The 57671-nt window shown below is 36.7% G+C and carries 49 protein-coding genes (1 of these 49 running past the window's edge); 33 read left to right on the top strand and 16 right to left on the bottom strand.

The window, feature by feature from the left end; translation table 11 throughout:
* From ACQWU4_RS17220 to ACQWU4_RS17195, 6 genes are all read left to right on the top strand, one after another.
* On the top strand, nt 1-1251 hold the end of the coding sequence (locus ACQWU4_RS17220) for a T9SS type B sorting domain-containing protein (protein ID WP_429936999.1). The gene continues 2142 nt to the left of window position 1, outside the view; 1251 of the gene's 3393 nt are visible here — the last part of the coding sequence; the start codon falls outside the window, past its left edge; its stop codon occupies nt 1249-1251.
* A 161-nt stretch (nt 1252-1412) separates the two neighbouring features.
* Nucleotides 1413-2201 carry a hypothetical protein gene (locus tag ACQWU4_RS17215; RefSeq protein ID WP_429936998.1) on the top strand — a complete coding sequence of 263 codons (789 nt, stop codon included), beginning with the start codon at nt 1413-1415 and terminating at the stop codon, nt 2199-2201.
* A gap of 204 nt (nt 2202-2405) precedes the next feature.
* The gene (locus ACQWU4_RS17210) at nt 2406-3179 is read left to right on the top strand and encodes a DUF6759 domain-containing protein (RefSeq protein ID WP_429936997.1); all 774 of its coding nucleotides are present in this window, start codon (nt 2406-2408) and stop codon (nt 3177-3179) included.
* Between the two features lie 96 nt (nt 3180-3275).
* The gene (trmB, locus tag ACQWU4_RS17205) at nt 3276-3953 is read left to right on the top strand and encodes a tRNA (guanosine(46)-N7)-methyltransferase TrmB (RefSeq protein ID WP_429936996.1); all 678 of its coding nucleotides are present in this window, start codon (nt 3276-3278) and stop codon (nt 3951-3953) included.
* Between the two features lie 18 nt (nt 3954-3971).
* Nucleotides 3972-4673 carry a DUF6759 domain-containing protein gene (locus ACQWU4_RS17200; RefSeq protein WP_429936995.1) on the top strand — a complete coding sequence of 234 codons (702 nt, stop codon included), beginning with the start codon at nt 3972-3974 and terminating at the stop codon, nt 4671-4673.
* Nucleotides 4674-4677: 4 nt separating this feature from the next.
* Complete coding sequence (locus tag ACQWU4_RS17195) at nt 4678-5127, top strand: DUF6759 domain-containing protein (RefSeq protein WP_429936994.1); 450 nt, start codon at nt 4678-4680, stop codon at nt 5125-5127.
* A 114-nt stretch (nt 5128-5241) separates the two neighbouring features.
* On the opposite strand, the gene rpsB is transcribed toward ACQWU4_RS17195, so the two are convergent.
* The 3 genes from rpsB to rplM form a co-directional block, all read right to left on the bottom strand.
* Nucleotides 5242-6003 carry a 30S ribosomal protein S2 gene (rpsB, locus tag ACQWU4_RS17190; protein ID WP_048508339.1) on the bottom strand — a complete coding sequence of 254 codons (762 nt, stop codon included), beginning with the start codon at nt 6001-6003 and terminating at the stop codon, nt 5242-5244.
* A gap of 208 nt (nt 6004-6211) precedes the next feature.
* Complete coding sequence (gene rpsI, locus ACQWU4_RS17185) at nt 6212-6598, bottom strand: 30S ribosomal protein S9 (protein ID WP_007843277.1); 387 nt, start codon at nt 6596-6598, stop codon at nt 6212-6214.
* Between the two features lie 6 nt (nt 6599-6604).
* Nucleotides 6605-7060 (bottom strand): 50S ribosomal protein L13, encoded by a 456-nt coding sequence (gene rplM / locus ACQWU4_RS17180; RefSeq protein ID WP_034706094.1) that lies wholly within the window; start codon nt 7058-7060, stop codon nt 6605-6607.
* Nucleotides 7061-7407: 347 nt separating this feature from the next.
* Here rplM and ACQWU4_RS17175 point away from each other — a divergent pair, with 347 nt between their 5' ends.
* Nucleotides 7408-8514 carry a DUF3667 domain-containing protein gene (locus ACQWU4_RS17175; RefSeq protein WP_429936993.1) on the top strand — a complete coding sequence of 369 codons (1107 nt, stop codon included), beginning with the start codon at nt 7408-7410 and terminating at the stop codon, nt 8512-8514.
* Here ACQWU4_RS17175 and ACQWU4_RS17170 read toward each other — a convergent pair.
* Nucleotides 8511-8843 (bottom strand): hypothetical protein, encoded by a 333-nt coding sequence (locus ACQWU4_RS17170; protein ID WP_429937368.1) that lies wholly within the window; start codon nt 8841-8843, stop codon nt 8511-8513. The two genes, ACQWU4_RS17175 and ACQWU4_RS17170, sit on opposite strands and share 4 nt — an antisense overlap.
* A 184-nt stretch (nt 8844-9027) precedes the next feature.
* On the opposite strand from ACQWU4_RS17170, the gene ACQWU4_RS17165 reads away from it, so the two are divergent.
* A complete protein-coding gene (locus ACQWU4_RS17165; protein WP_429936991.1) occupies nt 9028-12375 on the top strand; it encodes a methylmalonyl-CoA mutase family protein in 3348 nt (1115 codons plus the stop codon).
* A gap of 126 nt (nt 12376-12501) precedes the next feature.
* On the opposite strand, the gene ACQWU4_RS17160 is transcribed toward ACQWU4_RS17165, so the two are convergent.
* Nucleotides 12502-15234: a M16 family metallopeptidase gene (locus ACQWU4_RS17160; RefSeq protein WP_429936990.1), complete on the bottom strand. Its 2733-nt coding sequence runs from the start codon at nt 15232-15234 to the stop codon at nt 12502-12504.
* Nucleotides 15235-15351: 117 nt separating this feature from the next.
* Here ACQWU4_RS17160 and ACQWU4_RS17155 point away from each other — a divergent pair, with 117 nt between their 5' ends.
* The 9 genes from ACQWU4_RS17155 (at nt 15352) to ACQWU4_RS17115 (ending at nt 23757) form a co-directional block, all read left to right on the top strand.
* The gene (locus ACQWU4_RS17155) at nt 15352-16062 is read left to right on the top strand and encodes a diphthine--ammonia ligase (protein WP_429936989.1); all 711 of its coding nucleotides are present in this window, start codon (nt 15352-15354) and stop codon (nt 16060-16062) included.
* Nucleotides 16063-16295: 233 nt separating this feature from the next.
* Complete coding sequence (locus ACQWU4_RS17150) at nt 16296-17420, top strand: serine hydrolase domain-containing protein (RefSeq protein WP_429936988.1); 1125 nt, start codon at nt 16296-16298, stop codon at nt 17418-17420.
* A 10-nt stretch (nt 17421-17430) separates the two neighbouring features.
* Nucleotides 17431-17958, top strand: a complete 528-nt coding sequence (locus ACQWU4_RS17145) for a 2'-5' RNA ligase family protein (RefSeq protein ID WP_429936987.1) — start codon at nt 17431-17433, stop codon at nt 17956-17958.
* Between the two features lie 56 nt (nt 17959-18014).
* Nucleotides 18015-18569, top strand: coding sequence for a crossover junction endodeoxyribonuclease RuvC (gene ruvC / locus ACQWU4_RS17140; protein WP_048508353.1), 555 nt, complete (start codon nt 18015-18017; stop codon nt 18567-18569).
* A gap of 533 nt (nt 18570-19102) precedes the next feature.
* Nucleotides 19103-20173, top strand: a complete 1071-nt coding sequence (locus ACQWU4_RS17135) for a DUF4407 domain-containing protein (protein ID WP_429936986.1) — start codon at nt 19103-19105, stop codon at nt 20171-20173.
* Between the two features lie 14 nt (nt 20174-20187).
* Complete coding sequence (locus ACQWU4_RS17130; RefSeq protein ID WP_429936985.1) at nt 20188-22050, top strand: AAA family ATPase; 1863 nt, start codon at nt 20188-20190, stop codon at nt 22048-22050.
* A 129-nt stretch (nt 22051-22179) separates the two neighbouring features.
* On the top strand, nt 22180-22770 hold the full coding sequence (locus tag ACQWU4_RS17125; protein WP_429936984.1) for a phage tail protein: 591 nt from the start codon (nt 22180-22182) through the stop codon (nt 22768-22770).
* A gap of 6 nt (nt 22771-22776) precedes the next feature.
* Nucleotides 22777-23460 (top strand): T9SS type A sorting domain-containing protein, encoded by a 684-nt coding sequence (locus ACQWU4_RS17120; protein ID WP_429936983.1) that lies wholly within the window; start codon nt 22777-22779, stop codon nt 23458-23460.
* Between the two features lie 90 nt (nt 23461-23550).
* Nucleotides 23551-23757: a KTSC domain-containing protein gene (locus ACQWU4_RS17115; RefSeq protein WP_429936982.1), complete on the top strand. Its 207-nt coding sequence runs from the start codon at nt 23551-23553 to the stop codon at nt 23755-23757.
* A gap of 63 nt (nt 23758-23820) precedes the next feature.
* On the opposite strand, the gene ACQWU4_RS17110 is transcribed toward ACQWU4_RS17115, so the two are convergent.
* The 8 genes from ACQWU4_RS17110 to ACQWU4_RS17075 all read right to left on the bottom strand — a co-directional run bounded on the left by ACQWU4_RS17110 (nt 23821) and on the right by ACQWU4_RS17075 (nt 31801).
* The gene (locus tag ACQWU4_RS17110; RefSeq protein WP_429936981.1) at nt 23821-25680 is read right to left on the bottom strand and encodes a GEVED domain-containing protein; all 1860 of its coding nucleotides are present in this window, start codon (nt 25678-25680) and stop codon (nt 23821-23823) included.
* A gap of 307 nt (nt 25681-25987) precedes the next feature.
* Complete coding sequence (guaB, locus tag ACQWU4_RS17105) at nt 25988-27448, bottom strand: IMP dehydrogenase (RefSeq protein WP_429936980.1); 1461 nt, start codon at nt 27446-27448, stop codon at nt 25988-25990.
* Between the two features lie 173 nt (nt 27449-27621).
* Nucleotides 27622-28326: a hypothetical protein gene (locus tag ACQWU4_RS17100; protein ID WP_429936979.1), complete on the bottom strand. Its 705-nt coding sequence runs from the start codon at nt 28324-28326 to the stop codon at nt 27622-27624.
* A 21-nt stretch (nt 28327-28347) separates the two neighbouring features.
* Nucleotides 28348-28848, bottom strand: coding sequence for a DUF4252 domain-containing protein (locus tag ACQWU4_RS17095; RefSeq protein ID WP_429936978.1), 501 nt, complete (start codon nt 28846-28848; stop codon nt 28348-28350).
* Nucleotides 28849-28862: 14 nt separating this feature from the next.
* Nucleotides 28863-30143 (bottom strand): GIN domain-containing protein, encoded by a 1281-nt coding sequence (locus tag ACQWU4_RS17090; RefSeq protein WP_429936977.1) that lies wholly within the window; start codon nt 30141-30143, stop codon nt 28863-28865.
* A gap of 68 nt (nt 30144-30211) precedes the next feature.
* A complete protein-coding gene (locus tag ACQWU4_RS17085) occupies nt 30212-30880 on the bottom strand; it encodes a hypothetical protein (protein ID WP_429936976.1) in 669 nt (222 codons plus the stop codon).
* Nucleotides 30855-31364 carry an RNA polymerase sigma factor gene (locus ACQWU4_RS17080; protein ID WP_429936975.1) on the bottom strand — a complete coding sequence of 170 codons (510 nt, stop codon included), beginning with the start codon at nt 31362-31364 and terminating at the stop codon, nt 30855-30857. The genes ACQWU4_RS17085 and ACQWU4_RS17080 overlap by 26 nt, the downstream gene beginning before the upstream one ends.
* A gap of 86 nt (nt 31365-31450) precedes the next feature.
* A complete protein-coding gene (locus tag ACQWU4_RS17075) occupies nt 31451-31801 on the bottom strand; it encodes a helix-turn-helix domain-containing protein (RefSeq protein ID WP_429936974.1) in 351 nt (116 codons plus the stop codon).
* Between the two features lie 158 nt (nt 31802-31959).
* On the opposite strand from ACQWU4_RS17075, the gene ACQWU4_RS17070 reads away from it, so the two are divergent.
* Nucleotides 31960-33294 (top strand): hypothetical protein, encoded by a 1335-nt coding sequence (locus tag ACQWU4_RS17070; protein ID WP_429936973.1) that lies wholly within the window; start codon nt 31960-31962, stop codon nt 33292-33294.
* An 11-nt stretch (nt 33295-33305) separates the two neighbouring features.
* Nucleotides 33306-33890 (top strand): DUF6705 family protein, encoded by a 585-nt coding sequence (locus ACQWU4_RS17065; RefSeq protein WP_429936972.1) that lies wholly within the window; start codon nt 33306-33308, stop codon nt 33888-33890.
* A 225-nt stretch (nt 33891-34115) separates the two neighbouring features.
* On the opposite strand, the gene ACQWU4_RS17060 is transcribed toward ACQWU4_RS17065, so the two are convergent.
* Both ACQWU4_RS17060 and ACQWU4_RS17055 read right to left on the bottom strand, forming a co-directional pair.
* Nucleotides 34116-35276 (bottom strand): GlmU family protein, encoded by a 1161-nt coding sequence (locus ACQWU4_RS17060; RefSeq protein ID WP_429936971.1) that lies wholly within the window; start codon nt 35274-35276, stop codon nt 34116-34118.
* A 318-nt stretch (nt 35277-35594) separates the two neighbouring features.
* Nucleotides 35595-35846, bottom strand: coding sequence for a type B 50S ribosomal protein L31 (locus tag ACQWU4_RS17055; RefSeq protein ID WP_034707789.1), 252 nt, complete (start codon nt 35844-35846; stop codon nt 35595-35597).
* A gap of 181 nt (nt 35847-36027) precedes the next feature.
* Between ACQWU4_RS17055 and ACQWU4_RS17050 the strand changes: the two genes are divergently transcribed.
* The 6 genes from ACQWU4_RS17050 (at nt 36028) to ACQWU4_RS17025 (ending at nt 42477) form a co-directional block, all read left to right on the top strand.
* Complete coding sequence (locus tag ACQWU4_RS17050; RefSeq protein ID WP_429936970.1) at nt 36028-37437, top strand: hypothetical protein; 1410 nt, start codon at nt 36028-36030, stop codon at nt 37435-37437.
* Nucleotides 37437-37763, top strand: coding sequence for a nucleotide pyrophosphohydrolase (locus ACQWU4_RS17045; RefSeq protein WP_034731670.1), 327 nt, complete (start codon nt 37437-37439; stop codon nt 37761-37763). Before ACQWU4_RS17050 ends, ACQWU4_RS17045 begins: the two co-directional genes overlap by 1 nt.
* A gap of 95 nt (nt 37764-37858) precedes the next feature.
* Nucleotides 37859-39082 (top strand): 3-phosphoshikimate 1-carboxyvinyltransferase, encoded by a 1224-nt coding sequence (locus ACQWU4_RS17040; protein ID WP_429936969.1) that lies wholly within the window; start codon nt 37859-37861, stop codon nt 39080-39082.
* A gap of 124 nt (nt 39083-39206) precedes the next feature.
* The gene (locus tag ACQWU4_RS17035; RefSeq protein ID WP_429936968.1) at nt 39207-39587 is read left to right on the top strand and encodes a hypothetical protein; all 381 of its coding nucleotides are present in this window, start codon (nt 39207-39209) and stop codon (nt 39585-39587) included.
* A 357-nt stretch (nt 39588-39944) separates the two neighbouring features.
* Nucleotides 39945-40733, top strand: a complete 789-nt coding sequence (locus ACQWU4_RS17030; protein WP_429936967.1) for an SDR family oxidoreductase — start codon at nt 39945-39947, stop codon at nt 40731-40733.
* A gap of 139 nt (nt 40734-40872) precedes the next feature.
* The gene (locus ACQWU4_RS17025; RefSeq protein ID WP_429936966.1) at nt 40873-42477 is read left to right on the top strand and encodes a hypothetical protein; all 1605 of its coding nucleotides are present in this window, start codon (nt 40873-40875) and stop codon (nt 42475-42477) included.
* Between the two features lie 452 nt (nt 42478-42929).
* On the opposite strand, the gene ACQWU4_RS17020 is transcribed toward ACQWU4_RS17025, so the two are convergent.
* Nucleotides 42930-44312: a tetratricopeptide repeat protein gene (locus ACQWU4_RS17020; protein ID WP_429936965.1), complete on the bottom strand. Its 1383-nt coding sequence runs from the start codon at nt 44310-44312 to the stop codon at nt 42930-42932.
* Between the two features lie 430 nt (nt 44313-44742).
* Between ACQWU4_RS17020 and ACQWU4_RS17015 the strand changes: the two genes are divergently transcribed.
* The 8 genes from ACQWU4_RS17015 (at nt 44743) to ACQWU4_RS16980 (ending at nt 57368) form a co-directional block, all read left to right on the top strand.
* Nucleotides 44743-47889, top strand: coding sequence for a SusC/RagA family TonB-linked outer membrane protein (locus ACQWU4_RS17015; protein ID WP_429936964.1), 3147 nt, complete (start codon nt 44743-44745; stop codon nt 47887-47889).
* Between the two features lie 58 nt (nt 47890-47947).
* Nucleotides 47948-49423 carry a SusD/RagB family nutrient-binding outer membrane lipoprotein gene (locus ACQWU4_RS17010; RefSeq protein ID WP_429937367.1) on the top strand — a complete coding sequence of 492 codons (1476 nt, stop codon included), beginning with the start codon at nt 47948-47950 and terminating at the stop codon, nt 49421-49423.
* Between the two features lie 81 nt (nt 49424-49504).
* Nucleotides 49505-51847: a phosphocholine-specific phospholipase C gene (locus ACQWU4_RS17005; RefSeq protein WP_429936963.1), complete on the top strand. Its 2343-nt coding sequence runs from the start codon at nt 49505-49507 to the stop codon at nt 51845-51847.
* A gap of 223 nt (nt 51848-52070) precedes the next feature.
* Nucleotides 52071-52649 carry a hypothetical protein gene (locus tag ACQWU4_RS17000; protein ID WP_429936962.1) on the top strand — a complete coding sequence of 193 codons (579 nt, stop codon included), beginning with the start codon at nt 52071-52073 and terminating at the stop codon, nt 52647-52649.
* 97 nt (nt 52650-52746) lie between these two features.
* Nucleotides 52747-53547, top strand: coding sequence for a WxL protein host-binding domain-containing protein (locus ACQWU4_RS16995; protein WP_429936961.1), 801 nt, complete (start codon nt 52747-52749; stop codon nt 53545-53547).
* Between the two features lie 97 nt (nt 53548-53644).
* A complete protein-coding gene (locus ACQWU4_RS16990) occupies nt 53645-56296 on the top strand; it encodes a hypothetical protein (protein WP_429936960.1) in 2652 nt (883 codons plus the stop codon).
* Between the two features lie 35 nt (nt 56297-56331).
* Nucleotides 56332-56829 carry a hypothetical protein gene (locus ACQWU4_RS16985; RefSeq protein WP_429936959.1) on the top strand — a complete coding sequence of 166 codons (498 nt, stop codon included), beginning with the start codon at nt 56332-56334 and terminating at the stop codon, nt 56827-56829.
* An 11-nt stretch (nt 56830-56840) separates the two neighbouring features.
* Entirely contained in the window at nt 56841-57368 is a 528-nt protein-coding gene (locus tag ACQWU4_RS16980; RefSeq protein ID WP_429936958.1) for a hypothetical protein, read from the top strand.
* Nucleotides 57369-57671: the final 303 nt, after the last annotated feature.

Raw genomic sequence — 57671 nt, 5'->3', positions numbered from 1 at the left:
TTATATAATCTGGCAATTATAGTCAACAATTATAATGGTACTTTCTGTGATGATAATATGGACGGAACAGTCACTGTCTCACTATCCAATATAACAGGTATTGTACTGAATAACCCCGGTTATTTTACCAATGTAAGATATTATGCATCCCTCGCAGATGCTAATGCAGGAAATGCCAATACACTTCCTAACAACTGGAGCTATACCGCTACGACAACCATTTACATTAGAGTTGAATCTCCGGACGGCTGCGCTGTGGTTGTAAGACCCTTACAGTTCAGTATCGGAGCGCGTATTACTTTATTAACAACCTCAGTTGTTACCAGTATATGTGATGATGATCTTGACGGAATCAAAACGGTCAATCTTTCACAATTTATCCCGCAGTTTACAACAGATCCAAATGTAACTTATACTTTCCATGGCACTTTAGCTGATGCCCAGAATGACATAAACGCTATATCGGCTACAGTTAATGTTACAGGTACACAGACTTATTACATCCGATTTGAGAAAAATGGAGTATGTCCTGAAGTAGGATCTGTTAAAATCACCGTTAAGGCCCCAAAAAAATCTGACCTGCTAAAAGACCAGATTATCTGTCCAAAAGCTACCACGACGTTAGATGCAGGCCCGGGATTTGAAAAATATCTTTGGAGTACAGGAGCTACTTCTCCTTCTATCACCAATGTTCCGGTAGGAAATTATTGGGTGGAGCTTACGTTCAACGGCTGTATTTACAAACAGTATGTTACCGTTGCAGAATCTCTTCTGCCTGTGATAGCAACTATTGAAATCAACGGATCTACAGTAACCGTAGGAGCAAGCGGCGGTATCCCTCCTTATGAATTTTCACTGGATGGAGTAAGCTGGCAGAGCTCAAATGTCTTCTACAATGTACCAAGAGGAAGTCATACCGTCTTTGTAAGGGATTCCAAATTATGTGGTGAAGGTTCCAGAGAATTTGCCATTATCAATCTGATTAACACCATCACTCCTAACGGTGACGGACATAATGATGAGATAGACTATTCTGCTTTAATGAGCAATACAAATCTGGAATTCAGAATATTTGACCGTTATGGGGCAGAAATCTTCAGAGGAAGTCCAACCAACCGGTATACATGGGACGGAAGAATGGGCGGAAGACCTGTTCCTACAGCTACTTACTGGTATTTTGTCACCTGGACAGAATATGGCACTTCTACTTTAGTAAAATATACAAGCTGGCTGCTTGTAAAGCATAAATAATAAGATGATTTTTGTTTAAATTCTATCATATCATTGTTATTTATAAACATTTATAACATTCATTAACAGTTTAATATTAAAGTTTAATATAACTTTAACCTGTAATCACTATCTAAATAGGTATAAATTGCTGTATTTCTACGTAATTTTGCCCTAATTATATGAAGAAGCTAATTACCCTTTTTATGCTGATTTTTCTGGCAAAAATCAATGCACAGACATATTCCGGAGAGGTATTTTTAAGAGACAATTCCATCTTATATCTTAATCAGGTTTATGTAACCAATCTGAATACTCAGAAAACAGTTCTTACTGACTATAACGGTACTTACAATATACCTGCAGCTCCCGGAGATGTAATCCGCTTTACGTCTATCGTCACAGAGCGGAAAGATGTGAAACTTACTCCCCAGATGATGCAGCAGAAAAACTTAATTGAATTAAAAATTGCTTATTACGAGATTCAGGAAATTGTACTGAGCAGGTTCAAGCCTACCGGAAACCTAAGGTACGATGTAAATTCTATAAGAAAAGAGGATAAAGGACTGGCTATCAAAAAAGTAATTGGACTGCCTGAGCCAAAAGGGGACGGAACATCTCCTGAGCTTCCGGTTGCCGGATTAAGGGATGGCGGTCTTACTTTCAGCCTGGAAAGCATCTATGACATCCTTTCGGGGGACAGAAAGAAAAAACAACGTTACATGGCCTATGAAAGAATGAATAATTCTGTAACACAGATCAAGAATTATCTCGGCAAAGATTATTTTGCCAAGTTCAAAATTCCTGAAAATCTTATTGACAACTTCCTACAGTTTGTCTATACCTCAGAAAATATTGAAGCTTATGTTTTGGCCGGTAATTTTGAAGCTATAAAAGTACCTATCGAAAAATACCTTCCAATCTATCAGAAAAGGCTTAAAACTTCAAATCTTCAGGACGTAATCAAGTAAGCTTCCTGGCTACATATTTTAAGAAATGTATACTGTTTAATAATTTATAGTATACATTTCTTTTTTTATTTAAAAATATGTTTAATTTTATCTCATGATTAAATGCCTGAAATAAAAATAATGGTATTTCGTTATTGTATTAAAACTAATTGCCTAAAACACAAATTAAGAGAAGAACATCAGCTTATAACTTAATAATTGTTAATGAAAAAATTACTTTTACTGTTTGTTTCTGTTCTATTTTTTAATGTGTCTGCCCAGAAAAGAGGGAAAGACTATAGCAATATTTTAAAAAGTAAAAATATCTATGAGATTAATGCTTTTCTCAGAGATGCACACCCTGACGATCCCAGAAGGTCCGTATTAAAACCAAGGGTAATGGAAATGATGACACAGTACATCAAAGATGCCCATCCTGCCGACCAGAAAGTGAAAGACATGCAGGAAATGCTTGCCTTATTGAAAAGAAGACCTTCCACAAAGATCAGTTTTGATGAAATGAACGCCATTATCAAACAGAAACAGATCGCCAAATATAAAGCTGAACTTGCTGCCAAACAATCTACAGTAGTTTATACTCCAAGTAATGCCCAGAATACCTTTGTTGTCAATACCACTGCCAATGCTGCTGTTCCGAATGCTGAAGCCGAAGAATTCAATATGCTGATGGCCGAAAATCCGGTAGAGCACAAAAACAAAACAGTAAAAATATTGAACTCATTGTTCGACAACGATCCAAACAGCAAGACAAGCATAGTTCTTATCAAGAATAATTCTGACTGTAATATCATTGTAAGAATGGAAGGTGTGGGAACTACTAAATACAGGCTTGCTGTTCCTGCCCATGATGACAGTACCATTGTTATAGATAAGGGTCAGTATCTTTTCACCAGCCTCGTTTGTGGCGCTCAGTATGCTTCTCAAAAAACCATCGAAAAGGCTATAATGGTTACACTGGGAAGTTCTGCAGCACAGTAAGCATTCCTTAAATCTGTAGAGAGCCGTCTTTTATGTTTAAAAGACAAGGTTATCTATGCAAAATTTGCTATTTTTGCAGGATTTTAAAATGACTCGATGGGCAAAAATAAATTAGCAAGATTTGCTGAAAACAAGATTTTACCAAATGTTATCCAACCTACCAGAGAAGATGCAATCAACGGTTTTCCGCTTAAAGGAAACTGGAGAAAAGATTTCTTTAAGAATGACCATCCAATCGTACTGGAATTGGGTTGCGGCAAAGGAGAATATTCTGTAGGACTTGCCAAAACTTTCCCTGAAAAAAACTTCATAGGAATAGATATTAAAGGTGCCAGATTTTGGTTTGGAGCCAAGGAAGCTATGGAAAAAGGAATGAATAATGTAGCATTCCTGAGAAGTCAGATTGAGCTTGTAGATCATTTTTTTGCAGAAAATGAAGTGGATGAAATCTGGATCACATTCCCGGATCCTCAGATTAAATACAAACGTACGAAGCACAGACTTACCCATCCTGATTTTTTAGAACGATACAAAAAATTCCTGAAACCGGGTGGAATTATCCATCTTAAAACGGATTCAGAATTCCTGCACGGCTATACATTAGGCTATCTGCAGGGTGCAGGCTATGAAATAATAACTGCTCATCACGATATTTACGGCGCTCCTGAATATGATCCCAACACAGAGCACCTGAGAGATATAAAAACTTATTACGAAGAACTTTTCTCGGCTAAAGGAAAGACAATAACTTATATAAAATTCCGGATAAGCTGATGAATTAACAACAAATTGATGAAAAAAATTTTAACGACCCTCCTCTTCCTGTTCCTTGTTTCGGGTTCTGCTTTTGCGCAGAAAAAAACCAAAGACATTTTAAAAAGCACAAATATCAAGGAAATTGAAGAGTACCTTAAAACTGCACATCCCGAAGACCCTAAAAGGACTGTGCTGAAACCTAAACTTATTGCTTTAAAGAATTCTCAATGGACAAAAGGGGCTGCAACAGCCAAGCCTATGGAAGCCAGACCTGTAATGACCGATATTCCGAACAGGTTCATGAGAAACTCAAATTCCAATGACGCTGAAGAGTTTAAAAAACTGCTCGCTGAAACATCTGATCAGCACAAAGACAAAACGGTAAAGCTTCTGAATGCTATGTTTGATGAAGATATTACCAGAAAGGAGGCTGTGCTTCTGTTCAGAAATAATTCAGACTGCAACATCATCCTGAGAATTGAAGGAAAAGATTTTTACAATCTGGCTGTGCCTGCACACGGAGAAAACTTCATCATCCTCAATAAAGGTTCCTATACTCTGAACAGCAATGTTTGTGATGTAAGATACTCTTCTCAGAAAGACATAAAAAAAGGTATATTTGTAGTAATTGAAAATCCGGGCACACCTACTAAATCCGATCCAAACAAAAATGCTGTAAAAGATCAAAAAGAAGAAGCACCGGTAAAACCTTCACAAAAGAAAAGATCAAAAAAATAACTGTATGAAAAAGCTTTTCGCTTTCTCCGGAATTTCACTTATCCTTATGAGCTGTAGTGTAAATTATGGTAACTACCCTATAAGAACGTCTTATCCTTCAGCTTCCGGAAATACTGCAGGAAGCAGTACTGCAATGAGTACGGAAAGGGAATATGCAGAGCTTATTAAAACCTATAAGCCTGAAACGGCAGATGTTTTAAATGATCTTCTTAATGAGGACTCCCCTTCCAATCCAAGAACTTCTATTTCGGTGGAAAATAAATCTCCCTGCAATATGGTTCTTACTGTGAGCAGCAGTGGCTTCTTTAAAAAGATCCCTATAGGTTCCGGCAAGGTTGGCTATACAATGGTTCCTAAAAACAAAAATTACAGCCTCTCCGGAATGCTCTGTAATTCGTCTTATCAGTCTACCAAATTCATTACTACTTCATACGCTATAAAGATCAGTAATTAAGATAAAACCCCACTCTATTGGGCGGGGTTTCTTATATTGGGTTAAACTGATATATCAATAAAAAAACGCTGGACAAAAATCCAGCGTTTTTCCTATATTAAAGAAAATCTTTAATTATTCTGCATCGAAATCAGCATCTGTATCAGCAGATACCTTTTCTCCTTCTTCTTTAGATTTTTCTTTATCAGCTTTTCTTTGAGACTGACCTTCTTTGATAGAATCAGAAACGATGTTTAAGATCATATCGATAGATTTAGAAGCATCATCGTTTCCTGGGATAACGAAGTCTACTTTTCTAGGGTCAGAGTTTGTATCAACAATACCGAAAACTGGAATACCTAATTTCTTAGCTTCAGTTACAGCGATGTGTTCTCTCATGATATCTACAACGAAGATTGCAGAAGGAAGACGAACCATGTCAGAGATAGAACCTAAGTTTTTCTCTAGATTAGCTCTTTGTCTGTCTACCTGTAATCTTTCTTTTTTAGATAAAGTTTCGAACGTACCGTCTTTTTTCATTTTGTCGATATGGTTCATTTTCTTTACCGCCTTTCTGATAGTAACGAAGTTCGTTAGCATACCTCCAGGCCATCTTTCTGTAATATAAGGCATATTAAGTTCAGCAGCGTGCTTAGCAACTACTTCTTTCGCCTGCTTTTTAGTAGCTACGAAAAGAACTTTTTTACCTGCAGAAGTTAATTTTTCTAAAGCGCTGCACGCTTCATCCAATTTAACTGCTGTTTTATGTAAGTCTACAATGTGAATACCATTTTTCTCCATAAAAATGTATGGAGCCATATTTGGGTTCCACTTTCTAGTCATGTGACCGAAGTGTACGCCAGCCTCTAAAAGGTCTTTTACATTTGCTTTTGCCATGTTTTCTGTTTTTGTTAGTTTACTTTCCGTCTTTTAAACAATCAACAACTTCTTTAGATGGGAGAAGCGTTTGGATGCTAAACGTAACGGGCAAAGTTGCTGTTGGCTTCTTGCTTTTAGCATTGGGCTTTCCAGCTTTGGGTTAAAAAATAATTTTTTAAAAATTTTTCTAAAGCTATCTGCCATAAGCCAATAGCCATACGCTTTTTTAACGTTTTGAGAATTGGAATCTCTTTCTTGCTTTTTTCTGACCTGGCTTCTTTCTTTCCACCATTCTTGCGTCTCTTGTAAGTAAACCAGCTGGTTTCAAAGCTAATCTGAATTCAGCATTGATTTCGCATAAAGCTCTTGAAATACCTAATCTGATAGCTTCTGCCTGACCTGTATTACCACCACCGAAAACATTTACGGTAACGTCATACTGACCAACAGTCTCAGAAAGGATGAACGGTTGGTTTAATTTGTAAACCATCACGTCTGTAGAGAAATATTCTTTAGCATCTTTACCGTTTACTGTAATGTTTCCAGAACCTGGTTTTACGTAAACTCTTGCTACAGAAGTTTTTCTTCTTCCGATTTTGTGAACTATAGACATAATTAATTATTTAAATTCGTTAACATTAATTGTTTTAGGCTGTTGAGCTTCATGTTTGTGCTCAGTTCCTTCATATAGATAAAGGTTCTTCAATAAAGCAGATCCTAATCTGTTTTTTGGCAACATACCTTTTACAGATTTCTCCAATACTTTTAAAGAATCTTTCTTTTGAAGTTCAGCCGCAGTCATAGACTTCTGTCCACCAGGGTAACCTGTATGCCAGATGTAAGTCTTATCAGCCCACTTGTTTCCGGAAAGCGTAATTTTCCCAGCATTCAAAACGATCACGTTATCACCACAATCTACGTGAGGTGTAAAGTTCGTTTTGTGCTTACCTCTCAAAATCTTTGCAACCGTAGAAGCTAGTCTTCCTAACGGCTGTCCTTCAGCGTCTACCACAACCCATTCTTTATTAGCAGTAGCTTTGTTCGCTGAAACAGTTTTGTAACTTAATGTATTCACACGTTTTAGTTAAAGATTAAACATAATTTTCCCCTAAAAGGGTGTGCAAAGGTACAAATTATTTTTGTAACCCAAAAACATATTTTATTTAATCTATTTCACCTGCTCGATTTCATCATCTTTTAATAGATTATATCAACTATTGCTTTGGCACAGAACTTGTAAAATGACTGAATGATAAAAAACATTTCGAAGATTCTAAAAACACAGGCGATAAAGTAAAGAGTTTGATCTCTAAACTCTTTCTTTATTAACTTTACTTTAAAGATTTCCCTAAAAGCTTACTGATATGGTTATTTAATGTCGCGAAATATTTATATTTGCGCCAAAACCATACCCCTTTATCCATGAGCCACGGAAAAATCAGAGAAGATAAAACATGCCTGAATTGCGGGCATACTGTAGAAGAAAGATTCTGTCCTCATTGCGGACAGGAGAATATTGAAAGCCGCCAGCCGTTTTATTTTCTTTTTACTCATTTTATTGAAGATTTCACCCATTATGATGGACAGTTCTGGCAGACGATCAAATATTTGCTTGTGAACCCCGGAAAACTCACCAAGGAATACCTTTCCGGAAAAAGACAGCTGTATGTGGCTCCTGTAAAACTATATATCTTTATAAGTTTCATCACATTTCTGCTTCCCAATTTCTTACCGGAATCTAAAGAGACCAGCCCTCAATCAGAAAGAACAAAAATTGAAAAAACTGAGGATAAAAGAAAAACTTCGGAAAAAGTTCTTGAAAAGTTGGAGAAAAAAGGATACCTCTCCAAGGATGTTTCAAAAGAAATAAAAAAAGGAATGGATACCATAAAGGCAAAAGACTCAATTAATGATGCCCTTGCACACAGTGAAGATGTCATTGAAAGTACATTAAGTACTAAAGAGTCCTCCGTCTTTAATGCATATAATATAAAGCAATATGATTCTATCCGGGCTAAAGATAAAACCGGATTTTATCAGCTGGCAAGACCCTTTGCTGAAAAAATTTTTACTTTAAAAGAAGAAGGATATACTAAAAAACAGATTCGGGATAAGTATAAGGAAACCTTTATCCATACCATTCCAAAAGCACTTTTTGTTTATCTTCCTGTATTTGCTTTTTTCTTATGGCTATTTCATAATAAAAAGAAGTGGTGGTATTTTGATCATGGTATATTTACCCTTCATTATTTTTCTTTCCTGCTTCTATCTACCCTTATTTTTATTATTATCACCAGGATTTTTGACGCTATCCCCAGTTATGGGATAATTAATATGATATTCTGGCTTTTATATACTGCTTTATTTTTCTATACCTCCATTTATTTTTTTGTGGCTCATCACAGAGTCTATGAAAGCAGTAAGAGGATAAGCATTCTTAAAGGAATGAGTTTGTTCATCATCAACTCTGTAGGAATTACGCTAATGCTTATGATATTAATGTATGTAAGCTTTATAATGATGCATTAATTGCGCAGAGACTTGCTTCCCCTGAAACTTGCAATCAGATAGTATGCTACAAAAACTGTAGAAAACTTCAGGATAGATGGAATGGCAAGCTCAAGGTTGAAAATCAAAGCTCCGATCAATACCAGAACACCCATAGCAGCAAATGACAATCCCAACTTTTTAGGCAGGGTAAAATCCGGCGTATCAAGATAATAGGCTAGTCCCCAGGCAAAACCAAAAGCAATGGCATAATAGAAGTCCAACCCCATATTTTGTGAGCTTAAAAAGAAATAATTGATAAGGAAACTCACTACTGTTCCTAAAGCGAAATAAACCAGAGCTTTTTGCATATCTATAAAATATGGTGCAAAAATAGAGAATTTCCTTATCATTTTTAAATGACTGATTGTTAAGTCGGGGAAAAACCAATCTTCTACGTTTAAATAAAACACTAACAACCAGCATGTTAAATAAAACAACAAGGTTCTTATTTTATTATTATATTTGAAAATTCAGAAATTTTCTAGTTTTTTTATGGAAACCCAAAAATATACTCCAACCAACAAAGTAAGAATCGTAACAGCGGCGTCATTATTTGACGGACACGATGCTGCGATCAATATCATGCGCCGCGTGATCCAGGGAACAGGATGTGAAGTGATCCACCTTGGCCACGACAAATCAGCTGAAGAAGTTGTAAACACAGCCATTCAGGAAGATGCCAATGCTATTGCGCTAACCTCATATCAAGGCGGCCACAATGAATATTTTAAATATATCTACGACCTTTTAAGAGAAAAAAACTCGCCACAGATCAAGATTTTCGGTGGTGGCGGTGGTGTAATCCTGCCTGAAGAGATTACAGATCTTATGAACTACGGAATCGACAGGATCTATTCTCCGGATGACGGCCGTGAGCTTGGTCTTCAGGGAATGATTGATGACCTTGTAAAAAGATCGGATTTTTCAACCGGAAAAGAGGTTACAGCTAATGATTTGGATGCTATCAGTTTTGAAAACTCTACAAGCATTGCCAAAATTATTTCCGCTGTTGAAAACTTTTCAGAGGAAAAACCTGAGCTTGTAAAAGCAATTGACGAAAAATCAAAAGATTTAAATATTCCTATCATCGGTATCACAGGTACTGGTGGAGCCGGAAAATCTTCATTGACAGATGAACTGGTAAGACGTTTCATCCGTTCAAATCCTGATAAAAAAATTGCCATTATTTCCATTGACCCTTCTAAAAAGAAAACCGGGGGTGCTCTTTTGGGAGACAGAATCCGCATGAACGCGATCAATGATCCGAGAGTTTATATGCGTTCAATGGCCACAAGAGAAAACAACGTTTCTGTTTCGCCATTCATCCATTCTGCATTGAATGTATTGAAACTGGCTCATCCTGATGTAATCATTCTGGAAACTTCAGGTATCGGGCAGTCTGGTTCGGAAGTTTCTGATTTTGCAGACGTTTCCATGTACGTGATGACTCCTGAATATGGAGCTTCAACACAGCTGGAAAAGATCGACATGCTGGATTATGCAGATTTAGTGGCTTTAAATAAATCTGACAAGCGTGGTGCTCTTGATGCACTTCAGGCTGTAAGAAAACAGTTCCAGAGAAACCATTTATTATGGGAGCAGCAACTGGATGAAATGCCGGTTTATGCTACAAAAGCATCCCAGTTCAATGATCACGGAACTACAGAATTATACAACAGGTTAATTTCAAAAGTAAACGATAAATTTTCAGGTTTAGGCTTAAAAACTTTTGCCGAACAGGAAATTACAGATGAAGTAACCATTATCCCTCCGAAAAGAGTCCGTTATCTTTCTGAAATTGTTGAAAATAACAGGATATACGATGAGAACATTGAAAAGCAGGCTGAACTTGCCAGAAAAATGTATCATATTGACGGAGTGAAAAAAATCATCTCTAATGAAGCTTTAGATGCCGAATATCAAAAGGCCGAAAAGGAGCTACAACAGGAAAACATCGACTTCCTGAGAACGTGGGATGATACGAAAAAAGCCTTCCACGAAGAATTCTATTCTTATTTCGTAAGAGGAAAGGAAATCAAAGTGGAAACTTCAACAGAGTCTTTATCTCATCTGAGAATTCCAAAAATTGCTCTACCTAAATACAACGATTGGGGTGATCTTATCAAATGGAAAGGCCAGGAAAACCTTCCAGGAGGATTCCCTTATACGGCAGGAATTTATCCTTTCAAAAGAACAGGTGAAGATCCTACAAGGATGTTTGCAGGAGAAGGTGGTCCGGAAAGAACAAACAGAAGATTCCATTATGTTTCTGCTGAAATGCCTGCAAAACGTTTGTCTACAGCTTTCGACTCTGTAACGCTTTATGGACAGGATCCTGCTTTACCACCGGATATTTATGGTAAGATTGGAAATGCAGGGGTTTCTATTGCCACGCTGGATGATGCCAAAAAACTCTATTCAGGATTTGATCTGATCAATGCATTAACTTCGGTTTCCATGACAATTAATGGTCCGGCTCCAATGCTGCTGGCTTTCTTTATGAATGCAGCCATTGACCAGAACGTTGAAAAATATATTGCAGAAAACGGCCTGGAATCTAAAGTTGAAGCTGTTTTAAAAGCAAAATTTGATGATAAAGGCTTAGCAAGACCAAAATATAATGGAGAACTTCCTCCTTCCAATAACGGTTTAGGTTTAAAATTATTGGGAATCACTGGAGATGAAATAATCCCTGCGGATGTTTATGCTGAAATTAAAGCCAAAACAATCGCAACCGTTCGTGGAACGGTTCAGGCTGATATTTTAAAGGAAGATCAGGCTCAGAATACCTGTATTTTCTCTACCGAATTTGCCTTAAGACTAATGGGTGACGTTCAGGAATATTTTATCAAGGAAAAAGTAAGAAACTTCTACTCTGTTTCCATTTCAGGATATCACATTGCTGAAGCTGGTGCTAATCCTGTTTCCCAGTTGGCATTTACATTGGCAAACGGTTTCACATATGTGGAATACTACCTGTCAAGAGGAATGGATATCAATGATTTTGCTCCTAACCTATCGTTCTTCTTCTCTAACGGTATCGATCCTGAATATTCAGTTATCGGTCGTGTGGCAAGAAGAATCTGGGCCAAAGCAATGAAAATGAAATACGGGGCGGATGAAAGAAGCCAGATGCTGAAATACCATATCCAGACTTCAGGACGTTCTCTTCACGCTCAGGAAATTGATTTCAATGATATCAGAACTACCCTTCAGGCACTTTACGCAATCTATGATAACTGTAACTCTCTTCACACCAATGCTTATGATGAGGCAATTACAACTCCGACTGAACAATCTGTAAGAAGAGCAATGGCAATTCAGTTGATTATTAACAAGGAGCTAGGATTGGCGAAGAACGAAAATCCGCTTCAGGGATCATTTATCATTGAAGAACTGACGGATCTTGTGGAAGAAGCTGTGTATGCAGAATTTGACAGAATTACTGAAAGAGGCGGAGTTCTTGGAGCTATGGAAACCATGTACCAGCGTTCCAAGATTCAGGAGGAATCCATGCATTACGAATGGCTAAAGCACACGGGTGAATATCCTATCATCGGGGTAAATACTTTCCTTGGAAAAGACGGTTCACCAACGGTTCGTCCGGGAGAAGTTATCCGTTCTACTGAAGAAGAGAAGCAGGCTCAGATTGAAAATCTTCATAATTTCCAGAAATCCAATGATGATAAATCTGCAGAAGCTTTAAAGCATTTACAGTATGCAGCAATCAACCAGCAGAATTTATTCGCAGTAATGATGGATGCTGTAAAATACTGTTCTCTTGGACAAATCACCAATGCTTTATTTGAGGTGGGTGGTAAATACAGAAGAAATATGTAATCCGCATTGGATAAACTTACATAAACAAACCTCGAAGAAATTTCTTCGAGGTTTGTTTTTTAATGGACTCAATAAGAAAGCCCGCAGACTATCTCTGCGGGTTTTATCTGGCTGTAATGAAGAAATTTATTTCTTATTAAAATCTCCGGCAAAAACAGAAGTCAGTTTATCTTCGCTGATATACTTTCTAAGCACTTCATTAACCTGGCTTACTTTCAGACCAGAAACTTTAGTTTCCAAAGCATCATAATCTTCCAACGGAATACCAAATTGTAACTGGCTGTTCACAAGACCTACCAAGCTGGTGTCGCTTCCTAAATCTGTTTTTCTTGAAGTAAGCCATGAATTTAGGTTTGATTTCAATTCTTCTTCTGTGAATCCTTCTTTAACCGCTTTATTTATTTCTTCTTTCAACGCTTTATTCACAGCATCTTTTTTAGTCGGATTAAAGAATGCATACCAACCCCATGAAGCCACCGTATTGTCAGAAGGAACACTCATATAAGAGCCTGCTCCATAGCTGATTCCTTCTTTTTCACGAAGTCTGGTCGGAATTCTTGAGGTAAGGAAACCTCCGCTTCCCAGCATTTCATTGGCAATAACAAAAGCAGGATAATCAGGACTGTTTCTGTCCATAGAAAAACTTATTTTTCCTACTGCAGCCCCATTTTCTTTATCCGGAGTCAAATAATCTTTATCCTGTTTTTTGGTTGTAAAAAGCTCAGGCTTAATTTTCTCGTAAACAGATTTTGAGTTCCATTTTGCAAAAGTATTTTCCATTAGAGCAGACGCTGTTTTAGAATCCAAATCACCAATCAGGGTACCTACTCCATTATTACTTCCTAAAATTTTGTTATAAAAATCTACAAGCTCCTGTCTTTTTATGGTTTTATTAGTCTCAATCTGTTCTTTGAAAGAAGGAGTGTAAAAGATACTTTCTTTAGGATAATTTTCTGTAATTTTTTCAATTTCAGTAAATGCTAAAGCCTGCGGGTCATTTAAAGAACCCTCCAGATAAGTATTGTATTCATTTACGGTTTTTACCAGTTCCGCTTCAGGGAAATTAGATTCAGTCAGAATTTCTTTCACCAAATCCATTACTTTTGGTAAATGCTCTTTATAAGTACTTACGTTGGTATATAAAGTCTGGCCGTTAAATGAAAAACCTATACTTGATTTCCATGAATCCAGCATATCCTGAATTTGTTCTTTTGTATGGGTTTTTGTTCCTGTTTTCATAACCTGAGCCATCAGAGAACCAATCTGGGCTTTTCCGCTTAAATCTTTGGCATTACTTACCGGAAAACGGAAGCTTCCCAATACTTTACCTCCTTTAATTTCCTTTTTAATAATACCATATTTCATTCCGTTGCTCAACTTTCCTTCAGAAAGATTAGCTTTCAGGTTTTTAATACTTGCTTCGAAAGGTGCTGCTTCTTTTTCTAAGGCTTTGCCTTTGTAATCTTTCGTTAAAGTGGCAATTTGCTCATCCGAAAACTCATTATTCTTAACTCTTATCTCATCTTTGGTTGGAATAAATACTCCAACCGTCCTGTTATTTGTTTTGAAATATTTATCTGCAACCCTCTGAACATCTGCTAAAGTTAATTTTTCAATACTATCCCGATACAACATTCCCAGTTTATAACTTCCTGCACCCACAATTTCAGTTAAATTAACAGCAAAACTAATGGTATTATTTTTTGTATTTTCTATTTGTTTAAGAATTTTAGCCTTAGCTCTCTGTACATCCTGCTCAGTGAATTTTATTGCAGAGACTTTATCCAGCTCGGCTCTGAAATCATTTTCTACAGCTTTTACATCTTTATCAGCAGGAACCTCAAGTCCAAAATACATGAATGCGGCATCCCTTACCGTTGGCTGATAAGAATATACAGAAGCAGCTTTATGAGAATCAATCATTGCTTTGTATAAATATCCTGAAGGATCTGATGTCAGAATTTCTGACAAAGCATCCAAAGCGGCATAATCTTTATCTGCATAAGGAGCTGTATGATATAATGCTCCGACAATTTTGCTGTCTCCTGAACGTTTCAATTCAACAAAACGCTCACCGTCCTGAGCTGGCTCAACTGTATATGTTTGGTCTAAAACTCTTGATGGTCTCGGAATAACAGAGAAATACTGCGAAATATAATTTAAAGCCTGCTTCTCATCAAATTTTCCTGCTACTACTAAAGTCGCATTATCCGGCTGGTAATGTTTTTCGTAAAATTTTCTAAGGGTTGGAGCCTTTACTCTTTCAATATCTTCTTTACTTCCAATCGTACTGTTCCCGTAGTTATGCCATAAATAGGCTGTCGATACAATACGTTCCATTAAAACAGCTCCCGGATTATTTTCCCCGATTTCAAACTCATTTCGTACTACAGAAAACTCTTTATCAAGATCTGTCTGAAGAATTGTAGCATTAATCATTCTATCAGCCTCCATCTCCAGAGACCATTTTAAATTTTCATCACTTGAAGGAAAAATTTCATAATAGTTTGTTCTGTCATACCAGGTTGTTCCGTTTGCATTACCTCCTTTGTCAGACAATTGCTTTTTAATATCACCTAATTTTTTAGTGCTTTTAAATAACATATGCTCAAGTAAGTGTGCCATTCCCTTTTCACCGTAGCCTTCATGTTTTGAACCTACGTTATAAATGATATTCACTATCATATTACTTTGAGAGGCATCAGGAACCAAAAGAACTTTCATACCGTTGTTCAAAGTATATTCTTTTACACCCTCAGTATTACTTACAAATTTAGGAGCCTCTGTTTTTTGAGAAAAAACCGGGTTTACAGCACCGGTAAAAAATAGGACCGCAGTCCCGATAAGTAGGTTTTTCATCTCTTTTATTTAATTTTGTTAAAAGTTTCAATTAAGTTTTTTCGTTTTATATCCCAATTAGACGAATTAAATGATTGAAAAGTTACAATTTTTACTATTATCATCAATTTAAATTCAATGAAACCCAAAGCCGTATTCAACTGGAGCAGCGGAAAAGATTCTGCTCTTGCCTTTTATAAAGTCCAGCAGGAAAATCAGATTGAAGTAACTACTCTGTTAACCAGCATCAATAAAGAGTTTCAAAGAATTTCCATGCATGGTGTTTCTATTTCACTTTTGGAAAAGCAGGCTGAAAATATGGGACTTCCTTTGATTAAAATGGAGCTTCCAAAAGAACCGTCGATGGAAGAATACCATGAAATTATGAGTAAAACAATGTCAGAAGTTCAATCTTTGGGAATTACCCATTCCGTTTTTGGGGATATTTTTCTGGAAGACCTTAGAAACTACCGTGAAGATCAGCTGAAAGCTATTGGTATGGAAGCTGTATTTCCATTATGGAAACAGAATACATCAGATCTTATTCATGAATTTCTGGATCTTGGTTTCAAAACAATTGTGACGTGTGTTAATGAAACTTATCTGGATAAAAGTTTTGCAGGAAGAATTATTGATCAGGATTTCATTAAGGACCTACCTGAAAACGTTGATCCCTGTGGAGAAAACGGAGAATTCCATACATTTACTTTTGACGGACCAATTTTTAAAAAACCTATTCAGTTTGCAATAGGAGAAACGGTAAAGAAAACTTACCCTAAACCCAAAACAAACCCTGGAGATGAAGACGGCGAATATGTTTTCTGGTTTTGTGATCTTGTTTTGAAATAACTGCCCAAAGAATATAAATATAGCCTTTCCCTTATTTCAAAAAATTTGTGAATCTTTTTACAGATGATGAAAGCACTCATGATGTACACACTGCTTTCGCCCACCAGAAATAACTGACTACAATATATTTCATTTATCATCACTGATACTCCAATCTTCCTGTTTACAATATTGGAAGGTTTTTCTTATTTTTGATAGACAATGTTGTAAAAAAAATTATTCACAATCCCAAGATGATAAAACACACCTTCTCTTTTCTCTTATTTATTTTATTCGTATCCAGTACAATTTCATGCAAAAATGAACTGATCTTTACAGCCAAACCTATTGACAAAAATGCGGTTATTGATTCCACGATCACAGCTTTTCAGAAAACACTTTTGGAACAGCAGATTGATTCTGTTTTTAAAAAATATGATTTTAACGGTAGCATTGCCGTATTTAAAGATTCATTACAGCTGTACAGGAAAGAAAATGGGTATTCTGATTTCAAGGATAAGGTGAAAATTGACAGCAATACAGTTTTTGCCATAGGTTCTGTAAGCAAACAGTTTACTGCAGCCCTTATTCTTCTTCAAATGGAACAGGGAAAACTGAATGTTACCGATAAAGTATCCAGGTACCTGAAAACATTTCAGACGAAAGAGTATGAAAACATTACTATCCATCAGCTTTTAAATCATACTTCCGGATTAAATACTTTCGGGGGAAAACTAATGTTTAAAAGCGGTACGGATTTCTTCTATTCCAATGACGGGTTTAATGCATTGGGACAAATAGTAGAAACTGTTTCAGGAAAATCATATGATGAAAATGTCCTTGAATTGTTCAGAAAAGCCGGAATGAAAAATTCTTCCACAGGAAATATTTTTGAAGGTAAAAATTTTGCCAGCGCTTATCTGGGAAGTCCTGCAAAACCTGCAATTGTTCCGGGCATGCCGAAACGTCTGGGAGGAAAAGATATAGGGACCCCTGCTGGTGGAATTCTCTCTACTATACAGGATCTTCATATCTGGAATAACGCAATTTATGGAGGAAAAATCCTCAAACCTGAAACTTTAAAGCAGTTTATTTCAAAAAGCTCTGAAAGGCATCACGCAATTCTGGGAAAAATGGGCTACGGCTATGGAATCATGATCAATCTCGGAAACCCTGAAAGTTATTTTCACAGCGGCTATGTAAAAGGCTCCCCTTCCCTGAATATTTATTATCCGCAAACAAAAACATCCGTTATCATCTTATCCAATATTGCTGATGAAGAAAAGGGTAAGAGCTGGACTTTCAGACCTCATGTGGAAGTTAAAAAGATCACAGACAATCTGGAGAATACATTATTGCAGCTTAAAGCAAAACATTGATCTTTGTGATATGAAAAAAATGTACTTCATCGCCATTTATCCTCCGCAGGAAGTCATTGAAGAGATTAAGGTATTTAAAAAAGATCTGGCTTTGAATTATGCCAATTCAAAGGCTTTAAAAAATGATGCCCACATTACTTTATTCCCGCCTTTTTCCCGTGATCTCGAATTGGAAAGTGATATTCATACTGCCTTCGAAAAAACAGACACGGATATTCTTCCTTTTGAGATAACACTTAACGGCTTCGGAAGTTTTCCCAATCCCAAAAATCCGGTCATTTTTGTACAGCCGGAGATCAGTGAAAATTTAAACCTGCTTCAGCAAAAAGTAAAGCAGCATTTTAATTTTATCAAATATTCTTTTACACCTCACATGACCGTAGGTTACAGAGACCTTAGTTTTGAAAACTATCTGAAAGCATGGGAAGTTTATAAAAACAAAATATACAAAACTAATTTTTTAGTTGACAAAATATTACTTCTCCGCTACGATGGAAAATGGACTCCCATTGCTGAAAAACCCTTAAAGGAAATTTGATATCAAAGATACTGTTCGATCTTCATTAAAACATTTATAAACGCTATCTTTGAAGCATGATTTCAGAGAAGATAATTTTAGGTATTGATCCCGGTACAGCTATCATGGGCTTCGGTATTATTTCCGTGAAAAAAGGCAAAATGGAAATGATCTCCATCCACGAACTGATCCTGAAAAAATATCCCAACCACGAAACAAAGCTGAAATATATCTTCGACAAAACATTAGCCCTGATCGATGAATATCATCCTGATGAAGTAGCTCTGGAGGCTCCGTTTTATGGAAAAAACGTACAGAGTATGCTTAAACTGGGACGTGCACAGGGAGTAGCAATGGCAGCAAGCCTGTACAGAAATATCCCCATTACAGAATATTCGCCTAAAAAAATCAAAATGGCCATCACCGGAAACGGGAATGCAAGTAAAGAGCAGGTTGCAGGAATGCTTCAGAATCTTTTAAAACTGAAAGAATTTCCCACGAAGTATCTGGATGCTTCGGACGGATTAGCTGTGGCAGTATGTCATCATTTCAATTCCGGTACTATAGCAGATACGAAGTCTTATAGTGGATGGGATAGCTTTTTGAAGCAGAATCCGGACAGGTTGAAGTAATCAGAGCCATCAAAGATATATATCAACTATTTAGTTTAAAATACACATAAGACACAGTAATTATAGTAATCATTAATAATGAAGATAAGATTGCTGTGATGAAAAAAAATATATTTAAAAATCTGGATTTAAATAATTTAAATTTCGACTTTGCTATTATAATGATGGCTAACAAGTTGAATAACATACAGATTGAGAATATTATTCTTACTGTCAGATTATACTCATGAGTAATAAAAAAACCAGCAGTTATTATAAAGGAAAATATCTGTGAACAACAGACTACCCTATTTTGAAATAATTTTTTCGACATCTTTCTTGTACAATCAGCTATTAATAATTTTAACTTTATTTCTGTTCTATCCGTACATAAAAATAATGCTTTTCACCTAAAAGCTCATCCTTCTTCAAAATAAAAATAACACAATGTAAATCAATCCATTAAACAAAAACCCATAATTACTTGGCAAAACATAATACTATCTTTTACATTGGTATGATTTTTAGTACTACATTTGTATAAATTTTCAGTTATGAAAACAAACCAACAAACTATAAATCAAACGAATCACAAAATAAACTGGTTCCAGAAGTTTCTGATGGTATGTTCCGGAGGAAATATTCATATTTTAAGAAAGACTCCGAGCGAATGGAACAAATTTTCAGGAATCGGAGGGATCGTATTATTCACAGCTGTATTCGCAACCCTGTCTGCAGGTTATGCGATGTATACCGTATTTGATAATATATGGACTTCTGTAGGATTCGGGATCCTTTGGGGCCTGATGATTTTCAATCTGGACCGCTATATCGTTTCCTCTATCAAAAAAACAGGTACATGGTGGAATCAGATATTAATGTCTATCCCACGTCTGGTTTTAGCAACATTTTTAGGAATTATTATCTCTAAACCTTTGGAGCTTAAAATTTTTGAAAAAGAGGTCAACAAGCAGCTTAATACCATTATTCAACGGAATAAGAAACAGCTTCAGGGAGAAATGAGCGGCAGGATTCTGCAACAGAGCGGGCCATTTGAAGCCGAAAAGAAAGAAATCGCTGAAAAGACCATACAATATCAACGTGCTTATGACTCTGCTGCAGTAGAACTTGAAAAAGAAATCCTTGGAAAACAGTCCGGGCTTACCAGCGGAAAAGAAGGTTATGGTCCCAATGCTAAACGTAAGCAGGAACTGAAGGAACAACGCCGCCAGGACCTTGAAAATTTCCAGAAGCAGACCGCACCCAGAATGGAATATTTAGACAAAGAAATCTCCAAGGTTTATACTAATCTGGAAACAGAAAGAAAATCTTCAGATACCTTTGAAGATAAATTCAACGGGTTTGCAGCGAGACTTCAGGCTTTGGACGAATTGGGTAAAAACTCAGCCATCATAGGATTGGCAGCAGCTTTTATTATGGGGCTATTTATCTGCCTTGAAATTTCTCCGGTTTTGGTAAAACTGATTTCTCATGTAGGACCTTATGATTACCTGTTAGAAAAAACAGAAAATGATTTCAGACTTTATTCTAAGGAAAAAATTGAGAAGGGAAATTCCCTCACTGATTTCAGAATTGATGATTTTAAGGATAATTTAAAAAAATAGCGTATTTTTCACGCATGATTATTGATAAAGAAGAGATCCAGAAGAAAAAGAAGAAGCTGGATGACTGCAAAATATTCCTGAAAAAAGAATTCATCGGAATTGATAAGATTATTGATGATTTAATGGAATACATTCAGATCTGGTATCTGATGCCTGAAATCCTGACCCGACCTGTAGTAATCAATCTATGGGGAATGACCGGAGTGGGGAAAACAGACCTGGTAAGAAAAACCGTCCGGTTCCTGGAATTCCAGAACCGTTTTGTAGAGATAGAGCTCAGCAACAGCGATGAAACTTCATGGAGCAAAAGTGTTTCCGATATTTTTCAGAGCAACCGTCTCAGTGATGAGAAGCCGAGCATTGTGCTTTTCGATGAAATTCAGCGCTTTAATACGCTGGATACGGATGGTACACCTGTACCACAGACTAAGTTCACAGATTTTTGGGAACTTTTAAGTGATGGCAGATTAAGCAAAAGGGAACGTGATGACCTTGAACACTATCTGTTCTCCTATCTTTTACGTAAGAAAGAGAATGAACGGCGTAAAGTAAACGGTGAAACAGAAATAGATGAGAACCCTTATCTGAATCTTTGGGATGCTAAGGAATTAAAAAAGTATCTCAGTATGGAGGATGATGTGATGAGCATCATTGATATGAAGGAAGAGGATATGATCAAGCTGATCATGAAGAAGCAGAAAGAGAAAAAAATCTATGAACCGGTGGATTACAGCAAAATGCTGATTATTATCAGCGGAAATCTGGACGAAGCCTTTCAGATGTCACGGGAAACCAGTGAGGCAGATGTAGATGCCAATATTTACCATGCGTTCACAAAGAAAATAACTGTTGTTGATATAAAAAATGCATTGTCAAGGAAATTCCGCCCGGAACAGGTAGCCAGGTTCGGAAATATTCATTTGATCTATTTTTCATTAAAAACAGAGGACTTTCAACAGCTTATCCAAAGGGAAATCAATAATCTTAAAACAAAGACGAAATCAAAATTCGGTATCAGCCTAAAAATCAATAAAAATATTAACGATCTGATCTACAGGAACGGAGTATTTCCTGTACAGGGTGTACGTCCCGTATTTAGCAGTGTGGTTGATATTCTGGATACGAACCTCAGCAAATTTCTGTTTGAATCCATCATCAATGACGATAAGACAATTGAAATTGATTATCTGGTGAAACAGAAAATGATTACAGGAAAAATAGGGAAACGTCTGATTGAGATTCCTTATACAGGAAGAATCGACAGTATCCGTCAATCCAATCAGCAGGATGCAGTGGCCAACATCAGTGTCCATGAATGTGGACATGCCGTTTCTTATATGCTTTATACAGGTTTTGCGCCGTTGCAGCTGAAAAGTAAGGTAGCCAGCAGTTATGCAGCAGGATTCACTTTCCCTCATCAGATTCATGATACTAAGGAAAGTCTTCTTGATAGAATTAAAATCTATCTGGCTGGCGGAATTGCCGAGGAAATTGTTTTCGGAGAAAATAATGCAAGTATCGGAAGAAGCCATGACAGGGAACAAGCGACAATACTTGCCATTGATTATATCAGAAAATACGGATTCGATGAAGAGTATCAGGCAGCATATAGTCTTGAAGATTATCCTCACCGTATGCAACATGATATTACAGATAAAAAGATCGAAAAACTGATACAGGATCTTGCCAAAAAAACGAGAGAAGACCTTATTCTTCATTTAGATCTTCTGAAAGATATGAGTATTGAACTCAGCAAAAAAGGAAGCATGCTGCCTAAAGAAATTTATCTGACGGCAAAAAAGCATCATCTGGAGGTGAGCATTAAAGAAGAAGGACATCTTCATATTGCAGAATATCACAAGATCTTGGGGCAATAGAGAAAAAAAAATAATTACAGTATTAATATTAATAAAATCTTACCTTTCAGTTAATTCTGAGAGGTATTTTCTATATATAATTATCTTATATAGAATATTTCATAATTTTACATAACTAAACAAATCATCATGAAAAACTTAATTTTAGTATGCACACTGCTGGTAAGCAGTGCATTCACCCCTACTTTAAAAGCACAGGCAGAACCATTCCTTGGACAGATCGCTTTTGTACCTTATAACAGAGCACCAAACGGATGGGCAGACTGCAATGGACAATTATTGCCTATAGCCCAAAATCAGGCTCTTTTTTCATTGTTAGGAACTACTTATGGAGGAAACGGAACAACAAATTTTGCATTACCGGATATGAGAGGAAGAGTTCTGGTTTCCCAGGGACAAGGACCCGGTATTGCCCAGAACTACCTTATAGGTGACACAGGAGGAAGCGAAACAGTTACACTGACTCAACAGCAGATGCCTATTCACAATCACACTGTAAATGCTGTGACCGCAGAAGGAAATCAGAATACTCCTACAGCAAATCTTCCGGCAGATACCAAACTTTTAGACAAAGAATATTCTGATGCCGCCGCCAATACAACCATGAAGGCTACCATGGTGAATCCTGCCGGAGGATCCCAGCCCCATGAAAACAGACCTCCGTTTGTTACTATGAGATGTATTATAGCTTTACAAGGTATTTATCCATCTTTTAATTAATAAGTTATGAAAAGTCTATACTTATTAGCTATAGCTATTGGAAGCCCGTTGGCTGCACAGACTATTACTTTCAACGGGTGTCATAATTTATTTGACAACCAGAATTTTGTTTTCACGAAAACCGGAGTTGATTCATTCAACAAAAACATTTATATCACAACACCAGTTGACGGACAGCCTTGCGGTGGGTTGGGAACCTGTGAATTTAAAATTCAATGGAACAATGCAATGACAAGATGGGAATTTCTTGCAGATGAAGGTAACGGAACTTTTACAAGCCCTTTATTGATCTATCATAATGCAACAGGAAATAATACCAGTGTAAGGCCACCAAGCAATACATTTGGCATATGGGTAGAAAATACAGCAGTAACAAACGGGCAATGCGGCGGAAACCTTACTGGTACCAATTCCACATTAACGGGTGATGTACATAGTTCTTCATTGGGAACATCAGATGTTACAAAATCTAAAATACAGATTTTCCCGAATCCTGTTTCAGATATAATCCGGATTTCCGGGATTGATAACGGGCAGACGATACATATCTATAATTTAGATGGACAGTTGGTAAGGTCTGAAGCATTTGATCAAAAAATTGATGTTTCCCATCTTTCCACAGGGGTTTATGTTTTAAAAATTACCACGAAAAATTCTGAATCTCATGAATTTAAATTCGTGAAAAAGTAGAACTATAATGTCTTTATAACATTAATTGATTATTGATACAGCCTTCGGAATTTCTGAAGGCTATTTTTCAGGGAATATTTTTTGCTGGCTATGCATATTATGCCGTCAAGTGTAGTCAACAGTTATATTTATTTTCCTGAGACTGAGATATTAAGAATTATCTATCAGTCAGGAAGAATCTACGATTATCTTAAGGTACCGGCAACTATAGCTGAAAAATTCAGGGAAGCCAGATCGAAAGGCAGATTTTTGAACAGTATTATAAAACCAGGATTTAAGTACCTTAAAATCAGCTGAAAGAAATGAAACAAAAAATGCCTCCATTATTGGAGGCATTCTTATTTTATATCATCAAAAAAATTATTTAATGATCAGCTTAGAAGTCTTGCTGTCTTTTCCATTGGAAATCTGAACCATATAAACTCCTTTTTCAAGCTGTTGGTTTATTTTATAGATTCCTGTTCCTTCATCAGTTACAGATGGGCTTGCCACCAATCTTCCTGACATATCAGAAATAGAAACTTTTAAATTCTTACCATTTTTAGCCTTGATAAATACTTTATCCCCTGTTGCAACCGGATTAGGGTAGATAACAAGATCGTCATTATCTGCTTTAACCTCGTTTGTACCAAGGTTATTTACCAACATTACGGAATAATCTTCTACCTGTCCGTATCCAAGTTGTCCACATGGTGTGAATGTACTTTCAGCATCTGCCATAACTCTCATTCTTAGCGGAGTGTTCATTGTAGCTGTAGAAGGCGGAGTGAAGGTTCCTGTAAATGTTCCATACAAGTTCGCAGCTAGAGGCACGTCATTTCCGGAAGCTACCAATTCGTTGGCTTCAAAAGTTCCATTGTTGTTATAATCTATCCAAACACGTACTGATTGAGAGTTTTGAAAAATCTTAACCTCAACAGTCTGCTGCTGATTAACCACCAACGGAGTATATGTTTTCAGAGTACATGCTTTTGTAGTATAGTCTACATAATATAATGTATGTGCATCCCAATATCCCGGAGATTCATTATCTATCTGTCCTAACTTAACACCAACCGGACCAGCCAGATAATTTCCCGGATTGGCCAAGCCGGATGGATTACAAGTTGCCGCAATCGGAACAACCGAAGGTGCAGGAGTTGCAGGTAAAGCAGTAGCTCCTTTTGATGTTGTTAAACTACTTCTAAACAACATAAAAGAAGAATTAATTCTAGCTCCCTGTCCGGCAGTAAATTTCTGAGCAACAGAATTCGAATAATTCATCATATTATACTGTACTCCCTGATAGTTTGCACCCGTACAAGAATTTATTGTTGAATTGGAAGGAACAGGCGATGCCCAGTAGCCACTTCCAGATCTTTCGGTATCACAAACCCTATCATCATCATTAGCGCATACTCCTGTTGTAGGCGGGCAAAAATCTGAATCTGCGGGAACTGCATCGTATCTTCCATTCTGGAAAGTATGATATAATCCCATTGCATGTCCAAATTCATGGGCAAATGTTGTATCATGAGGATTGGTTACAACCCCTGTTTTCATAAATGATTCGTAATTAGAATCTAAATTGTTCGGGAATGCTGCAAATCCCATCAGACCTGCATTAGGAGTCGTACTTCCGTCAAACGTAGTAATTACATAAATATTAAAATAAGAAGCTTCCGGCCAGTGTGGGGCTAGTCCTTTAATAGCTGCTCTTGTAGCACCATTGGCTGTTTGATAAGCCATTCCGGAAGTAGTGTAACCGCTTAATGTAGTACCATTATATCTTACGATACCTGTTGTTGGGCTACAGTTTGGATCTCTTTTAGCTAACACCAATTTAATAGGAAATACAGCCGATGTTCCAAAATCTGCAGGTGTACCGTTAGCCGGCCATGCATATGTTCCTGAATACATTTTGTTAGCATTATCCAGCCACTGCTGAATCTGGGCGTCTGTTCTTGTATATGTTGGGTTATTACCTTCAATAACATGAACTACAACCGGAATTTCATAAACTCCATTTACCATTCCTTTAGCAGTTTCTAAAGGATTTGCTTTTCTTCCAGCCTCGATATTTTGAATAACTTTTTCAAAAATCTGTCTTGCTCCAGGAATTGTTCTGTCCTGTAATTGTAACTCTTGATCAAAACCACAAATTTTCTGCTGTTGCAACTGCTGTTGTGCAGTTAATGAAAGCGAAAATAGCACTGCTCCATAAAGGAAAGTTTTCTTCATAACTTCAAATATTTTATTTTTTATTTTTTTAATCTGTCTTTTCCAAGGACAGACTTATCCCAATACCCCTATTAGTAACAATAATTGGTTTTTGTTACAAAAATTATTCAGTTTTTCTCGAATTTGCAGGTAAAAAAATATCATTTCAAAGTAATCCAACCTTTTTTTAGTAAAGACACTCATTCACCTATCAGTATTCAATAAATTAAAAATCTGATATATACAAAGGAGGGAAGTAAAACATTAATTCAAAATAAAAATGCCATACAAATTGTATGGCATTTTATATCATTTAGTAATTTAATTTCTAAAAAGAATAATTCGGAGCTTCCTGAGTGATGATCACATCATGCGGGTGAGATTCTTTCAAACCGCTTCCTGTAATCATTACCATTTTGGTATCTTTTTGTAAAGCTTCAATATCTTTAGCTCCACAGTATCCCATACCGGCTCTTAGACCTCCTGTCAACTGAAAGATTACATCTTCTAATTTTCCTTTGTGCGGAACTCTTCCTTCAATTCCCTCCGGAACAAATTTTTTAGCCTCACTCTGGAAATATCTTTCTTTTCCTCCTCTTTTCATAGCAGAAAGGCTTCCCATACCCTGATAAGATTTGAATTTTCTTCCCTGGAAAATAATTTCTTCCCCTGGAGCCTCATCTGTTCCGGCTAAAAGTGAACCTAACATTACTGCTCCTGCTCCACTTGCAATAGCTTTTACAATATCTCCGGAAAGCTTGATTCCACCGTCAGCAATTACGGTTACATTTTTGGATGCAGCATACTCGTAAACATTATAAATAGCAGATAACTGAGGAACTCCAACTCCGGCAACAACTCTTGTTGTACAGATAGAACCAGGCCCAACTCCTACTTTAAGAACGTTCGCACCAGCTTCAATAAGATCTTTTGCAGCTTCAGCTGTAACGATATTTCCTCCAACGATATCTAAATCCGGGTAAGCTTTTCTGATTTCAGCAATTTTATCTAAAACTCCTTTTGAATGCCCGTGAGCGGAATCAATTCCTATAATATCTACTCCAGCTTTCACTAAAGCTTCGATTCTGTCTAAAGTATCTTCGCCAACTCCTACTCCTGCACCAACGATAAGACGCCCGTTCTCATCTTTATTGGCATTAGGATATTCTAACTGGTTGTCGATATCTTTGATTGTAATTAATCCAACCAATTTATTATCCTTATCTACGATCGGAAGTTTTTCCACTCTGTTTTTAAGAAGGATTTCTTTTGCTTTTTCAAGGTTGGTATTTTTATCGGAAGTGATCAGATTGTCTTTGGTCATGATCTCTTCAACCTTCATGTCAAGGTTTTCCTGATATTTTACGTCTCTGTTGGTAATAATTCCGATCAGTACATTATCAGCATCAACTACCGGAAGACCTGAAATTTTATATTTGGCCATGGTTTCTTTAGCCTGAGCCAGGGTATGATCTTTTGAAAGGGTAACGGGATCAGAGATCATTCCGTTTTCTGAACGCTTTACACGGTTTACCTGTGCTGCCTGCTCAGCGATCGTCATGTTTTTGTGAATAAAACCCAAACCTCCCACTCTTGCCAGTGCAATAGCGAGATCTCCTTCAGTAACTGTGTCCATCGCAGCAGAAACTATCGGAACATTCAGCGTAATTTTATCGGTAAGTCTTGATTTTAATGATACCTGATTAGGTAAAACTTCTGAATAAGAAGGGACTAGAAGAACGTCATCGAAAGTGATGGCTGTCTCTACAATTTTGTTATGAATAGACATCTTTACTTTCTTTGCAAAATTAGGTTATTTTGACGACATATGAAAATCCTTTTCAATAGTTTAAATAAAATTTAATAATCAATAACTTAAATGAAAAAACCGCTCTTATTCGGAACGGTTTTTCGGTACAAAATAATTGAGTGTGTATGAAAACTACTTGTCTTTTATGATTTTTATTGAACAATCTTGCCATTTTCGTCCAGCTTGTCGATATGGGTCTGATTATTTTTATCTACGTAAATTTTTAGTCTTATGCGCCCATTGCTATCCTTTAAAAAAAGTCCTACGTCTCCATCTGCCGTTTTCCCTGCAAAGAATCTTTCCTGTGTAATTTTCCCTTCGGCTCTCAACTTTGCATAAGCTTTTTTTGAAGCTACAGGATCATTGAGTTTTTTTAAGGAGTCTTCAAACTTTATAATATCCTCTATAGGAAAGTTGTCCGGCCTGTCCCATAGTTTAAGGCCATAGGTTCTGTTCTTTCTATCACCGGTCCCCTCCATATACTGAAGCTGCATGATCTGATCTGTATTTCTCTGATCTACGGAATACACCATTCCCGAACCGTCCTTATCTGCGCCGTACACAAGCCCTCCGCATTCATCACCCAGCTCATTGAAAAAAATCATTCCGGCTTCTCTTTCCCGTGGTTTCAGTTCTTTTTTGTTGAACATTCCCGGATGCTGACGGTTCTTGTTACTGATCACCATTTTCAGTGTTCCGTCTTTTTCAATAATGTTGATGCGTTCTACATCTATTTCGTCAAAACGCTGAGTAGTCTTCTGGTTTTTAAATCCAAAAAAGAAAAACAGAATGCACACAACGGTAAGTGAAACTGCATAAATTTTAAGAATACGTACTTCTCTGATCAGTTTTTCCATAATAAAATGATTGGTGACAAATTATTTATCTGTAGCCGCGTTAATCATCTTTGAAATATCATCTGCTGTAAAACTTCCCTTTACATCTACAAAAACCAGTTCTTTATCTGAATTTACAGTGATCATCATATTCTTAATGGTTTCACCATTCTGCTTTACCCTTACATTAACGTTTTCACCGTTGTGTTTTATGGTAGCCCATTCTTCAAAATTATTGTTATTCAGATACCTGGAATATTCATTCAGCATGTCTTTATTCCCGTTATCAACTGTCATTATTTTTATTTTTGAGACTTTTTTGATGAGACTGATCACTTCCTCACTTTCACCATCTTCTCTCAGGGCCTTCTTAATAAATGGTTTCGCCATAAATACAGGCACATTGAAGCTGACAAATCTTGCTCCTTTAAAATCATGTTCTGACTGTCTAACGAACTCCATATTCGGTCTTCCTGAAGGAAGGCATGACTGAAGCAACAGCAATATAAAGCTTCCTAAAAAAATGTTTTTTAAAGTTTTCATGGTGATCAGTTTTTTTAGTCAATAGGTTTCAAAGTTCCTCCGGATATTTTGTTGATATTGGATTCTATTTCAGGTCTTCCTTTATATTTAACCAGCCCCCCTGAAGAAGCTCTTACTTTCAGTCTGGTGGAAACATTTACGGAAAGATTTCCTCCGGACGTAGCCTCTGCTTCAAGATTGTCCATCTTTAGTTCATCCGCTTTACAGATTGCACCGCTGCTGATGTCTATGATTCCTGAATCTGCTTTTCCCTCGATAGCAGTATTGGATCCGCTTGAAGCCTTTACCGTAATGGTTCCCGCAGTTACTCCGGCTCTTATGATTGCTCCTGATGAAGTCCCGATGTCTAGTGTATTGGAAATTTTAAAATCTCCTTTCAAATTAGCTCCGGATGACACATCAATTGCCATGTTATTTTCTTTTATAGAATTTACTCCACTGAAAATAGCTCCTGAAGACACCTTGATATTATCCATTCTTGGGGAAGAAATATTAACGCTTAGGTTTTTAAACTTTAAGTTCTTCGTGCCTTTATTGTCTATATAAACTTTCAGTATTCCGTTTTCTACTTTTGTAATGATATACTGAAGTTTATCTGCATCAGCAATCACTTTTACATTAGTAGGGCTCTCCTGTTTGAAAACTACGTTCACTCCTGTACTTACGTTAATTCCTGAAAATTCAGCTACGTTTCTGGCCTCCCCGTTAAGGTAAGAGGAATTATTTTCAGAGGTAAGGCTGCTTCTCACATTGGTTACAGGATTGGTTTTGGTTTCGCTGGAATTAATGATCTTGTTCACGTCATCCATGGAAAGTTTTCCATCCAGCATCACAAGGATATTTTCTCCTTTTCCTCCGTCTATGCTTAACAGAAGATCATCCAGTATCCCGTCCTTTGCATCAGAAGAAAGAAATTTGATCTTTGCCCCGGAATTATTAACGGACATGATCTCATTATAATTAAGGTTCTTTAAATATACAGAGACATCCTTACTCAGTCTGGAAAGATTATCCTGAACCCTACGTCCTTCTGTAGTGTTGGCATTTTCCGGATTTTCCGTAATAAGAATTTTCAAACCGTTAATCTTTGAAAGCAGAGGTTTAATCTGATCCAGCTGCGAATCATCAATATTAAGACTGCTCAGCATGCCGAACATGGGTTTTGCAATTTTAATGGAGGTAACCCCTTCCACTTCCTGATATCGGTCAAAAAGCATATCGAATTTATCCCTTTGCCCATACATTGTAAAGAAATGGGAAAAAGCGAGTGCGAATATTATGAGTATTTTTTTCATGAGTCAATTTTTATTTTTCTAAGCTGATTATTTTCTTGCCTGATCAGGAGCATAATCTGTTTTTATAATTAATAATCGTCGTCTACTACTGTAGGCTGTGCCAGTTTTTCACTGACGTTATTGGCAAATACCTGAAATGAGTATTTAGTCACATTGATAGCCTCATCTACATTATCAATTCTTTTACCGTTCACAATGACATAAGAGTCTTTGTAACCTGTAGAATCTTTTAAGTTGTTTTTACTTTTAAATGAGGAATTGTCCACAAATCTTGGCTTAGCTTCTTTTTTCAGCCTTCCTCTTTTTGGCAGGATCTCATCCAGCACATCTTTTTCTGCTACTGAATTTTCCTGGAAAACAGAATCCTTTTTTGCTCCGGAAATGGAATCAGTATGATTAACTGCTACCTGCTCCTGATGGTTATTGTTCTCTTCAATAAATTCTGATTTCTGCTTTAAAACCTCATCTTTTACTAGTTTTTCTCTTTCGACAGTACCTGTGCGGTAATTATTAAAGAAAAAGCCTATACTGAAAAGAAGCATCAGCCCGGCAGCCATCCAGAACCATTTCGGGAAAGAAGGTTTATTCTTTTGAAGCGGGATAATGGGAGCCTCATTTGATTCCGAATCCCCACCTTCTGCTTTCTGAAGAAGATCCTCAAAGCTCCAGTCCATCTTTTCCTCCTTTATATCATGGAAGATCTCGTCGTATTTATTCTGAAATTGATCTTTGTTCATAATTCATCAGTTGTGATATTTGTTCTTTTACTTTTTGTCTCGCCCTCATCAGGTTTACTCTTACTGCATTTTCTTCCATTTCCATCATTTCAGAGATTTCCGAGACCTCATATTCTTCTACATCTTTCAGATGGATCACCATTTTCTGTTTTTCGGGGAGCTGGTTGATAAATCCTATAATATGCTCCTTCAGATTATTGATGTCCATGCTGTATAATTCTGAGCGGTGAAGCTGCAAATCTGCAAATCCCAACTTCACATCGTGGTGTTTCAGCCGGTTCAGGCATTCGTTCCGGACAGATTTCAAAGCATAGGACTTTAAATTTCCAAACTGCTCTAGTTCATCCTTCTTTTGCCAGAATTTTACCATCAGGTCCTGCACCACATCCTCTGCTTCATCACTGCTCATAACGAATCTTTTCGCAAAACGATACATCTCGTCTTTGAGAATAAACACCGTATTCTTGAAAGTTTCCTGGGTCATGAGTTTTGTTTCTATAAGTAAGACAATTGCAGTTTTAAAACTATTACATCAAAAAACAAAAAAACTTCAAAAAAAATTTGAAGTTTCTATTTTTTATCGAGAAGCTGTTTGAGATAAGCAATCTCTGTGTCTTTATCTTTCAACCTTTGTTCGTACTGTTCAATTAATTTCTCAGAAACATTAATTGTTGCATAATTTTGTGCTATTGCAACTTCATTATTATTTTGATTTACAGTAATATTATCTCCAGCTAAAAAATCTAATACACTTACACCTAGAATTTTTGCAATTTCTTCTACTTGAGAAAAACCTGGTATGCTTTTATCATTCTCAAAATTGGAATAGGTTTTCTGGGAAACATTAATAACTTCCGCCAGGTATTCCTGCGTAAAGTTTTTGTTGATTCTAGCTTTTTTCAGTTTTTCACCTAAAGTCATAGCCTAAAAGTATTTTTATCAAAATTACATATTTTTTTCTTTTAGAAAAATAATACGGAAATCAGTATTTTCTTACGGTATTATATATTATATTTTTTCACATCTTTGGGATGTAGAAAAAAGTATTATATTTAACGACTTAAAAACAACAAAAACACATGAAGAAAAATTTATTTCTCAGGCTGCTTTATGCAGTTCTGGTTGTTTCTTTGGTCTCCTGTCGCTCAGAAGACCTTCTTAATAGCAATGAAGAAGCACCTCCTTCTAAATTTAGGGCATTCACCGCTCAGAAAGACGAGACCATTAATTATGGAAAAGGGTTCAAAACATTATTAGAGTATTATGATGAGATCCATAATGTTCAACACACAGCTCAAGCAGTTAGAAATGCATTGAAAAATTCACGGGAAACGGTAAGCGAATATGTAGAAACGAATATCCGCTCTCAGGACTTTACAACAAAGACCAATGAAAAATTTACCCTTTTTCCTTTGATTAAAAATCAACAGGTTAATGGTATTATTATTGCCGTGCTGAAGGAGAATGAAACTCAGGTAGAATTTTTGAAAATGTATCCTGAGGCAGAAAACTACAGTACGATGCTTAAATTATTCAGGGAAGCTTATCTGAAAAATACTTTACCACAGAGAATTGCAGCCAAAGCAAACGGAAGCTGTAGCTCTGATGGATCACCTTGTGATACCGGAGAAGTGGTTATCACTATGCCTGGAACAGGAGGATACACAGGGGGAACTTGGAATGGGGATACTCTTCCTTCCGGAGGATGTCAACCTTATGATAACTGTCTCAATCCTGAAGGTCCTGGTGGTCCTGGTGGAGGTGAAGGCCCAACAAATCCTAATAATACCCCGGATAATCCTTGTGAGAAAACAAAAAGTATCGTAAATAATCTCCAAAGCAAACCTGCAATAGATGACATGAAAAACCAATCAGCATTGCCGGCTTCAGATCCCAATAGTGGAGAGATTGGATATAAGTTTAAAGAAGACGGAACTCCATCAGCAAAAATTATAGGTGAGGCTCACAGTGTCAATTTCGGAGATAAAGCAGGGTATACTGGAGGTTATCACAACCATACTACAACAGGAACACCTATGCTTTCTCCACCGGACATAGAGCAACTTCTTCAGTTTGTTTTAGCCCAGGGGAACTATGGAAATCCAAGTGATGCATTTATAGGAATGATAGCTCCCAATGGTATACATTATGTAGCAAATTTCAATGGAAATTATAATGATGCTTTAATTAGTTTTTCACAGCAACAATTAGATATATTTATTAAAAATTTTGAAACGAGAAATGGACTTTATGGATCCTCTAGTGGAAGTGAAGGACTGGAAAAATCATTTCTTAAAACTTTAAATGATATGGGGCTGACAGGAAAAGTAAATTTACAAAGAGTTGAAAGTGATGGCATTAAAACAATATCTAAAAATAATGATGGTACAATAAATGCTGTACCATGTCCTTAAAAAATAAAAATATGAAAAAAATAATTTTTAAATCAATAATAATTTTTATATTATTTTCTGCTTTTTCTTGTAAAGCGCAACAAATTTATCCTTTAAAAACTGACTATACTGAAGTTGCTCAAAACTCTTATTTAAAGGATTTAAATAATGAATTAGACTTTTTTGTAGGTACATGGCAAGGGAGTTTTAATGGTAATTTAATTATTTTATCTGCAACAAAAGAGGTACACAGACTTTTTAACGAGAATCAATACAAGTATTATAAAGATATTTTATCTATAAAATATATCATTAAAAATTCTTCTGGAACTGTTCTTCAAAATACCCAAAATATGACTTTTTCAGTAGAACAATTGAAGCATACTATCTACAGTCAATGGGCAGAGAATAATGGAAATAGTCTTTTATTTTATTATGGAGGTACAAATTGTCGTGTTGGCTGGGGAAGTATAAAATTAAAGAAAATCAATTCTACTCAAATTTCATGGGAATATCGTCCTAATGATATTATACTTGATGATAACAGATGTCCTCCGGGAACAGATATTAATATTTATTTGCCGGAAACAAAAGATTTGATTTTTACAAAACAATAGTGAAAAGACTTATAACATATTTAGGGATATTTGTTGTGTTTTCTTGTAAAGCATAAGTTATAGGAACATTAGAACAATTTGAAGAATGTACAAGTCGTCCGAATCATGATGAAGGTTGTCCTGATTTGGAAAATATCACTTATGGAAAAGATTTATATAAATGGATCAGAAAAATTGAATATTACTAAAAAAACAACCCCTCAGAATCTTCTGAGGGGTTTATATTTAATATACTTCAAAAATATGTTTCAATATAGATTTATCTTCATCCGTCAGTGGCACTTTTCTTCTTGCCATTGCTCTTTCAGCCACTTCGTAAGCTTTATCCAACTTAAATCTTTCATCATCTTTAGATCCGCCCCATGAGAAATTCTCTACAAGGTTTGGCGGGAAACCGGGCTTAAAGATATTAGAGGCAACACCCACTACCGTTCCTGTATTCAGTTGGGTATTGATCGCTGTTTTTGAATGATCACCCATGATCAGACCTGCAAACTGAAGCCCGGTATCTTCAAAGGCTTTTGTTCTGTAATTCCACAGCTTAACCTGACTGTAATTATTTTTAAGGTTGGAAGAATTAGTATCCGCTCCAAAGTTACACCATTCCCCAATCACTGAATTTCCTACAAATCCTTCATGCCCTTTACTTGAATAACCAAATATGATGATATTATTCACTTCGCCTCCTACTTTACAATGCGGACCGACAGTCGTAGCACCGTAAATTTTTGATCCCAGATTAAATTTGGAATCTTCTCCCAGCGATATAGGTCCACGAAGATTACAGCCTTCCATCACCTCAGCATTTTTTCCGATATAAATCTTTCCTGTTTTCGTATTGATTGTGGAGAATTCTATCTGAGCGCCTTCTTCGATGAAAAGATCTTTTTTATCACCTAAAAAACCGTTGGTAGAAGACAGTTCCTGCGAAGTCCTTCCTTCAGTAAGCAAATTGAAATCAAAATCTATGGCAAGATGATTATAGGTAAATAAATCGGCTGGCTTTTTAAAGAAAGTCAGTTTCTCTTTTATGTCTGTCATTTTTTCGATCTGGTTCAGAGAAAACCCTTTCATATTAATTCTGGCCGCAACCAGTTCATCTTCATAAACAAGAGCTTCACCCTGCTTAAGATCTTTAATCTGCTGAATCACCGTTTCAGTCGGAAGAAAATTGGTAACAAGGAAAAGACTTTCTTTTTCTTCCGGCTCTTTAAATTTATTCTGAAGATAACTTTCGGTAAAATAAGAAACCTCGGTATTTCCCAGGATCTTCTGCCACCGCTCGGAAAAAGTAAGGATCCCGCATCGCATCGCGGCAACAGGACGGGTAAAAGTAAGCGGAAGAAAATCTTCCCAATATTGAGCATCTGAAAATACTAATTGCATTATATAGAAGTTAGAGATTAGAAGTTAGAAGCTAGAAACTGTCCTTTGAAAATTTTACTTGACAATAAATTTACAGTCCCTAATTTCTGTTCAGAACAAAAATACGAAAATACCTTGAATGGAAAAGTTAACTAGATTAGAGATGTTCACAATAGCCATGTATTCTATTTTTAAATCCAATAAAACAGGCTAAATCAAAACTTAGACATATGCTTACTAATTTCTAGCTTCTAACTTCTAACTTCTAATCTCTAACTTCATGCATAAAAAAAGTCTCCCAATACATTGGAAGACTTCAGTATGTTTGATAACAAAAAATTACTTAGCGAATTTCTTGTATTTGTTCATGAACTTATCAACTCTACCTGCAGTGTCAACTAATTTCACTTTACCAGTGTAGAAAGGGTGAGAAGTTGAAGAGATTTCCATTTTGATCAATGGATATTCTTGTCCTTCGAACTCGATAGTATCTTTAGTTTCTGCAGTAGATTTGCAAAGAAACACCTCGTCGTTACTCATATCTTTGAAAACAACAAGTCTATAATTTTCTGGGTGGATTCCTTTTTTCATAATACAATTTTTAAAAAATTAAAGTTTGCTTTCGAAATAGTAATGGTATTTCTCTGCTAATTTTAGGTTGCAAAAGTACAACATTTTTTCAAATATACAAATACCCGATTCAATATTTTTTATTGATAAGAAATTCAAAGTATTTTCGTTAAATTTGGAATCTATTTAAACTTTAATTTCGATGAAATTCAAACTATTACTGGCTTTTTCTTTCTGGATGCTTCTTGTAGCGGTATCATGTAATAAGGATGATATTACTTTTGATGCGCCTTCGCAACAGCTAAGTTTTTCAAAGGACACTGTATTCTGTGATACGGTTTATCATCAGGTACGTTCCGAAACTTATCTTGTGAAAGTATATAATAATGAAGACAAGGACGTTTTGATTCCGAGAATCAATCTGGAAAAAGGAAGCTCGTCATTATACAGAATCAATGTAGACGGAAAACCCGGCTACGATTTCAAGGATGTTCCTTTAAGAAAGAAAGACAGTATGTACATTTTCGTTGAAATAGCTCCTGAAGCTACGGGACCTGAGGCTATTGCCGAAGACAAAATCCTGTTCAGCAGCGGAGCGGGGCAGCAACATGTGACTTTATTTTCCGTAGTGCAGGACGCTGAATTCTTCATCGAAACACCAACCAATCCTAACGTAATTTCAGCCTCTACAACGTGGAATAATAATAAAGCTAAGATCATCTACGGAGATCTTACCATCGATCCTAATATCACACTGGATATCCAGCCGGGAACTAAAGTTTATTTCCACAAAAACAGCGGCATGAAGGTATCATCCGGTGCCACCTTAAATATCAACGGAGTTTTTGACAATGAAGTAATCCTGCGAGGAGACAGAAATGACCCATATTATGATACGATCCCCAGGAACTGGAATTCTATCAGGATGGAGGCCAATTCTACCCTAAATATGAATTTCGCCAGACTTTTCGGAGGAACCAGAGGACTGGATATGAAACAGAATACGGCCAATATCAGCAACTCATTCATCCATACTTTCTTTGAATATGGTATTTATGCAGTAGGCTCAACGGTTACTGCCAAAAATTTAGTCATGAATAACTGTGGTGAATCATGTATCGGGATCTTCAGAGGTGGAAACCACAGCTATACCCATGCTACGATTGCAAATTATTCTAAAACCATGGGCTCTTTCAACAGAAACGGAATTACAGCAGCCAACGAATGGAAAAATGCTGCAGGAACTACAGAGCAGGGAGCGCTTCAGCGTCTGGATATAAAAAACAGTATCGTCTTTTCAGACAGGGATAATTCTGTAAATTTTGAACAGACTCCGGGACAGCAGTTTGAATTCCTGATCCAGAACTCATTAATAAAATATTCCGGCGTACCGGAAGCCGGATTCAGTTTCGATAATAATGTTAATGTGATACAGAGTATTAAAAATGAAGATCCGCAATTCCTTAATTATTTTGCAGCCAAGATGAACCTGAGGGTAAAAACAACATCTCCGGCAAGAGGAAAAGGAAATGTGACCGTAGCAGGAACCGTACCTTTTGATATTGTGAATGTATCAAGAACAACTAATCCTACTCTTGGAGCTTATCAATAATGGAAATCACACAGTTGCAGCAACAGGTTGACGAGTGGATCAAAACCATAGGAGTCCGTTATTTTAATGAGCTGACGAATATGGCCATGCTGACCGAAGAAGTAGGCGAGGTAGCCCGCATCATCGCCAGAAGATATGGGGAACAGAGCGAAAAAGAGAGTGATAAAAGCAAAGACCTCGGGGAAGAACTGGCAGATGTACTGTTTGTCACTTTATGTCTGGCCAATCAGACCGGAGTGAATCTGCAGGAAGCTTTCGACAAAAAAATGAAGATTAAAACTGACCGTGATAAGGAACGGCATCAGAACAACGAAAAGTTGAAATAACAAAACAGATATCAGATGATAGACACAGATATCAGATTAAAAAAGGTCTGATATCTGGAAATCCTAACATCCGGTATCTTTTAAACGAAGAAATAATGAAGTTAGAAAAATCAAAATTAGCATCGGATAAAACAGTTCAGATCAGCGGTTCGAAAAGTATTTCGAATCGTTTGTTGATTCTGGGAAGTTTATTCAAAAACATACAGATCGGGAACCTGTCCAATTCCCAGGACACACAGCTGCTGAAAAAGGCACTGTCTGAGAATACAGAAACCGTAGACATCCACCACGCAGGAACGGCCATGCGCTTCCTGGCTTCCTATTATTCAATATCTGAAGGAAAAACAACTGTTCTCACCGGATCTAAAAGAATGAAGGAAAGACCTATAAAAAACCTTGTAAGCGCCCTGAAAGATCTGGGTGCTGAAATCAAATATCTGGAAAATGAAGGTTTTCCTCCTTTAAAAATTACAGGAAAAAAAATCACCCAAAAGCAGGTAAATGTTCCGGCCAATATATCAAGCCAATTCATCACATCTCTTCTTTTGATTGCCGGGAAACTGGAAAACGGACTGGAGATTAATCTGGTTGGAGAAGTTACTTCAAGATCCTATATTGAGATGACACTGGATATCCTGACAAGATTCGGGATCAGGAACAGTTTTGAAGGAAACACAATTAAAGTGGAACCTTTTGATGTAAACAGCCAATTATCTGCGACAAGCTATGAAGTGGAAAGCGACTGGAGCTCAGCTTCCTACTTCTACTCGATCTGTGCATTAGGAAGAGAGACCATTCATCTAAAAAGCTTTTATAAAGAATCTACCCAGGGAGATTCTGCCATTGTTAAGATTTATGAAGAATTCTTTGGGATCAAGACGATATTTACCGAAGATGAGCATAAGATTACGCTTCAGCCGGAACCTGATTTTATTTTCCCGGAGAAAATTGTTCTGGATATGAATAACTGTCCGGATATTGCACAGACACTTTGTGTAACAGCCGCAGCATTGAAAATTCCTTTCGAAATTTCCGGACTGGGTACTTTAAGGGTAAAAGAAACCGACAGACTTCAAGCCTTATATAATGAGCTGAAAAAACTGGGTACTGAAACGGAAATTACAGATCTTACCATTAAATCTTTAAATTTCGGGCAGCCGGAAGAAAATATTTCCATAGGAACCTACCAGGACCACAGAATGGCGATGAGTTTTGCTCCGTTCTGCCTTATTAAAGAACTTAATATTGAGGAAGAAGATGTGGTGGAAAAATCTTACCCGATGTTCTGGAAAGATTTGAAGGACGTGACGTCAATTTAAAATTCCTGATACAATGAGAAAGTATCTGTTTCTTTTTCCGATTATTCCTGTGTTTTCATAGGCACAATATCTGTTTCCCAATGAAGAAACCATTTTCTCGTTTAAAACAAATAACGGAAAGATCATGACTTTGGTTAAGGATAAACAGGATGAATATATCCAATACAGATTCGGAAGCAAAGATCATATGGATATGGAGTTTCCAAATACAAGGACAAAAGAGAGCTGGAAACAGTTCAGATACAATTCCTATCACAGAGGGGGCGGAAAACAGAATGCAGGAATGGAAGTAGATAACCTTTCATTTACAAACAATGGATACGAATATCTTCTGTTCAGGACTTACTTTGCGGAAGATGAAAAATTTGCCGCAGGAATCATTATTACTGACAGCAAAGGTAAAGAGACACGTATTTCAGGTAATCCCAAAACCATTGAAGGCTGTGTATGCAACCTGGAAGATACCGGAATGATCCAGAAAGAAGATATTGGCTTGGTATTTTGATCCTTCTTAAAATAAACAATTACAGGATTGGGGAAAACAAATTTAAAAATCCAGGTTCCAATAAAATATTTAAATTATTGAAAATCAAAAATATAATGAGCAGAATTAAATTTTCTGCTCATTTTTATTTATACTTATTCACATACTTATCCACAGAGTTATCCACAACTTATGAATATCATTTTACTTATGATTCATAAAAAGAGATTATAGCTGGTCTTTTTCTTTCTGAACAATTTTATGATATAATAAATAACAGAGTTCCTGTTTTCTTTTTTTACATTTGCTGAAAATACGGTTTATGCTGAAACACAGCAGCCGGAAGAAAAACAAAAGTCTAAAATTATAAACAATCCAATGACTATTATCATCACTGGAACCTCATCAGGAATAGGTTTTGTACTGGCCGAATATTTTGGAGGGAAAGGCCATAAAGTATATGGCTTAAGCCGAAAACATACAGAAAGCCGGTATTTCAGATCTATCCCTACAGATATTACCGATAACGCTGCCGTTCAGAATGCTATCGCTGAAGTTTTAAAAACAGAATCAAGGATTGATGTTCTTATCAACAATGCCGGAATGGGAATGGTAGGAGCCGTGGAAGATTCTACCAAGGAAGATATTTTAAAGCTTTTCAACCTGAATCTTGTAGGTTCTGTGCAGATGATGAGTGCCGTTCTCCCGAAAATGCGTGAAAACAAATTCGGAAAGATCATCAATATTTCAAGTATAGGAAGTGAAATGGGGCTGCCTTTCCGTGGTTTTTATTCTGCTTCCAAATCTGCTTTGGATAAAGTAACAGAAGCTATAAGATATGAGGTATACCCATGGAATATTGAAGTATGCTCATTACATCTTGGCGACATCAAAACGAATATTGCAGAGAACAGGGTGAAAACCCAGGTTTCCGAACCGTACAAAAATATATTTGACAAAGTTTATGCCCTGATGAACTCGCATGTGGGTGACGGAACTGAACCTCTTGAGGTGGCCACTTATGTTGAAAAGCTTCTGGACAAAAATAAATGGAAAGCTCATTATTATTTTGGTAAATTCGGACAGAAGATCGGAGTTCCCCTGAAATGGATACTTCCTCAGGGAACTTATGAAAATCTGATGAAAAAGTATAATAAACTGGATTAAATTCAGTTATTTTAAAAATTATTTAAATATACAGTTGAACCGTTAAGATATATTAAGCTGTTAAGAATGATTAAGTGAACTTCGCTTTTGAGTTCCTTGTAAGAACAAATTAAAATTAATGGTTTAAGTAAATTGAGTATTGAAGCTATTTCTGAAAATATTTTTTATCCTGTCCTGCGTTTTTGTACAAGCGCAGAAGAAGCAGTATTGGCTTATTGATACGGAAACCAATGTCAGGAAAAAAGTAAAAGATTCTGTTTCAGCAGTTAAATTTCTGGACTCATTATCGCAGAACAATTATTTTTTCACCAAACTGAAGGATGTAAAAGTGAAAGGTGACAGCACAGAAATTTTCTATGATAAAGGAAAAAACTTTAATGAAACCTATGTAGATCTTTCTGACTCTATTGCGCTGAAACTAAAGATCCAGAAAGATTTTTTCACCAAAAACCTAGACTCCACAAAAAAAAGTATTAACAAAAGGTATATTGATGACGGTTATTCTTTCAGCCGTCTTAAATCCAAATATAAAGGTCAGAAAAACGGCTATCCCGTTATAGAGCTGGATATCAATAAAAATGACAAACGTACGATTGACGGTTTTGTGGTAAAAGGTTACGAAAGGGTTCCAAAAAGGTTTATGAAAAATCTGGAAAAGGAATTTAAAGGAAAGACCTATGATGATAAAAACCTTCTTGCCATCAGCAAAAATTTCCAGAGCCATGCTTTCGTTACCCTGGAACGGCCTCCCCAGACGTTATTCACTAAAGATTCCACAAGCATTTACCTGTTTATGGAAAAGAAAAAGACCAATACTTTTGATGGGGTAATCGGCTTCGGAAACGATAAAACGGAAAAATTTACATTAAACGGTACTTTGAATGTGAATTTCCGGAATATGTTCAATGGTTTTGAAACAGTCAATCTTTACTGGCAGAGAAACCCGGACAAAGGACAGACTTTTGATCTTCAGACCGATATTCCATATCTTTTGAAATCTAATGTGGGAATGAATCTGAAAGTAAATATTTTCAGACAGGATTCTACATTTGCCAATGTGAAGTTCCTTCCTGCTTTTTATTATCATATCAATTCCCGCAACAAGATCGGGCTTAGAGGAACACTGGAGTCTTCCAGCATTATTGATACTTTGTATGTTCAGGGTAAGGATTATAATAAAAAAGGACTCGGGATCTGGTTTGAAATGACAGAACCTACGGACATTGATCTTTTCCTTTACAAAACAAGAATCAATGCAGGCTATGATTACTTGACAACAACCTATACCAAAGATAACATTAAGGCCAACCAGAACCAGTTTTATTTTTTCGGCGAGCATAATTACCATATTTCCGGCAATCATTTCCTCAATATAAAAGCTGAAGGAGCGATGATGGATTCCAAGGTAGAATTTTCTGCGAATGAATTGTACCGCTTCGGGGGATGGAATTCCATGCGGGGTTTCAATGAGAAATCCCTTGCTGCCGATTTTTATTATTACGCAGGCTTAGAATACCGATATCTCATTGGAAGCCAGGCGTTTTTTGATTTCTTCGGGCAGTATGGCCAGCTCAATAATAAATCTTTAAATGTAAAACCTAAACTTTACAGTGTAGGGCTCGGATTTAATTTCTTTATACCGATCGGGCTGATGAGTTTCCAGCTTTCAAACGGCAATGAATTTGGAAACCCGTTTAAATTCAATGATATCAAAATCCATTGGGGAATCCTGAGCAGATTCTAGCCTGGTAAAAGCTTTAAGACATTTTTTCTATCTCCAGAATTATTAATAATAAATAAAATTGCCGTAGGAATTCCCACAGCAATCTCTTGGTAAAAAAATAAAATTAAGATTAGTTAAGAAGTTTTTTAAGTATCTACTCCGCTTTAAGGTAGAAAACTATATCTGTTGTTTTTAATTCATTTCCTGCAATATCCGGAACTGTCAGATCTTTTGGAAAATCTTCCCTAATATCCAAAATCATTGTAAGACACGCAGCCTCAATTCCTATTTAAGCACAAGAATAGAATTAAAGTTAATAGACCATCCTTTAAAACTCATCTTCGAGTACAAACATAGTAACACTGTCAAAAAAAAGTAAGAAAAGCTGCCAGCAACATCCATCGAAATGCTCGCAACAACACGCGAGTGCACTCAAAACAATGAAAATCAATCAATAACACGACTATGGATAATTAAATTTTCATAAACCATGTATAAATACTTTCCTGAGAAGTTATATTCAGCTTTTTTCTGATCCTGTATTTTTTACTTTCAACAGAGCTTATTGATAGTTTTTTATAAACTGCTATTTGCTTTGTATCAAAATTAAGCTTCATAAGAGCACAATATTCTAAATCAGAAAGCGTAAGCTGCGGATTGACAGACAAAAGCTTCTGATTAAAATCCGGAAATAATTCCAAAAATTTAAAATAGAAAGATTCATCATTATCGCGGGCCAGATTAATCACCTGATTAAGCATTTTGGAATCTACTTCAATTGTATTTTTTGCCGAAGGAATATGACCTGCCGCTATTTTATCTTCAGCAGCATTTTCATTTTTAGTATTGCCTTTTTTATTTCTAATGATGAAAAAAATAATCAGACTTGATATTATAAAAAAAGAAAGTAAGCCTCCATACAATAATTTCTTATCAGAAAAGATATCATAACTATCATCTTCATTTTCCCCGGTCTTATGCACCTGTTCAAGCAGTTTCTTTTCCTCAGACAATAAACTCTCGGTGATATCTTTAGCTTTTGCCAGATAAAGAGATTCATTCTTATAATCCAGCAGTTTCCCATATGAATCAGCAATCTCAGGATAAATTAATTTCAACTGATATCGGCTATTATATTGTTTTTCCCAGGTAATGGCCTCTTGAAAATATTCAATGGCTTTTGTATAATTCTTTTTCTTATTTTCTATTTCTCCCTTAATTCTAAAACTTTGTGTCAAATGCTGCTTGTCTTTTATCCCTTCCATCATTTTATCAAACTCATCCAAATATTTTTCTGCTTTTGACAGATCATTCATATAAAAATACCCGGAAGCAACCGTCAATAATGCTCCTGCGACAGCTTTGTCCCTAAACATACTTTTTTTGCTTATGAGCTGAGCACTTTGATACCCTTTAAGAGCATAAAAAACGACAGAATCTTTTGTATTTTCTGTACATAGATCTGCAATCTGGCGATATACATTAGAGATAATGTAATGTTTTTTATCGGCATCCCGGATCTTTTCTGCACTGTGCAATGCTTCGCGATAATCTTTGTCTGCTTTCTTATAATACCCGAGTCTGGACATGGTTATCCCATGAATCATCCTTAGAGATGTCAAACTCGCATATTGTTCCAGTTTTTCTGCAGGCTCCAAACCCTCTTTAATATATCTGAGGCTTTCTCTTGCATTACCCCGATTTGAATAAATTTCAGCCATTTTTACAGTAGCATTCACTTTTCCCTTATCATAACCTATTTCTTTCGATTGGTAATAAACCTCGGTACAAAGTCTTAATAGTTCTTTATCTCCCCTGTCAGCATAGGCATTCTTATCTGTTACGAGTGTAAACAAACTATCTATTTCTTTGATACTTTGACTGTAAGATAAATTAAAGGTTACAAAAATTATAAGAGATAAAAGCTTAAGAGTCATATGTGTTTTTTATAAAATCGCCCGCAAAGATAAAAAATAGACAATACAATTCGCATTTTATTAAAAAAACAATAAAACTAACCTGATTATCATTTTTATCTTATCACAATACTTGGAAATAATAACCTATCACAAAGAGGCTTTTGTAATTATTTTAAATGATTTTTATAAACATAATTTATTTTTACCTACTTATATATTAAAAAAGAAAAATTATTATTTAATTCTTCTTTTAAGCTTTACAATTACATTAATTTTTTTAACATTTAATGGTGAAATCATATTTTTATGTTAATACAGTATTAAAATCCAGGTAACAGCTGCTGGCTAAATTTGTCCTCAAAAAAAAATGAAGAAGACTTTAGCTACTTTTACTGTTTTTTTACTCCCCCTTTATCTTACTGCTCAAGAAATCAATATTTCCGGAAACGTGAAATCCGAGAACGGCTCCAGTGTTTCCGGGGTGAATATTACAGACAAAAACACAGGGAAAACAACTGTTACCGATGAAAGCGGTAATTTTACGATCTCTGCCAACCCGAAAGATATTCTTGAATTTTATGCTCCGGATTTTTCTATGTATACTATTGAGGTTTCTTCCAGGAGACAATATTCGGTTGTTTTGAAAAAAGCAAATGAAAAACAGATCGAAGGAGTGGTTATTACCGCTTTGGGAATTGCCAAAAAGAAAGAAAAGATAGGCTACGCAACCCAGGAAGTCGGTACCAAACAGTTTGAAACCATCACAACTCCAAGTATAGGAAATTTATTCTCAGGACAGGTGGCCGGCCTGAATGTTTCCAACCCTACAGGAATGCAGCAGGCTCCACAGTTTACGCTAAGAGGAAACTCCAATCTGGTTTTTGTGATCGATGGCGTGATTGTAGAGAAAGAGGTTTTCCAGAATCTGGATCCTAATAATATTGAAAACATCAACGTCCTGAAAGGAGCAACAGCTTCTGCATTATACGGTTCAAGAGGGCGCTACGGAGCTGTCCTGATTACCACTAAAAGTGCCAGGAAAAATGGTTTTTCTGTGGAGTTTTCACAGAATACAATGGTAACGGCAGGATTTACCAATCTTCCCAAGACACAGAACGAATACGGAAACGGATCACATGGAAAATATGAATTCTGGGACGGAGCTGACGGCGGTGTCAATGACGGAGATATGATCTGGGGACCTAAATTTGTTCCCGGACTGAAAATAGCCCAATGGAACAGTCCTATCAGGGACAAGATGACAGGACAGGTAATTCCGTGGTATGGTGCGGTAACAGGAACCCAGTACAATGACAAATCAAGGTACGAAAGAGTTCCGATCGACTGGCAGTATCATGATAACCTGGATACTTTTTTAAAGCCTGCAGTGATTAATAATAACAGCTTCGCAGTAAGCTATAAAAACAATAAGGACATTTACAGACTTTCCGGAAATTTCATGAATTACGACGACAGAATTCCGGGATCTTACCTGCAGCGATATGGTGTTAATTTCTCTTCTGAAAATCATCTGGGAGAAAAACTGACTTTTGATACCAAATTCAATTTTAATCAGACTTTTACTCCGAATATTCCCAATTACGAATACAATCCAAGCGGACATATGTACACCATCCTGATCTGGATGGGAGCAGATGTAGACGGAAGAGACCTAAAAAACCATATGTGGATTCCGGGAAGAGAAGGGGTTGCACAAGCCAACTGGAATTATGCATGGTACAATAACCCGTGGTTCGGCGCTGAAAACTATAAGAATAAAAACAGAACAAACATCATCAATGCACAGACCGGCTTAGAATATAAGGCAACTGAAGATTTCTCAGTAAAAGGAAAGATATCTATTGTTGAAAACCATAACAAGCAGGAAATATTAAGCCCGTATTCTTACTTCAACTACAGTGCTCCGAGAAGCGGTGGCTATCTCCTGAATGATACCAAAACATGGAACCTGAATTCTGACATCCTTGCAACCTATAAGAAAAAAATATCCGATAATTTTGATTTTACGATCAATGCCGGTGGATCAACATTTTATTATAAAAACAATATCGATAATGCCTCTACAGATGGTTTAAAAATTCCGGAACTATATACTCTGGAAAACTCGACCGGAGCTGTAAAATATTATGATTATCTAAAGGAAAAACTGATCTACAGTGCCTATTCGACCATTGACATTGGTTTGTACAATGCTTTCTTCATCAATATTTCAGGACGTAATGACTGGTCTTCTACCCTTCCGAAAGCCAACAGGTCTTACTTCTACCCTTCTGCATCGGTAAGTGCGGTTATTTCAAATCTTGTTAAAATGCCGGAAGCCATTAATCTTTTAAAACTTTCAGCTTCATGGGCGAAGGTTGCTTACGATTTCCAGCCTTATTCGATAAGAAATTACTATCTGAATAACAAAGGAGCTACTTTTAATGGAAACCCGATGTTCAACTATCCTACGATCCTCAATGTAGAAAATTCTTTAAAACCCGAACAGACCAAATCTTATGAACTGGGATTAAGCGCAGGACTATTCAAGAACAGGGTTACTTTAGATGTTACTTATTTCAGGACGCTGGATTATAATAATATCCTTGAATTCCCAGCTGCACCGTCTTCAGGTTTTACCTCGCAATATGTAAACGGAAACGAGTATACAACAAAAGGCCTGGAGATCTCTTTGGGGTTGGTTCCAATAAAAACAGCCAGTTTTACCTGGAGATCATTAATCAACTGGAGCACTTATGAACAGAAACTCACTTCTATTTATGATGATATGCCGAACTATAACAATATCAAGCTTGGCGAAAGAATGGACAGTTTCTACGATTATACCTGGAAAAAATCTCCGGACGGAAAAGTAATTCTGAATGCTGCAACAGGAATGCCTACAAGAGCAGATACCCCAAGTAATTTAGGACACTTTAATCCGGACTGGACTTTTGGTTTCAACAATACCTTCAAGTATAAAAAATTCTCACTGAATATCGGAATTGACGGAAGCATAGGGGGCGTAATGAGATCTCAGGTCGTAGAAAAAATGTGGTGGGGCGGAAAACACCCGAACTCAACAGCCTACAGGGATCTTGAATATGCAAATCCGGGAACGTATTATTTTGTACCGGACGGTGTGAATTACAATGCTGTTACAGGCACATATACTCCACACACCAAGCCGATCAGTTTCCAGGACTGGGCACAGAATTATCCTTATCAGGCAAGAGTAACGGAGGATGAAAGTGAATTGTTTGCAAATGTTTTCGACAGAACTTTCATCAAACTGAGATCTGTAGTTCTGGAATATGATTTTTCCTATCTCCTGAATCCTAAAGGAATGATCAAAAATTTCACCGCCAATATTTCAGCCTACAATCTTGCCATGTGGAAAAAGTCCAAGAACCTCTATTCCGACCCTGATTATCAGCTTAAGAAAAGAGACGACAATGATATCCAGGATCCTTCCAGCAGATGGATAGGAGTTGGTTTTAATCTTAAATTTTAATGAATAAGCATCCCGAACAATGAAAAATAATATAACAGCAAAATTTCCAGATAATAGAATGGCCAAATGGTTAAAATTAACCGCTTTTGCAGGACTGCTGATCCTGTCTTCATGCGAAACAGATCTTGGCAAGATTAACGAGAATCCCAACGACCAGGCCAGTGTGGACCCTAAAGTTCTTCTGACTTATGTTTCAAAAGACGCTTTTCAGGTAAACGGTGACAATATGTATGCTTCAAGAATGATGATCGGTACCGACGGTGAAAATACGTATCAGTACATGAAATGGAACGATGCTTCTTTTGATGTATATACAAAAGGTATCCTGAACACGGTAAAAATGATGCAGGAAGCAGAGAAGATCAACAATAAAAATTACAGTGCTATCGGCAAGTTCTACAGAGCTTATTATTTCTTTAATTTAAGTTTAAAATTCGGAAGCATTCCTTACACAGAAGCCGCAAAAGGTGAAGCCGGAATTACCCAGCCGAAATACGACAGCCAGGAAACAGTAATGACTGGAATCTTAACTGAACTGAAAGAAGCAAATGACCTGATCAATTCCGGAGATAAAATTGAAGGCGATATTATCTATAATGGTGATGCTTCAAAATGGAAAAAGCTCATCAATTCTTTCCGTCTGAAGATTTTAATAACCATGTCTAAAAAAACTGCATTGGGAAGTTATAATGTAGCCACTGAGTTTGCTTCTATCGCAGGAAGCCAGCCTTTAATGACTTCTATTTCAGATAATGGGGAGCTTAAATTTGCTGATGCAGCAGACAGCAGATATACCATGTTCAACAACAGCGGCTACGGATCAAGTTTATATATGGCTGATTATTTTATCAACTTTTTTAAGGCCAGACAGGATCCCCGACTTTTTACTTTTGCTGCACAAACTACTGCTGCCAAAGAAGCCGGAAAACCACTTACAGATTTTACAGGATATAATGGCGGAAATCCTACATCTTCCTATTCTGACAATGCAGCATTGATCACTGCAAAAAATATTTCTAAAGTAAATGACCGTTTTTATAAAGATCCTACCAATGAGCCTTCTTCTGTGTTAAGCTATCCGGAACTGGAATTTATCCTGGCAGAGGCTGCAGCCAGAGGATGGATTTCCGGATCTGCAAAAACCCATTATGATAATGCCATTAAAGGAAGCTTCAGCTTTTACCAGACTTATGTAAAAAATCCGGGACAGTATTTTACAGGATTTAATGTAAATCTGTATCTGGCAACTCCATTAGTGGTTTATAACGATGCAGACCCGCTTCAGACCCGCCTGGAAAAAATTATGACTCAAAAATACATGATCATGTTCCACCAGGGGCAATGGACATCTTATTATGATTATTTAAGAACAGGTTATCCGAATTATCCCTTACAGACAGGAGTTTCAGCCCCATTCAGATTCAGATATCCGCAAGCGGAATACAATTATAACAGTACGAATCTGAAAGCGGCTCTGGCTGCTCAGTACGGAGGAAACGACAATATCAATTCCAAACCGTGGTGGCTTCAGTAAGAATTTAAATATTTATATAAAAACAGGTAAACCGCAGGAAAATCCAATTAACTTGCGGTTTATTTCTTATTAAGATTGAATATGAACAGAAGAGAATTTTTAGAAAAATCGAGCCTTTTACTGGCTGGACTGGGAACTTCAAGTGTTCTTCATCCTGCCATTTTAAAAGCACTGGCCATTGAGCCCGCAGCCTTATCTACTTTTTATGATGCGGAACATGTGGTGATTCTGATGCAGGAAAACCGTTCTTTTGATCACGCTTTCGGAGCATTGAAAGGAGTACGGGGCTTTCTTGACAAAAGGGCCTTCATCAAAGAGGACGGACATTCCGTTTTTTTCCAAAAAGATGATACCGGAAAATATGCTTCACCTGCAAGATTAGATCTTAGAAATACAAAATCTACATGGATGAGCTCTCTGCCTCATTCATGGGCGGATCAGCAGAAAGCATTGAATAAAAGGAAATACAACAAGTGGCTTCAGTTTAAAGCTTCCGGGAATAAGGATTATAAAAATATTCCGCTTACTTTAGGCTATTATAACCGGGAAGATCTTCCTTTTTATTACCAGCTGGCGGATGCGTTCACGATATTTGACCAATATTTCTGTTCTTCACTTACAGGAACCACTCCGAACAGACTTTTCCACTGGTCGGGAACACTTAGAGAACAGCAGAGCGGAAAAGTAAAAGCCAATGTCTACAATGAAAATATTGATTATGATAAAGCAAGACAAGCGCACTGGAAAAGCTTTCCTGAAATATTAGAGGAACAGAATATTTCATGGAAAATCTACCAGAACGAGATCAGCCTTCCAAAAGGAATGTCCGGAGAACAGGAAGCATGGCTGAGTAATTTCACAGATAATCCGATTGAATGGTTTGCAAAATTCAACGTTAAATTTTCAAAAGGTTATTACCAGAATATTCCTAAGATAATTGCTTACCTGCAAGGAGAAATTGAAAAAAAACCTGATCAGAAGAAAAGGTTTGAAGCCATGATTGCCGAACTTAAAGAAGATCAGGAAAAATATGCTCCTGAGAACTATTCCAAACTTTCGCAGCAGGAAAAAAATCTTCACGAAAAAGCTTTTACTACCAATAGCATCGATCCCGATTACTGGAATCTGGAAACCGGAATTGACGAAAACGGAGAAAGGCTCGTCGTTCCGAAAGGAGATGTCCTGTTCCAGTTCCGAAAGGATGTAAAAGAGAAAAAGCTCCCGTTGGTTTCATGGCTGGTAGCTCCTGAACATTTTTCTGACCATCCCGGATCGCCTTGGTATGGAGCATGGTATATTTCGGAAGTTTTAAATATCCTGACCAAAAACCCGGAAACCTGGAAAAAAACAATTTTCATTATCAATTATGATGAGAACGACGGATATTTTGACCACGTTCTTCCCTTTGCCCCTCCGGTCAATCCAAGCCAGCCAGTTGATATGAACGGTAAAGAAGGTGTTGAATATGTAGATAAGTCTCAGGAATATATGTCTGCCCTTCCTTTGAAAGATCACGAAAGAATAGAAGGTACCGTAGGTTTGGGCTACAGGGTTCCGATGATTATTGCATCTCCATGGACAAAAGGAGGATTTGTTAATTCTGAAGTTTCGGACCATACTTCTGTCCTGCAGTTTCTGGAAAATTTTATTCAGAAAAAGTATAATAAAAGTGTTAAAGTTGACAATATAAGTGACTGGAGAAGGGCTGTTTGCGGAGACCTCACTTCTGCATTCAATTCTTCCGGTACAAAAGCCCCCAAAATGGATTATCTGGATCAGAAAGATTATGCAAAGACCATCAACGCAGCCAAAAGTAAACCTGTTCCGGACCTGAAATGGCATGCGGAAAGTGAAGTCAGCGATCATCTTCTTGAAATTCAGGAAAGGGGAATTAAGCCATCAAACCCGCTTCCCTACCAATACCATGTCAATTTAGAAAACGGAAAGATCAGGATGGTCAATTTAAAAGAAGCCGGTGTTCCCCTGCTGATTTATGACAGAACACAATTTAACAACGGCAATTATCACTTTTCTTATGCGTTATATTCTAAACAGGAATTATCCCACGTTGTAAATCCCGGAAAATATGATTATGAAGTTTTCGGGCCTAATGGTTTTTTCAGAAAGTTCAGCGGAAGTACTACACCCGAAATAGATGTACAGTTAATTGATAATGGTTCAAAAAATCAGGCTGAATTGATTTTCAAAAATAAAAAAGGAAATGCTTCTGTTGTTGTGGAGGATCTGTATGAAAAAAATAAAAAAACTATTTCTTTACATCAGATAGAAGAGAAAATAGCTATTGATCTCGGTAAAAATGAAGGCTGGTATGATCTAAAAGTAATACTTAACGACCACATATGGCATTTTGCAGGAAGAACAGAAACCGGAAAAATTTCTGTTTCGGACCCGCATTGGGCATAATTATAAAGTATAATAAAAAATGAAAGCCTTGCACAAATAGTGTGAGGCTTTTATTATGATCTTAATCATAACCTGATATACTATTTTTATATAATTTTCATGTAAATATTTTAATACATAATACAATATTATAATTGAATAATTAATAATATTTAAAATATGAAATTTTATTATCATATTATGTCAATTTTTATTAATTTCACCTAACTAATTAACAAGCATCATGAAAAAATTAAACCTAGGCCTTGCGGTATGCTTAATTACTGCCGCATTTTCCGGTAGCTTGCAAGCACAGGATACCAATACAGACAACCATACCATCACAATTTCTATTCCTGAAGTTGCACTGGTAGATATTGAACCCGCTGCAACCAAGAACCTCACATTAGGCTTTACAGCACCTACAGAAGCAGGTAATCCCATCATCCCGAGTGCATCCAACAGTACACTTTGGCTGAATTATTCGTCAATCAAATCTGTAGCAGATCCTACCCGTAATGTGTCTGTAAAAGTAAATGCCCTTATCCCGGGAATTGATATCAACGTAACAGCAGCAGCAGCTACAGGCAGTGGAGCTGGAACATTAGGTACTCCTGCAGCACAGCTTACCCTGAGTGCAGCAGACCAGACTATTATTTCAGGAATCGGAAGTGCCTACACCGGAAACGGAGCTAATAACGGGCACAACCTTACATATGCTCTGGCAGCAGGAAGTGGTCCCGGAGGAGTAGCTGTATATGCAGATCTACAGGCAACAGCCAGCACCGTGGCTACAGTTACCTACACGATCTCGGATAACTAGTATAACTTTCAATTTAAAATAAAACTGGAAGAAGTCGTTTATCAGCTTCTTCTCTGTTTTATATTGCCTATAATTTAATTTCAAACTTTACATTATTATGATAAAGCGCATTTTCCTTTTGATGTTCCTGATGCTGCAGTTTAGTTTTCTATATGCAGGTATTGTTGTTCTAAACGGTCTTACCCATACTTACAAGGTAGAAAACGGAAAAGTATATAAAGGAAAAGTTAGCATTGAAAATACAGGCAATACTCTTCAGAGCGTAAAATTATTTTTACAGGATTTCAGCTATAAGGCTGACGGAACTATAAGCTATACTGCCATGCATACCAACAGCAGAACCAACAGCGACTGGATCAAACTTAATACTAATCTGGTTACATTAAAGGCAAAGGAAAAAACTGATGTATTCTATGAGATTACAATCCCCGACCGTCCTGCTGATTCCGGAAGTTACTGGAGTGTCATTATTGTTGAACCTGTAGAAGATATTAAACCAAGCAATGATAAAGCAGGGGTAAACATTACTTCTGTAGTACGATATGCTATCCAGGTCATTACTGATTATGAAACAGAAAGGGCAAAACCGGACCTGAAATTCGAAAATGTAAAAATAGAGAAAGAAGACGGAAGACAAACGGCGAAAATAGCGATAGCCAATAATGGTAATCTCTACTGTAAACCAACGGCAACCATTGAAATCTACAACCGGAAAACCGGAGAACGCCTCGGAAGCTATACAAGTATCCAGATGGGATTACTGCCACAAACCTCCAAATCGTTTCATATTGACATCAGCAAAGTTCCGGCAGGCCAATACAAAGCTGTTCTAATTGCCACCGATGAAGATGAAAATGCCTTTGCACTCAATGTGGAACTAGAAGTAAAGAATGATTAAAACCCGGATCTTATATATTATCCTGTTATTACTATTCCCGGCACATATTTTTTCTCAACAGCTGTCCAATCAACCGGCCGGCAAAAAAGATAGCCTCATGCCGGGGATGTCTACTTCTATTTCCTTTGCTCTGGAAAATACTGCAGCTGAAAATAAGGTGTATGACATTACAGTTACCACTTCAAGTTCTTTCATTACTCCTATTTTAGCAAAAGCAGAATTTAACATAGCTGCCAATGAAAAAACAGTATATATCGTCCCTGTCCGCATTGCAACAGAAGCAGCACAAGGCCGGTATTCCATTACCCTGCATGGAACAGACCAGCATGATGGAACCTCTTTTACAAAGTCTTCACAGATTACAATTTCAGGAAGCAGGAAGCTTAGTCTGACTGCATTAAATTCACCTGAGTTTATCAGAGCCGGGGAAACGATCCGGGCATCCTATCTATTGAAAAACAACGGAAATGTTACTGAAAAACTGATTCTGGAAAGTAAAAATGCCGTAGTAGACGATGAAACATACATAACATTAGCTCCGAACGAGTCAAAGATCATCAACATTTATAAAATCACCAGTACAGCACTCGGACAGAATGAATTTCAGAATCTCAACCTTTCTGTATATTCTCCGGATAATCCACAGGAAAATCAGACAGCTTATGTAAGTGTAAAGGTCATCTCTGTAAAGCCTGTAGAAGATGATATTTACCACAGGCTCCCTGTTTCCGCTTCATTATCTTTTATAGGGATGAAAAATATGGGTGTTTACGATGACGGCTTTCAGGGGGAAGTATATGGAAAGGGAAGCCTGGACAAGGACAATAAAAATCAGGTTGAATTTCACGCAGTATCAGCCAATCCTGTTGAATTCAATTCTTTTACCCAATATGAAGAGTATTTTATTAATTATAAAAGAAATAATTTCTTCGTTCACCTGGGTGATAAAATGTATTCGGCTTCTTATTTAACTGAGTTTGCAAGATATGGACGTGGTGCGGAAGTCCGTTATGATTTCAAAAAGATCAGTCTGGGAGGTTTTTATAATCATCCAAGATTTTTCAGGGATATTAAAGATGAGTTTAATATTTATTCAACCTTTAAAATTCGAAAAGAATCTGAAATTACAGCAGGTTATCTTTATAAAATTCCGAGGAAGGGAGAAATGAATTTCGGGAATATCAGGCTGTATTCCGAAACCCATCTCCCCTACACAGCCGGGAAATTCAAAATTTCAGAAAACATAACCCTTTCCGGAGAAGCAGCTTACAGTAAGAATGAAGAAATGGATGGAACAGCTTATATGGCTCAGGCTCAGGCCAATTTCGAAAGACTTAATGGTAATGTCATGTATATGAGGGCAAGTCCTAAGTTTGCCGGATATTTTACCAATACCAGTACATTTAACGGAAATCTTCAGTATAATTTTTCCAAAAGGATCAATTTATTTGCCAATTATGTACAGGATGCCAGAAACTTTCAAAGGGATACTTTATTTCTGGCAGCTCCATACAGAAGTTTTTTTCAATATGGTATGCAGTACAGATATATGCGAAACGGCCTGGTAACATTTTATAATGGATTTCAAAAATATCAGGACCGCCTGGAGCCGAAACAGTTTGATTATTATGAACGGTATTTTAAAGTAAGTGTGGATCAGCAGATAGGAATATTCCAGGTAAATCTTCAGGGGCAGTTTGGAAAAACAAATAATTACCTGAGCGGATTCAACGGAAATTCCAGTTTTTATACGACGAATATTGCTTTTGAAAAATTTAAAACATCATTCAATATCTATGCGAGCTATGCCATCACTTCAAGGTATCAGATGCAGAATGAAAAGCAGATTTATTATGGAGCAAGAATCTTCAGCAGGTTTTCCGATAAGAGCAGTTTAAGTATTTTTTATCAGAATAATTATATTCCTGAGGAATATTTCAGAGACAGGAATCTTTTTGAAGTTTTATTCCATCAGCAGCTTTTCCGGGGCAGTGAACTTGATTTATCCGGAAGATATGCATTGCAGCGTGGTGAACTGGGCAATAAGGATTTCATCTTTTCATTACGCTATACACTTCGTCTCAATGTTCCGGTACAAAAAACGGCCGACTATACTTCTTTGTCAGGGAATATCAGTAATCTGGGTGTGAAGAAGACTGAAGGGATTAAATTAATGCTTGGAAGTCATTTATCTGTTACAGATAAAGATGGAAATTATCTTTTTAAAAATGTTATTCCGGGAGATTATTTTCTTGAGATAGATCGTTCAACAACAGAAATTAATGATATTCCCAATATTTCTTTACCAGCATCACTTCATCTCATTAACAAGGAAAATGCTTTCAATTTTGGGTTAACGACTGCATCAACAATTAAAGGAATTATCCTCCTTTCTGAAGATGAGGAAAAAAATCAGTACAGTTTTGTTCACTTTCAGCCTAAAACAGAAAAAAAGAAAAAGCAGAGTATCATTATTGAAGTATCAGACGGGGAAAAGACTTACAGAAAAATAGCATTTATCGGTGAAACTTTTGATTTTACTTATCTGCGTCCGGGAGAATGGAAAGTTAAGCTTTATAGAAATGGTTTAGACAAACGGTATAAAATAGCTGTAGATTCTTTTCAGTTTAATCTTAAATCATCGGAAACAAAAAGTATAACGGTTCATATCGTAAAGCAGCAGAGTGAAATTAAATATCAACAGGAAACAATAAAGGTAGGATACAACGAAATTAAAAAGAAAAGATGAAATTGCCCATCCGCATAATATGTATAATAACCAGTATGATTTCTCATATGGTATGGTCACAAACAACAGGAAACAGAAATATCTCTGTGACACTGCCTGTGGTAACTTTATTAGATATAGAACCGACAGGAAATTTCAGCTTGAATTTTACAGCCCCTACTGAAGCAGGATCGGCTGTAACTGCTCCTGCATCCAATACATCAAAGTGGATCAATTATACTTCTGCCATTGCGCCCGCAGGACTTACAAGACGGGTTACAGCATCTGTTAACCAGACAATTCCCGGGGTCGATATCAAGCTTCAGGCTGCCGCAGCTTCCGGCTCTGGCGGAGGTACATTAGGAATTTCATCCGGGCAGCTTACATTATCCACGACTGCTGTAAATATTATTACCGGAATAGGTGGTGCATTTACAGGCAATGGCGCCAATAACGGGCACAGGCTTACGATAAGCCTTACCGTGAATACATATGCCAATCTTTCAGCCCGTACCAATACTCCCATTGTCATAACATATACTATAACTGAATAAATTAAAAAGAAATGAAATCTACCAGCTTAGCTATATGTAAAAAAGTATTTTGCACAAAATATATTCTCTTTATTATTTTTATCATATCTGTATCTCAATATAAAGCCCAGACAATCACCGTCACCGGAACAAACTGGACTGTAAGTGTTCCCACTATTACGGAAGCAGGAAGCAATTATGCGGGGCTCTATGAAAGCGCAACCAATCAGGCTATTTTGGCTGTCAGCGTACCATTGCTCCTGGGAAATGCAAAGGTATCCGTTCATTATGAAGCCAATCCTACATGGCACAATTCATTGGTTCTATCCGCTAAAAGAACCAGTAACGGAACAACGGTATGTGCATTATGTTCTATAACAGGAGGTACAGCTTATCAGACCGTAACTCTTACTGATATTGAATTGTTCAGGATACAGGCTGTTTTAGCCCTTGCAGCTTATACTGGAATTAATATTCAATTTCAGTTAAGTGGTGTTTCTGTAACGATCCCTGCAACCAGCTATCAAAGCAGGATTGTTTTTACAGTAAGTGGTATATAAAAATGATAAATGATTAGCTTAATACTATCTAGTATTTTTCAATCTTTACTTTAATATGATCTAAGATTTGTCTGAAATCTATATTTAAAGCAGGCTATCTTACAACTGTATTGAATCTTTTTAACGCAAAGGTTTATTTGTATACCGCAAGTTTTAAGAAAAGCAAAGAAGGGATCAATTTCATTGATCTCTTGAAGCGAACGGATGTAAGTGGATATACTACTTAGGATAGATAGATAGATAGATAGATAGATAGTAATTGCTTATAGCTAAATTACTTGATCCTGGCTGGGGTATCTACCA

This window comes from Chryseobacterium sp. MIQD13 (assembly GCF_050496705.1).
GTDB lineage: Bacteria > Bacteroidota > Bacteroidia > Flavobacteriales > Weeksellaceae > Chryseobacterium.
The sequence above is the reverse complement of the archived record's forward strand: the minus strand, read 5'-3'. Positions and strand labels throughout refer to the sequence as shown.

Bases quoted from the DNA above. Each gene is read 5' to 3' on its own strand.
- ACQWU4_RS17075 (WP_429936974.1), bottom strand. From the start codon at position 31,801: ATGACTTTAGGTGAAAAACTGAAAAAAGCTAGAATCAACAAAAACTTT.
- ACQWU4_RS17150 (WP_429936988.1), top strand. From the start codon at position 16,296: ATGATAAAACACACCTTCTCTTTTCTCTTATTTATTTTATTCGTATCC.
- ACQWU4_RS17175 (WP_429936993.1), top strand. From the start codon at position 7,408: ATGAGCCACGGAAAAATCAGAGAAGATAAAACATGCCTGAATTGCGGG.
- ACQWU4_RS17070 (WP_429936973.1), top strand. From the start codon at position 31,960: ATGAAGAAAAATTTATTTCTCAGGCTGCTTTATGCAGTTCTGGTTGTT.
- ACQWU4_RS17035 (WP_429936968.1), top strand. From the start codon at position 39,207: ATGACTTTGGTTAAGGATAAACAGGATGAATATATCCAATACAGATTC.
- ACQWU4_RS17155 (WP_429936989.1), top strand. From the start codon at position 15,352: ATGAAACCCAAAGCCGTATTCAACTGGAGCAGCGGAAAAGATTCTGCT.
- ACQWU4_RS17100 (WP_429936979.1), bottom strand. From the start codon at position 28,326: ATGGAAAAACTGATCAGAGAAGTACGTATTCTTAAAATTTATGCAGTT.
- ACQWU4_RS17085 (WP_429936976.1), bottom strand. From the start codon at position 30,880: ATGAACAAAGATCAATTTCAGAATAAATACGACGAGATCTTCCATGAT.
- ACQWU4_RS17110 (WP_429936981.1), bottom strand. From the start codon at position 25,680: ATGAAGAAAACTTTCCTTTATGGAGCAGTGCTATTTTCGCTTTCATTA.
- ACQWU4_RS17045 (WP_034731670.1), top strand. From the start codon at position 37,437: ATGGAAATCACACAGTTGCAGCAACAGGTTGACGAGTGGATCAAAACC.
- ACQWU4_RS17095 (WP_429936978.1), bottom strand. From the start codon at position 28,848: ATGAAAACTTTAAAAAACATTTTTTTAGGAAGCTTTATATTGCTGTTG.
- ruvC (WP_048508353.1), top strand. From the start codon at position 18,015: ATGATTTCAGAGAAGATAATTTTAGGTATTGATCCCGGTACAGCTATC.
- ACQWU4_RS17120 (WP_429936983.1), top strand. From the start codon at position 22,777: ATGAAAAGTCTATACTTATTAGCTATAGCTATTGGAAGCCCGTTGGCT.
- ACQWU4_RS17010 (WP_429937367.1), top strand. From the start codon at position 47,948: ATGGCCAAATGGTTAAAATTAACCGCTTTTGCAGGACTGCTGATCCTG.
- rpsB (WP_048508339.1), bottom strand. From the start codon at position 6,003: ATGGCAAAAGCAAATGTAAAAGACCTTTTAGAGGCTGGCGTACACTTC.
- trmB (WP_429936996.1), top strand. From the start codon at position 3,276: ATGGGCAAAAATAAATTAGCAAGATTTGCTGAAAACAAGATTTTACCA.
- ACQWU4_RS17130 (WP_429936985.1), top strand. From the start codon at position 20,188: ATGATTATTGATAAAGAAGAGATCCAGAAGAAAAAGAAGAAGCTGGAT.
- ACQWU4_RS17090 (WP_429936977.1), bottom strand. From the start codon at position 30,143: ATGAAAAAAATACTCATAATATTCGCACTCGCTTTTTCCCATTTCTTT.
- ACQWU4_RS17065 (WP_429936972.1), top strand. From the start codon at position 33,306: ATGAAAAAAATAATTTTTAAATCAATAATAATTTTTATATTATTTTCT.
- ACQWU4_RS17200 (WP_429936995.1), top strand. From the start codon at position 3,972: ATGAAAAAAATTTTAACGACCCTCCTCTTCCTGTTCCTTGTTTCGGGT.
- ACQWU4_RS17165 (WP_429936991.1), top strand. From the start codon at position 9,028: ATGGAAACCCAAAAATATACTCCAACCAACAAAGTAAGAATCGTAACA.
- ACQWU4_RS17215 (WP_429936998.1), top strand. From the start codon at position 1,413: ATGAAGAAGCTAATTACCCTTTTTATGCTGATTTTTCTGGCAAAAATC.
- ACQWU4_RS17000 (WP_429936962.1), top strand. From the start codon at position 52,071: ATGAAAAAATTAAACCTAGGCCTTGCGGTATGCTTAATTACTGCCGCA.
- ACQWU4_RS17050 (WP_429936970.1), top strand. From the start codon at position 36,028: ATGAAATTCAAACTATTACTGGCTTTTTCTTTCTGGATGCTTCTTGTA.
- ACQWU4_RS17195 (WP_429936994.1), top strand. From the start codon at position 4,678: ATGAAAAAGCTTTTCGCTTTCTCCGGAATTTCACTTATCCTTATGAGC.
- ACQWU4_RS16980 (WP_429936958.1), top strand. From the start codon at position 56,841: ATGAAATCTACCAGCTTAGCTATATGTAAAAAAGTATTTTGCACAAAA.
- ACQWU4_RS16985 (WP_429936959.1), top strand. From the start codon at position 56,332: ATGATTTCTCATATGGTATGGTCACAAACAACAGGAAACAGAAATATC.
- ACQWU4_RS17060 (WP_429936971.1), bottom strand. From the start codon at position 35,276: ATGCAATTAGTATTTTCAGATGCTCAATATTGGGAAGATTTTCTTCCG.
- ACQWU4_RS17160 (WP_429936990.1), bottom strand. From the start codon at position 15,234: ATGAAAAACCTACTTATCGGGACTGCGGTCCTATTTTTTACCGGTGCT.
- ACQWU4_RS17080 (WP_429936975.1), bottom strand. From the start codon at position 31,364: ATGACCCAGGAAACTTTCAAGAATACGGTGTTTATTCTCAAAGACGAG.
- ACQWU4_RS17125 (WP_429936984.1), top strand. From the start codon at position 22,180: ATGAAAAACTTAATTTTAGTATGCACACTGCTGGTAAGCAGTGCATTC.
- guaB (WP_429936980.1), bottom strand. From the start codon at position 27,448: ATGTCTATTCATAACAAAATTGTAGAGACAGCCATCACTTTCGATGAC.
- ACQWU4_RS16990 (WP_429936960.1), top strand. From the start codon at position 53,645: ATGCCGGGGATGTCTACTTCTATTTCCTTTGCTCTGGAAAATACTGCA.
- rpsI (WP_007843277.1), bottom strand. From the start codon at position 6,598: ATGTCTATAGTTCACAAAATCGGAAGAAGAAAAACTTCTGTAGCAAGA.
- ACQWU4_RS17055 (WP_034707789.1), bottom strand. From the start codon at position 35,846: ATGAAAAAAGGAATCCACCCAGAAAATTATAGACTTGTTGTTTTCAAA.
- ACQWU4_RS17005 (WP_429936963.1), top strand. From the start codon at position 49,505: ATGAACAGAAGAGAATTTTTAGAAAAATCGAGCCTTTTACTGGCTGGA.
- ACQWU4_RS17115 (WP_429936982.1), top strand. From the start codon at position 23,551: ATGCATATTATGCCGTCAAGTGTAGTCAACAGTTATATTTATTTTCCT.
- ACQWU4_RS17030 (WP_429936967.1), top strand. From the start codon at position 39,945: ATGACTATTATCATCACTGGAACCTCATCAGGAATAGGTTTTGTACTG.
- ACQWU4_RS17135 (WP_429936986.1), top strand. From the start codon at position 19,103: ATGAAAACAAACCAACAAACTATAAATCAAACGAATCACAAAATAAAC.
- ACQWU4_RS17040 (WP_429936969.1), top strand. From the start codon at position 37,859: ATGAAGTTAGAAAAATCAAAATTAGCATCGGATAAAACAGTTCAGATC.
- ACQWU4_RS17210 (WP_429936997.1), top strand. From the start codon at position 2,406: ATGAAAAAATTACTTTTACTGTTTGTTTCTGTTCTATTTTTTAATGTG.
- ACQWU4_RS17145 (WP_429936987.1), top strand. From the start codon at position 17,431: ATGAAAAAAATGTACTTCATCGCCATTTATCCTCCGCAGGAAGTCATT.
- ACQWU4_RS17015 (WP_429936964.1), top strand. From the start codon at position 44,743: ATGAAGAAGACTTTAGCTACTTTTACTGTTTTTTTACTCCCCCTTTAT.
- ACQWU4_RS16995 (WP_429936961.1), top strand. From the start codon at position 52,747: ATGATAAAGCGCATTTTCCTTTTGATGTTCCTGATGCTGCAGTTTAGT.
- ACQWU4_RS17170 (WP_429937368.1), bottom strand. From the start codon at position 8,843: ATGCAAAAAGCTCTGGTTTATTTCGCTTTAGGAACAGTAGTGAGTTTC.